The 57,459-nt window shown below is 75.4% G+C and carries 47 protein-coding genes and 1 riboswitch; of the genes, 23 read left to right on the top strand and 24 right to left on the bottom strand.

Going from position 1 to position 57,459, the window contains the following annotated elements; translation table 11 throughout:
* Positions 1 to 302: 302 nt before the first annotated feature.
* Positions 303 to 2,138, top strand: a complete 1,836-nt coding sequence (locus ACGF07_RS21685) for a DUF2398 family protein (protein ID WP_392901248.1) — start codon at positions 303 to 305, stop codon at positions 2,136 to 2,138.
* Between the two features lie 250 nt (positions 2,139 to 2,388).
* Entirely contained in the window at positions 2,389 to 2,520 is a 132-nt protein-coding gene (locus ACGF07_RS21690; protein ID WP_350740099.1) for a hypothetical protein, read from the top strand.
* 169 nt (positions 2,521 to 2,689) lie between these two features.
* Here ACGF07_RS21690 and ACGF07_RS21695 read toward each other — a convergent pair whose 3' ends face one another.
* The 3 genes from ACGF07_RS21695 to ACGF07_RS21705 all read right to left on the bottom strand — a co-directional run bounded on the left by ACGF07_RS21695 (position 2,690) and on the right by ACGF07_RS21705 (position 4,263).
* Entirely contained in the window at positions 2,690 to 2,869 is a 180-nt protein-coding gene (locus ACGF07_RS21695) for a hypothetical protein (protein WP_350740102.1), read from the bottom strand.
* Between the two features lie 199 nt (positions 2,870 to 3,068).
* Positions 3,069 to 3,440 (bottom strand): MerR family transcriptional regulator, encoded by a 372-nt coding sequence (locus ACGF07_RS21700; protein ID WP_350740105.1) that lies wholly within the window; start codon positions 3,438 to 3,440, stop codon positions 3,069 to 3,071.
* Between the two features lie 43 nt (positions 3,441 to 3,483).
* Positions 3,484 to 4,263 (bottom strand): alpha/beta fold hydrolase, encoded by a 780-nt coding sequence (locus ACGF07_RS21705; RefSeq protein WP_392901250.1) that lies wholly within the window; start codon positions 4,261 to 4,263, stop codon positions 3,484 to 3,486.
* A 291-nt stretch (positions 4,264 to 4,554) separates the two neighbouring features.
* Here ACGF07_RS21705 and ACGF07_RS21710 point away from each other — a divergent pair, with 291 nt between their 5' ends.
* A complete protein-coding gene (locus ACGF07_RS21710) occupies positions 4,555 to 5,733 on the top strand; it encodes a sulfite oxidase (RefSeq protein WP_392901252.1) in 1,179 nt (392 codons plus the stop codon).
* 12 nt (positions 5,734 to 5,745) lie between these two features.
* Here ACGF07_RS21710 and ACGF07_RS21715 read toward each other — a convergent pair whose 3' ends face one another.
* The 5 genes from ACGF07_RS21715 to ACGF07_RS21735 form a co-directional block, all read right to left on the bottom strand.
* Positions 5,746 to 6,396, bottom strand: a complete 651-nt coding sequence (locus tag ACGF07_RS21715; protein WP_350740111.1) for a TetR/AcrR family transcriptional regulator — start codon at positions 6,394 to 6,396, stop codon at positions 5,746 to 5,748.
* A gap of 99 nt (positions 6,397 to 6,495) precedes the next feature.
* A complete protein-coding gene (locus tag ACGF07_RS21720) occupies positions 6,496 to 7,401 on the bottom strand; it encodes an acyl-CoA thioesterase (RefSeq protein WP_392901254.1) in 906 nt (301 codons plus the stop codon).
* Between the two features lie 141 nt (positions 7,402 to 7,542).
* Positions 7,543 to 8,763: an MBL fold metallo-hydrolase gene (locus ACGF07_RS21725; protein ID WP_392901412.1), complete on the bottom strand. Its 1,221-nt coding sequence runs from the start codon at positions 8,761 to 8,763 to the stop codon at positions 7,543 to 7,545.
* 349 nt (positions 8,764 to 9,112) lie between these two features.
* Positions 9,113 to 9,565, bottom strand: a complete 453-nt coding sequence (locus ACGF07_RS21730) for a MaoC family dehydratase (RefSeq protein ID WP_392901256.1) — start codon at positions 9,563 to 9,565, stop codon at positions 9,113 to 9,115.
* A 102-nt stretch (positions 9,566 to 9,667) separates the two neighbouring features.
* Positions 9,668 to 10,141, bottom strand: coding sequence for a pyridoxamine 5'-phosphate oxidase family protein (locus ACGF07_RS21735; protein WP_392901258.1), 474 nt, complete (start codon positions 10,139 to 10,141; stop codon positions 9,668 to 9,670).
* Between the two features lie 141 nt (positions 10,142 to 10,282).
* On the opposite strand from ACGF07_RS21735, the gene ACGF07_RS21740 reads away from it, so the two are divergent.
* The 13 genes from ACGF07_RS21740 to ACGF07_RS21800 all read left to right on the top strand — a co-directional run bounded on the left by ACGF07_RS21740 (position 10,283) and on the right by ACGF07_RS21800 (position 24,657).
* Positions 10,283 to 11,134 (top strand): hypothetical protein, encoded by an 852-nt coding sequence (locus ACGF07_RS21740; RefSeq protein ID WP_392901260.1) that lies wholly within the window; start codon positions 10,283 to 10,285, stop codon positions 11,132 to 11,134.
* Between the two features lie 353 nt (positions 11,135 to 11,487).
* Positions 11,488 to 11,895: a hypothetical protein gene (locus ACGF07_RS21745; RefSeq protein ID WP_392901262.1), complete on the top strand. Its 408-nt coding sequence runs from the start codon at positions 11,488 to 11,490 to the stop codon at positions 11,893 to 11,895.
* Positions 11,889 to 12,836, top strand: a complete 948-nt coding sequence (locus ACGF07_RS21750) for a hypothetical protein (RefSeq protein ID WP_392901263.1) — start codon at positions 11,889 to 11,891, stop codon at positions 12,834 to 12,836. Before ACGF07_RS21745 ends, ACGF07_RS21750 begins: the two co-directional genes overlap by 7 nt.
* 93 nt (positions 12,837 to 12,929) lie before the next feature.
* Positions 12,930 to 13,802, top strand: coding sequence for an SAF domain-containing protein (locus ACGF07_RS21755; RefSeq protein WP_392901265.1), 873 nt, complete (start codon positions 12,930 to 12,932; stop codon positions 13,800 to 13,802).
* A complete protein-coding gene (locus ACGF07_RS21760) occupies positions 13,802 to 15,193 on the top strand; it encodes a hypothetical protein (protein WP_392901267.1) in 1,392 nt (463 codons plus the stop codon). The genes ACGF07_RS21755 and ACGF07_RS21760 overlap by 1 nt, the downstream gene beginning before the upstream one ends.
* Complete coding sequence (locus tag ACGF07_RS21765; protein WP_392901269.1) at positions 15,183 to 16,790, top strand: ATPase, T2SS/T4P/T4SS family; 1,608 nt, start codon at positions 15,183 to 15,185, stop codon at positions 16,788 to 16,790. The genes ACGF07_RS21760 and ACGF07_RS21765 overlap by 11 nt, the downstream gene beginning before the upstream one ends.
* Positions 16,790 to 17,749, top strand: coding sequence for a type II secretion system F family protein (locus ACGF07_RS21770; RefSeq protein WP_350740140.1), 960 nt, complete (start codon positions 16,790 to 16,792; stop codon positions 17,747 to 17,749). Before ACGF07_RS21765 ends, ACGF07_RS21770 begins: the two co-directional genes overlap by 1 nt.
* A complete protein-coding gene (locus ACGF07_RS21775; RefSeq protein ID WP_350740143.1) occupies positions 17,746 to 18,624 on the top strand; it encodes a hypothetical protein in 879 nt (292 codons plus the stop codon). Before ACGF07_RS21770 ends, ACGF07_RS21775 begins: the two co-directional genes overlap by 4 nt.
* 49 nt (positions 18,625 to 18,673) lie before the next feature.
* Positions 18,674 to 18,958, top strand: a complete 285-nt coding sequence (locus ACGF07_RS21780) for a hypothetical protein (RefSeq protein WP_350740146.1) — start codon at positions 18,674 to 18,676, stop codon at positions 18,956 to 18,958.
* A 35-nt stretch (positions 18,959 to 18,993) separates the two neighbouring features.
* Positions 18,994 to 19,368, top strand: coding sequence for a TadE/TadG family type IV pilus assembly protein (locus ACGF07_RS21785; protein WP_392901271.1), 375 nt, complete (start codon positions 18,994 to 18,996; stop codon positions 19,366 to 19,368).
* Positions 19,365 to 19,898 carry a TadE/TadG family type IV pilus assembly protein gene (locus ACGF07_RS21790; protein WP_392901273.1) on the top strand — a complete coding sequence of 178 codons (534 nt, stop codon included), beginning with the start codon at positions 19,365 to 19,367 and terminating at the stop codon, positions 19,896 to 19,898. The genes ACGF07_RS21785 and ACGF07_RS21790 overlap by 4 nt, the downstream gene beginning before the upstream one ends.
* Positions 19,899 to 20,068: 170 nt before the next feature.
* Positions 20,069 to 20,527 carry a hypothetical protein gene (locus ACGF07_RS21795; protein WP_350740155.1) on the top strand — a complete coding sequence of 153 codons (459 nt, stop codon included), beginning with the start codon at positions 20,069 to 20,071 and terminating at the stop codon, positions 20,525 to 20,527.
* Positions 20,527 to 24,657: a LysM peptidoglycan-binding domain-containing protein gene (locus tag ACGF07_RS21800; protein WP_392901275.1), complete on the top strand. Its 4,131-nt coding sequence runs from the start codon at positions 20,527 to 20,529 to the stop codon at positions 24,655 to 24,657. The genes ACGF07_RS21795 and ACGF07_RS21800 overlap by 1 nt, the downstream gene beginning before the upstream one ends.
* Positions 24,658 to 24,679: 22 nt before the next feature.
* Here ACGF07_RS21800 and ACGF07_RS21805 read toward each other — a convergent pair whose 3' ends face one another.
* A complete protein-coding gene (locus tag ACGF07_RS21805) occupies positions 24,680 to 25,273 on the bottom strand; it encodes a hypothetical protein (protein ID WP_392901277.1) in 594 nt (197 codons plus the stop codon).
* 368 nt (positions 25,274 to 25,641) lie between these two features.
* Here ACGF07_RS21805 and ACGF07_RS21810 point away from each other — a divergent pair, with 368 nt between their 5' ends.
* Positions 25,642 to 27,732, top strand: a complete 2,091-nt coding sequence (locus ACGF07_RS21810; protein WP_392901279.1) for a hypothetical protein — start codon at positions 25,642 to 25,644, stop codon at positions 27,730 to 27,732.
* 160 nt (positions 27,733 to 27,892) lie between these two features.
* On the opposite strand, the gene ACGF07_RS21815 is transcribed toward ACGF07_RS21810, so the two are convergent.
* The 4 genes from ACGF07_RS21815 to ACGF07_RS21830 all read right to left on the bottom strand — a co-directional run bounded on the left by ACGF07_RS21815 (position 27,893) and on the right by ACGF07_RS21830 (position 33,062).
* Positions 27,893 to 29,296 carry a S8 family serine peptidase gene (locus ACGF07_RS21815; protein WP_392901280.1) on the bottom strand — a complete coding sequence of 468 codons (1,404 nt, stop codon included), beginning with the start codon at positions 29,294 to 29,296 and terminating at the stop codon, positions 27,893 to 27,895.
* A 287-nt stretch (positions 29,297 to 29,583) separates the two neighbouring features.
* Positions 29,584 to 30,342 (bottom strand): 3-oxoacyl-ACP reductase FabG, encoded by a 759-nt coding sequence (gene fabG / locus ACGF07_RS21820; RefSeq protein ID WP_350740172.1) that lies wholly within the window; start codon positions 30,340 to 30,342, stop codon positions 29,584 to 29,586.
* 197 nt (positions 30,343 to 30,539) lie between these two features.
* A complete protein-coding gene (locus tag ACGF07_RS21825) occupies positions 30,540 to 31,739 on the bottom strand; it encodes an acetyl-CoA C-acyltransferase (RefSeq protein ID WP_350740175.1) in 1,200 nt (399 codons plus the stop codon).
* A gap of 159 nt (positions 31,740 to 31,898) precedes the next feature.
* The gene (locus ACGF07_RS21830; RefSeq protein ID WP_392901282.1) at positions 31,899 to 33,062 is read right to left on the bottom strand and encodes an acyl-CoA dehydrogenase family protein; all 1,164 of its coding nucleotides are present in this window, start codon (positions 33,060 to 33,062) and stop codon (positions 31,899 to 31,901) included.
* 175 nt (positions 33,063 to 33,237) lie between these two features.
* Here ACGF07_RS21830 and ACGF07_RS21835 point away from each other — a divergent pair, with 175 nt between their 5' ends.
* Positions 33,238 to 33,921: a TetR/AcrR family transcriptional regulator C-terminal domain-containing protein gene (locus ACGF07_RS21835; protein ID WP_350740181.1), complete on the top strand. Its 684-nt coding sequence runs from the start codon at positions 33,238 to 33,240 to the stop codon at positions 33,919 to 33,921.
* 97 nt (positions 33,922 to 34,018) lie between these two features.
* Here the strand turns inward: ACGF07_RS21835 and ACGF07_RS21840 are convergent, their stop codons facing one another.
* The 8 genes from ACGF07_RS21840 to ACGF07_RS21875 all read right to left on the bottom strand — a co-directional run bounded on the left by ACGF07_RS21840 (position 34,019) and on the right by ACGF07_RS21875 (position 43,596).
* The gene (locus ACGF07_RS21840; RefSeq protein WP_392901284.1) at positions 34,019 to 35,407 is read right to left on the bottom strand and encodes a nitric oxide synthase oxygenase; all 1,389 of its coding nucleotides are present in this window, start codon (positions 35,405 to 35,407) and stop codon (positions 34,019 to 34,021) included.
* 139 nt (positions 35,408 to 35,546) lie between these two features.
* The gene (locus ACGF07_RS21845; protein ID WP_350748622.1) at positions 35,547 to 36,971 is read right to left on the bottom strand and encodes a sugar porter family MFS transporter; all 1,425 of its coding nucleotides are present in this window, start codon (positions 36,969 to 36,971) and stop codon (positions 35,547 to 35,549) included.
* Positions 36,972 to 37,151: 180 nt separating this feature from the next.
* A complete protein-coding gene (gene egtD, locus ACGF07_RS21850; RefSeq protein ID WP_392901286.1) occupies positions 37,152 to 38,123 on the bottom strand; it encodes an L-histidine N(alpha)-methyltransferase in 972 nt (323 codons plus the stop codon).
* A 45-nt stretch (positions 38,124 to 38,168) separates the two neighbouring features.
* On the bottom strand, positions 38,169 to 38,918 hold the full coding sequence (egtC, locus tag ACGF07_RS21855; protein ID WP_350748616.1) for an ergothioneine biosynthesis protein EgtC: 750 nt from the start codon (positions 38,916 to 38,918) through the stop codon (positions 38,169 to 38,171).
* On the bottom strand, positions 38,918 to 40,261 hold the full coding sequence (gene egtB / locus ACGF07_RS21860; protein WP_392901288.1) for an ergothioneine biosynthesis protein EgtB: 1,344 nt from the start codon (positions 40,259 to 40,261) through the stop codon (positions 38,918 to 38,920). Before egtB ends, egtC begins: the two co-directional genes overlap by 1 nt.
* Positions 40,258 to 41,637: an ergothioneine biosynthesis glutamate--cysteine ligase EgtA gene (egtA, locus tag ACGF07_RS21865; RefSeq protein ID WP_392901290.1), complete on the bottom strand. Its 1,380-nt coding sequence runs from the start codon at positions 41,635 to 41,637 to the stop codon at positions 40,258 to 40,260. Before egtA ends, egtB begins: the two co-directional genes overlap by 4 nt.
* Before the next feature lie 190 nt (positions 41,638 to 41,827).
* Entirely contained in the window at positions 41,828 to 43,006 is a 1,179-nt protein-coding gene (locus ACGF07_RS21870; protein ID WP_392901292.1) for an aminotransferase class I/II-fold pyridoxal phosphate-dependent enzyme, read from the bottom strand.
* Entirely contained in the window at positions 43,003 to 43,596 is a 594-nt protein-coding gene (locus ACGF07_RS21875) for an SRPBCC family protein (RefSeq protein WP_392901294.1), read from the bottom strand. Before ACGF07_RS21875 ends, ACGF07_RS21870 begins: the two co-directional genes overlap by 4 nt.
* A gap of 220 nt (positions 43,597 to 43,816) precedes the next feature.
* On the opposite strand from ACGF07_RS21875, the gene ACGF07_RS21880 reads away from it, so the two are divergent.
* Positions 43,817 to 44,623: an SAM-dependent methyltransferase gene (locus ACGF07_RS21880; RefSeq protein WP_350748535.1), complete on the top strand. Its 807-nt coding sequence runs from the start codon at positions 43,817 to 43,819 to the stop codon at positions 44,621 to 44,623.
* 169 nt (positions 44,624 to 44,792) lie between these two features.
* Positions 44,793 to 46,910, top strand: coding sequence for a putative bifunctional diguanylate cyclase/phosphodiesterase (locus tag ACGF07_RS21885; protein WP_392901296.1), 2,118 nt, complete (start codon positions 44,793 to 44,795; stop codon positions 46,908 to 46,910).
* A gap of 78 nt (positions 46,911 to 46,988) precedes the next feature.
* Here ACGF07_RS21885 and ribA read toward each other — a convergent pair whose 3' ends face one another.
* Positions 46,989 to 47,618, bottom strand: a complete 630-nt coding sequence (gene ribA, locus ACGF07_RS21890; protein ID WP_392901298.1) for a GTP cyclohydrolase II — start codon at positions 47,616 to 47,618, stop codon at positions 46,989 to 46,991.
* A 310-nt stretch (positions 47,619 to 47,928) separates the two neighbouring features.
* Here ribA and gdhA point away from each other — a divergent pair, with 310 nt between their 5' ends.
* The 3 genes from gdhA (at position 47,929) to ACGF07_RS21905 (ending at position 51,345) form a co-directional block, all read left to right on the top strand.
* The gene (gene gdhA, locus ACGF07_RS21895) at positions 47,929 to 49,341 is read left to right on the top strand and encodes an NADP-specific glutamate dehydrogenase (protein WP_392901300.1); all 1,413 of its coding nucleotides are present in this window, start codon (positions 47,929 to 47,931) and stop codon (positions 49,339 to 49,341) included.
* Positions 49,342 to 49,501: 160 nt separating this feature from the next.
* On the top strand, positions 49,502 to 50,377 hold the full coding sequence (locus ACGF07_RS21900) for an effector binding domain-containing protein (RefSeq protein ID WP_392901302.1): 876 nt from the start codon (positions 49,502 to 49,504) through the stop codon (positions 50,375 to 50,377).
* 158 nt (positions 50,378 to 50,535) lie between these two features.
* Positions 50,536 to 51,345, top strand: a complete 810-nt coding sequence (locus ACGF07_RS21905) for a VOC family protein (RefSeq protein WP_350747438.1) — start codon at positions 50,536 to 50,538, stop codon at positions 51,343 to 51,345.
* Here ACGF07_RS21905 and lnt read toward each other — a convergent pair.
* Positions 51,276 to 53,126, bottom strand: coding sequence for an apolipoprotein N-acyltransferase (gene lnt, locus ACGF07_RS21910; RefSeq protein WP_392901304.1), 1,851 nt, complete (start codon positions 53,124 to 53,126; stop codon positions 51,276 to 51,278). The genes ACGF07_RS21905 and lnt overlap by 70 nt on opposite strands.
* A gap of 120 nt (positions 53,127 to 53,246) precedes the next feature.
* Positions 53,247 to 56,861 carry a cobaltochelatase subunit CobN gene (gene cobN, locus ACGF07_RS21915; RefSeq protein ID WP_392901306.1) on the bottom strand — a complete coding sequence of 1,205 codons (3,615 nt, stop codon included), beginning with the start codon at positions 56,859 to 56,861 and terminating at the stop codon, positions 53,247 to 53,249.
* 154 nt (positions 56,862 to 57,015) lie between these two features.
* A riboswitch (cobalamin riboswitch) is annotated at positions 57,016 to 57,101 on the bottom strand.
* Between the last annotated feature and the right edge of the window lie 358 nt (positions 57,102 to 57,459).

Genomic DNA, 57,459 nt, shown 5'->3' on the forward strand with positions numbered 1-57,459 from the left:
GGTGAGCGTCCTGTGGGCGCTCCTGCGCGACAACAGGGTCTTCACCCCCGCTCCGGTCGCGCAGGCGGGTTGACTTCGTCATTGAGACTCCGGGGGTGGGCGGTGGTCACTGACCCTAAGGGACCCGGCGGGCGCCGGGAAAGACGAGGTTACCGGTGCGTAACCCGGACCGGCCGCGGCGGATGACGGGCCGACCGGGTAGCGGACCGCACTCGGCCGCTTCGACGGCTCCTGTGGAGAGTTCCCCAGGAGGGCGGTTGCCGCCACCGGGTGAGCGGTCACCGTCTAGGCTTGACCCCGACATGGAGCAGCAGGAGTACGCGGTCGGCGCCACCCGGGTGGCCGCCGGCGGGCCGGACGGACGCAGGGGCGCGGCAGGCCGGGGGACCGCCGACGCCGCCCTCGCCGTACACCGGGCCGGCTTCCTGCCCGCAGCCGCCCCCAGCGGTGCTGACGCGGCACCTGGGGCCGCCGCCGAAGGCCGTGCTGACGGCCCGCAAGCCGCCGGGCCGGACCTCTCGCCCGACCCGGGCCTGCTGCGGCTCGCCCATTGGTTCGCCGCCGCCGGCCCCGGCACCGCGGACGACCTCTGCACCGCCTCCTTCGGCCTCTATCCGGCCCGCCACCTCGGCGCACCCGCCGAGCCCGCCGACCCTGGCGTCAGCTGGTGGCACGGTCCCACCGCCCACGGCGCCACCGTCGCGCGCGCCCGCCGGGCCCGCGCGACGGGCGCGCTGCGCCGCGCACGGCGCGACGAGGCCGCGCTGCCCGTCGTCCGGTCAGGTGCCAAGCCGGGCAGGCCCGGCAGGCACCGCAAGCCGGAGCGGGTCCGGCTGCTTCCGGGCACAGCCGCCGAGGCGCAGGATCGTTCCACCGCAGGGCTCCCGGACGGTGCGCTTGCCGGCGGTGCACTTGCCGGCGGTGCCGCGGTCGGTGGTGCCGCGGCCGGTGCCGGACTCCCCGCCGCGGAGACGACCGTCGGCGAGCTCCCCGCCGTCGAACTCCCCGACGCCGAACGCCGCATCGCCGCCCGACTGCTGCTCGCCCACCCGCTGGTCACCGCCTCCGGCCCGCACGCCGACGGCTTCCCGCTGATCCGCCGTCACCGCGACTGGCTGACCGAGCGCTTCGACACCCTGCTCGGCTACCGCCTGGTCGTCGGGCCCCGGCACGCGCGGCTCTACAAGTCGGGGCTCGGCCCCGGCGCCGCCCGCCGACTCGAACACCCCGCCACCGGCGCCCCGTTCACCCCCGCCGGCTACGCCCAGCTCTCGCTCGCCCTCGCGCTGCTGGTCGACGCCCCCGAGCGACTCCGGTACGGGCGGCTGCTCGACGCCATGCGCACCGCCGCACCCGGGCTCACCGCCGAACCGGCCGACCTCGCGATGGCGCTCGCCGCGCTCGCCGCCTGGCAGGTGCTCGGCGACCTGCCCGCCGACCCGGCCGACACCGACGTCGTGCTCACCGTCGACCGCGAACTCGCCCGCGCCGTCCCGGCCGGCCCGCCCGCCCTCGCCGCCGACGCCGCCGACCTGGTGCGCCGCGCCGCCGAGGCCGAACCCGCCACCGCCGTCCGCCGCCTCCTCGCCGAGACGCCCGCCGTCCTCGCCGCCGACCTCCCCGAGGACCAGCGCACCTGGCTGCTCGAACACCGGCTCAGCGGCCCGGCCGCGCTCGCCGAGTTCCTCGGCCTCGAAGCCGAACTGCGCGCCGAGGGCGTCGCCCTGCTCGATCCGGCCGCCGAACTCACCGACCTCGCCCTCCCCGGCGCCGACACCCTCGCCCACGCCACCCTGCTGCTGGTCGAGCGCCTGGTCGAGGAGGTGCGCCCGCTGCCCGGCGAGGCCACCGACGGCGACGTCCCGATCCCGGACGCCCTGATAGACGGCGTCCTCGGCGACATCACCGACGAGTACGGCCTCCCCACCCACTACCTCGCCGACCGCACCGCCCTCCGCCGCGACGCCCTCGACCTCCTCCACCGCCTGGGCCTCATCACCCCCACCCCGCGCACCACCTGGCTCCTGCGCCCCCCGGCCGCCCGGTACGCCCCGGCGCCCGACCTCCACCCCGTCCCCGGCACCGGCCGCCACTGCCGCCCCGCTCCGGCACCCGCACGCGAGGAGCAGCGGGCGTAGGGCGTTTCCGGGGCGGGGTGGCCGGAACCCGGCCTCTCAGGAGAGCCTGCGGGCGTACGCGGCCCGCTCCTTCCGGCTGGTAGTGAGGACTGAAGTCGGGATGGGAAGCACTCGCGGCCCGCCCGCCGCTGACGGTCGAACACGGCTGGGAGGACCTGGGCGCCGTCGACGTCGTGGTGTTCCGCGTCCGGCGCAGGATTCCGCCCTCAGCCGGCTGGTGGGCAGCCGCGACCCGAGCACGTTCGTCCGGGTGGGGCGGTCGGAAGAGGATGCCGAAGCGGCGCTGGACGTCCTGCTCGACGCGCTCGGGATCGGCCGGGAGGCGCTGACGTTCCTCGGCGACGTGGAGACCGGGTTCGAGTGCGTCGACGGCTCCTCGTGAGGGGCGCCCGCTGAGCCGGCCGGGTGCTCGGCTGCCCGCAGGGGAAGTCGGCCGGGCCGACTTCCCGTGCTGTGCGGGCTCGCCGCCCGGCGGCCGGCGGGCTCTTCCGGCGCGGGAGACGCGGAAGTACCGCGTCCGGGGTGGGCGGCGGTGCCGGGCGGGGTCGGCCCTACTTGCTGGCCGTGGTGGTGGCGACGGGGCTGTGGCGGACCGTTTCGACGGTGGCGCCGACACCGAGGGTTCCGAGGGCGATGGAGGCGAGGACGGCGGTGCAGGCGAGCAGGCGGCGGTGACGCTGGGGGAGCGGGAAGCGCGGTTCCTGGTAGGGCGCCTGAGGGCTGGCGTTCATGACAGGGAGCGTTCCAGGGCGGTGTTAACGGTCGGTACGCGCGGGTGAAGTCCGGGCGGGGGTTGAGCGTCGGTTGGCCGGCCGCGTACGCCCCACCCGGCGCGCCGGGCGTCGCCGCTGGTCAGCGGGGTCGTCCGCGGTCGACGGGGGCCGGGCGGCGGGGTCGTCCGCGGTCGACGGGGGCCGGGCGGCGGGGTCGTCAGGCCGCGTGCTCGGCGCTCGGCTCGTGCGCGGTCGCGAGGTAGTGCGAGAGCGCCCGCCGGCTGCGGGTGAGGTCGGCGATCCGGGCGTCCAGGTCGGCGAGTTCCTCGCGCAGGGTGGCGAGGAGCTGGGGGCAGGCCTCGAGCACGGGCATCGGACCGGTCGCGCAGGGCAGGAGTTCGGCGATGACCCGGGTGGTCAGGCCGGCCGCGAGGAGGCTGCGGATCTGCCACACCCGCACGGTGTCCTCCTCGCCGTACTCGCGGTACCCGGCGCTGGTGCGGGCGGGCCGGAGCAGGCCCTGCTCCTCGTAGTAGCGGAGCAGACGGGTGGACACCCCGGTCAGGCGGGCGAGTTCTCCGATGCGCATGATCGGGGAACGCGAGCGGTGGCCGGGGTTGTTCCCGCCCGTCTCAGGACGTGACGAACTCCAGCAGGACCTCCCGCAGTTGGGGCAGGGCCTCGACCACCGGCAGGTGCCCGCACGGTAGTTCGACGTAGCGGGCGCCGGGAATGCCCTCGGCGAGCAGCCGGTGCTGGGACGGCTGGACGAGCATGTCCTCGGCGGTGCCGACGACCGTCGTCGGGACGGTGATCGCGGACAACTCGGCCCGTACGTCGGCCCGGGCGGCGAGGCCGAACTGCTGCCGGAAGCCGTCCGGCTGCGGGGACTCGAGCGCCTTCGCCAGCTCCGCGAGCTGCTCGGCGGCCAGGGCGTCCACCCAGCTGTGGCCGAAGACGACGCTGAGCACCAGCCGGGCGAGGTCGCCCGGCCGGTCGTCGAGCGCGACCATGAGCTCCGCGAGCGTGCTCAACCGGGCCGAGCCGCCGGCCACGCCCGCGAGCAGCAGCAGCGACCGGACCCGCTCGGGGTGGCGGGTGGCGATCCGCACGGCGACGGCGGCCCCCAGCGAGTAGCCGGCGAGGTCGAAGGTGGACAGCCCCTCCTCGTCGGCGGCGGCGACCAGCCGCTCGGCCAACTCGTCGAGGGTCGGCTCGCCGGGCTCGTACGGGCTGTCGCCGGAGCCCGGGTAGTCGGGGGCGACGACGGTGCGGTGCGCGGCGAGGTCGGGCAGCAGCGGGCCCCAGTTGTCCCGGGCGCTGCCGCCGGCGCCGTGGGCGAGCAGCAGGCCGGGGCCCGACCCCTGGACGATGCGGGCGAGCGGGGCGAAGGGGGCGGGGATGGACGACATGGCGGTCTCCTCCGTGGGCGGGTTCGTTCCGACACCGCAGGACGCTAGGAGTTCACACCGGTGAGAAGGTCAAGCGGAGGATCGAGGCGGAGGAGCAGGAGGCGGAGGAGCTGTCGGAGGAGCAGGGTCGGAGGAGCACGGTCGGAGGTGTGCGGCGCCGACCGGATCGGACGGACGGGACGGTCCGACCGGCGACCCTGGTCACGCGGAGCGCCGGAGCGACTACGCTGGGCTGCGAGGAGTGCTCTCGGTACGAAGGGCCGGTGCGCTCCGCCGCCGGGGCGCTCACCCGTGCCCGCGTCGGCCACGCCGGTGTGCGCCCCGGGCCGGACGGCCGCCGAGGAGGTGATCAGGGCCGTGCCCGGAATCGTCAAACCGCTGCCCGCCGAGTGGTTCGTCGCCCACGACACCAATGCCGAGATGCGCTGGGACGCCCTGCGCGACGCCGACGGCACGGCCGCGATCGGCCGTCACGTCCCGACGGAACGGTTCTTCGTCCGCAACCACACCGGCACCCCGCTGATCGATCCGGACGGCTGGCGGCTGAAGCTCTTCGGCAGCGGCCTGCGGGGCGCCCCGTCGGCCGGGCGGGCGGTCGAGTTCGGCCTGGCGGACCTGCGGGCGCTGCCGTCCACCCGGATCGACGCGCTGATCGAGTGCGCCGGCAACGGGCGCCGCTACTACCGGGACCAGCAGCACCAGGACGTGCCCGGCACGCCGTGGGCGCTCGGCGGGGTCGGCTCGGCGAGCTGGCGAGGGGTCCGGCTCGCCGAGGTGCTGCGGGCCGCCGGGCTGACCGAGGACGCGGTGGACGTGATGGCGGTCGGGCTGGACCGGCACTACGTCGTCGGCGGCGTCGACCACGGCCCGGTGCGCCGCCCGCTGCCGGTGGCCAAGGCCGTGGACGACGTGCTGCTCGCCTACGAGATGAACGGCGAGCCGCTGACTCCCGACCACGGCGCGCCGGCCCGGCTGGTGGTGCCCGGCTGGGTGGGCGTCGCCTCGATCAAGTGGGTCGGCAGCATCGAGGTGGCCGACCACCCGCTCAGCTCGCCCTGGAACACCGACTTCTACCGGATGTTCGGCCCGGACCACCCGCCCGGCGGCGGCGCACCGCTCGGCCCCCAGGTGGTCAAGTCGGCCTTCGAGCTGGCCGTGGGTGCGGAGCTGGCGGCCGGTCGCGAGCACCGGTTGCACGGGCGGTCCTGGTCCGGTGGCGCCCCGGTGGCCTTGGTCGAGGTAAGCACCGACGGCGGGCTGAGCTGGCGGCCCGCCGAGCCGGCCGACGAGCCGCTCGCCGGCAACTGGACGCGTTGGAGCGCCGCCTGGCGCCCCGAGCGGCCCGGCCGGTACGAGCTGCGCGCGCGTGCGACGGACCGGCTCGGCGCCACCCAGCCGGAGCGGGCACCGTTCAACCGGGAGGGCTACCTGTTCGGCGCGGTGGTGGCGCACCCGGTGACGGTGGTCTGAACGGACCCGGGTTCAGCCGGTGGACTGGACCTCGTACGGGGCCGGGTAGTGGGTCTCGTACGGGGTCAGCACCAGCCGCACCACGTCCTCCAGGCGCCGCCGGGCGTCCCCGAGGGTGGTGCGGCCGGTCACCCAGGCGGTCAGCTCGCCCTGCCAGGCGTGCGCGACGATGTGCCGCACCAGCTCGCTGGCGGCCGCCGGCACCTCGGACGTCACCGCCTGGAGGGCGGTGCTGTCCGCCCGGGCCATGCCCTGGAGGGCCTCGCTGGCGAAGGGGTCGGTGGAGGCGGCGACGGCCACCCGCAGCCGGGCCAGTTCGGGCTGCCGTTGATAGGCCCGCATCCCGCCCCGGACGAACCGGACCGCACGGTCCGTGGCCCCCAGCCCGGCGCGCGGCCCGCGCAGCTCGGCCACCAGGTCGGCCAGCAGCAGGCGGTGCCATTCGGCGATCGCGGCCGCCAGCAGATGGTCCTTGGAGGAGAAGTAGCGGTACGCCGTCCCGAGCGCGACTCCGGACCGCTCGCAAACCTGCTTCATCTGCAGCCGCTCGACACCGATCTCGTTCACCAGGGCGAGCGCGGCCGCGATCAGGCTGTCGCGGCGTTCGAGCTGACGCGGAGACATCGCCTCCACCGGTCGTGGTGACAGGTCAACCTTGGTCACCCGCACCATGATACGGGCCGGGGCCGCTCAGGAGTATGACGCCGTCCGGCCCCCTGCCGTTCGCCGGGCGGTCACTGCGGTGCCCGGGGCGGGTGCATTCTAGGCCAGCCCGCGGATCAGCGCCTCCTGGACGGCCGAGGCCACCAGTCGGCCGTCCCGGTCGTAGAACTCGCCGAGCGACAGGCCCCGGCCGTCCGAGCAGGACGGGCTGCGCTGGGCGAAGAGCAGCCACTCGTCGGCCCGGAACGGACGGTGGAACCACATCGCGTGGTCGAGCGAGGCCATCAGCAGCCGGGGCGGCTCGGTGCGCTGGAAGAAGTTCGGCTGTTCGTGCAGCCCCGCGGTGGAGGCCAGGGTGAGGTCGGACAGGTAGGTGAGCGCGCAGGTGTGCAGCAGCGGGTCGTCGACCGCGAAGGGGGTGGCGATGCGCAGCCAGACGAACTGCTGCGGCATCCCCGGGACGACCGGGGGCACGCCCGGGGCGTCCTCCGGGACGAAGCGCAGCTCGAGGTCGCGGAAGCCGTCGGAGGCCTTGATCGCGGCGCGCAGCTCCTCGTCCCAGTGCGAGAAGGCGTCGGGCAGCACCTCGGGGCCGGGCACCGGCGGCATCGTGCGGTGGCGGCCGCCGGTCGGCTCGGGACGCTTGAAGGAGGCGGTGAGGCTGAAGATCTCGTTCCGGTCCTGCACCGCCCGGACCCGCCGGGTGGCGTAGGTGACGCCCTCGCGGAGCCGTTCGACCTCGTAGCCGATCGGTCGGGTCGGGTTGCCGGGCAGCAGGAAGTAGCCGTGCAGCGAGTGCACCGTGCGCCCCTCGCAGGTGCGCCCGGCCGCGGCGAGGGCCTGGGCCGCGACGTGGCCGCCGAACGCGCGCATCGGGGCGCCGGCGTGGCAGTAGCCCCGGAACGTGTTCTCGTCCAGCTGCTCGATCTCCAGCAGGTCGGCGAACGGGAAGGCCGGGCGGGGCCGTCGCGCGGCCGGGATCTGCTGTTCGGTCAGGTCGGTCACCGGGCCATAGTGGCAGAAGCCAACCGGGTGGTGGTGTGGCGTGGATAACATCCGGGCGGGGTGGAACGCGTTCCAGTTGACGTTGCGGTCGACGTGACACGGGACCCTCGGTGCACGGGGCCGGCTGGACGTGAGCGGCGGTCAGCCGACGGACTTCGAAACCTGCTCGCCGGGATCCGTCACCGCTTCAGGCGTCGTCGTCCCCGGTTCGGCCCGGGCCTTCGTCCCGGTCTCCGCCCCGGTCTCCGCGGCGACCAGGGGCTCGATGCCGTGCGGGGCCGCCGCGACCGCGCGCCACCAGAGCCGGAGCGCGGGAGGGCGGGCCGGCTCGAAGGGCTTGCCGGGGCGGGGCACCGCGAGGTGGGCGCCGAGGCTGTGGGCGGCGGTGACGACGCGCTCGGCCGGTTCCTCCCAGGGGTGGGTCGCCAGGTTGAAGGTGCACCAGTGGATCGGCAGCATCAGCTCGCCGCCCAGGTCCAGGTGCGCCCGCACGCCCTCCTCGGGGGTCATGTGCACCTCGGGCCAGAAGTCGCTGTACGCGCCGACCTGCACCATGGTCGCGTCGAACGGTCCGAGCCGGCGCCCGATCTCCGCGAACCCCGGGAAGTAGCCGGTGTCCCCGCTGTGGAAGATCCGGTGCCCGCCGCCCGCGACCACCCAGGACGCCCACAGGAACAGCGCGCTGGTGCGCGGTCCACGGCTGCAGTAGTGCCGGGCGGGTGTGGCGGTCAGGGTCAGCCCGGCGACCTCGGCCGACTCCCACCAGTCCAGCTCGACGATCCGTCCGGCCGGGACCCCCCAGTGCTCCAGGTGGGCCCCGACCCCCAGGGGCACCGCGAAGACCGCCTCGCTGCCGATCAGTGCCCGCACGGTGGCCATGTCGAGGTGGTCGTAGTGGTCGTGCGAGATCACGACCGCGTCCACCGGTCCGAGTTCGGACAGCGGCAGCGGGACCGGGTGCAGCCGCTTGGGCCCGGTCCAGCCGAACGGCGAGCAGCGCTCGCCCCAGACCGGGTCGATCAGGACGCGCCGTCCGCCGATCTCGACGAGCACGGTGGCGTGCCCCAGCCAGGTGAGGCGCAGCCCGGACTCCGGGGGCTCGGCCAGGTCGGCCGGGAGCAGCCGGTGCACCGGGACGGCGGCGGACGGCGCCCGGCGGAGCTTGTCGCCGGCCAACTGGGCGAGGGTGATCTCCAGCGGGCTCCGCTCGTACACCAGGCGGCGGGTGGGCACCGGGTTGCGGAAGGCGCCGTCGACGAACTGGGGCGAGCGCCGGATCCGAGCCAGCCGCTCGCCCCGGGGCTCGGCTCCGAAGGCGTCGGTCCGGACCCGGTGCCAGGCCGCGCGGTAGAGTCCGGCCAGCCCCGGGACGGCGCGCTCGGCGGCCGGTCCGGCGAGGGGCGGGGCGGGCTGCGAGGTCAGACCGGCGAGACGGGAGAACCACGGGGCGGGGCGGGGCACGGCTCCTCCAGGGACGGTCACGACTACCGGGCAGTGCCGGGGCGTGTACCCACAGGGGCGAGTGAGGCGACTGTGGTACGACAACCATCTCGTCGGAGACTACTCGCCGTGGGCCGTCCGGACCCGGTGGAGAGTCCGGCGCGGTCCATCCGGCGTACCGCACGCAGGCGCGGGACGGGCCCGGGCGCGGCCGCGGCCCGGGGCCTGCGGCCGCCCTCCAATCCGGCTACGCGTAGAAGCGGGTGTCCGGCTACGCGTAGAAGCGGGTGATCGCCTCCGCCACGCAGTGCGGCTTGGTGCTGCGCCCGCTCGTGATGGTGAACCGGACCACCGCCTGGACGCCGCCCGGCACCTCGGTGGCCGAGACCAGCTCGGCCGTCGCCCGGATGGCGGTGTTCACCGGCACCGGAGCCGGGAACCGCACCTTGTCCGAGCCGTAGTTCAGCGCCATCCGCACGCCCTCGACGCTGTAGCACTCCTTGGCCAGCACCGGGATCATCGACTGGGTCAGGTAGCCGTGCGCGATGGTCGAACCGAACTGGCTCTCCTTCGCCCGCTCCGGGTCCACGTGGATCCACTGGTGGTCCCCGGTCGCCTCGGCGAACAGGTCGATCTGCCGCTGGTCGATGGTGTGCCACTCGCTGGTGCCCAGTTCGGTGCCGACGGCGGCGGTCAGCTCGGCGAGGGAGGCGAAGGTCGTCACGGTGCGCTCCTGGAGGGGGACGGGCCCGGCTACGGGCCAGGACGCCGGAAGCGTATGCCTACCCGCCGGTACCTGTCAGGAGTGGGAGCCGGGAAGCGCGGTTCAGGGCCGCACCGCCCGGCGACCGGGCCGGTCCGGCCCGAGCGGCGCGGGGCCCGGGGAGCCCTGCCCGGTCGGGAACAGCCGCCGCCCGCTGACCAGCTCCGGCACCAGCGCGACGAACAGCGGCTCCGGATCCCCGACCCACGCCCGCAGCCCGGACCGCAGCACCCGCCGGACCTGCTCCGGGTCCGTCACCGCGTCGGCCCGCCCGTGCACCAGCACGCTCCACCCGGTGCGGGTGACCGGGTCCAGCAGGTCGGCCTGGAAGGCGACCACCGTGCCGTCGAGCCCGCGCGCGGTGGCACTTCCCCGGCGCACGGCGAGCACCAGCCGCCCGTCCAGGACCTCGAAGGAGACCGGCAGGACGGCCGGCAGCGCGTGCTCGGTGTACACCACCCGCCCGACGGGCACGGTGCTGAGCAGCCGCAGGCACTCGGCCTCGCCCAGGGTCTCCACACGGTCCTCGCGCTCCATGCGTCCGATCGTCCTCCGGTCGGCCCGCGCGTCGACAGGGCCCATGGTCCCGCGGCGGACGGGCCGGGAGCCCCGTCGGCGGCCGCCCGGGGCGGTAGCCTGCCCGGCGGGTGGAGGAACGGTGGAGGAGGGGGCGGAGGGATGGCCGGCGGAGTCGATCTGGTGGTGATCGGGGCGGACGGCGGCCCGGACCGCGCGTACGGCGGTTCGGCACGCGCCCCGGAGGGCGCCCGGCTGCTCGCCGAGGTGCTGCCCGGGATGTGCTTCGACACCGGCGCGGCCGGCTGCCGGGTCACCGGGACGGCGCCGGACGCGGACGCCAACGCCATGCTCACCGCCGTCCGGGAGGCGGCCCGCACGCCCGGCCGCTGGCTGGTGGTCTGCCTGGTGGGCCAGTTGACGGCCGATCCGCGCGGGCGCCGGCTCGCCCTGGTGACCGGGGGCAGCACCCCCGCCAACGCCTACCGGCGCGGCCTGGCGTGGGACTGGGTGGTCAGCGCGATGGTGCACGGCGACCACGAGGAGGCGCTGCTGCTGGTCGACGCGGTGGCCGACCGGGACACCTGGGCGGCGCTGGAACGCGGCGGCGAGGACAGCGCGGGCGAACTGCTCAGCTACTCCCGGGTCCCGCTGTGGGGCCGGATCGGCCGCTACACCCCGGGCAGACGCGGCCGGGACGCGGTGCTGCCGGGCGGCGAGGGATCGTTCAGCCGGGCGCTCACCACCGTGCTGGGCCACGGCGTGCCGGGTGCCCCCGCGGCCGTCGCCCCGTCGGACCTCCAGCCCGCCGTCGCGGCATTGCTGGACGGCGGCGGGCCGGCCGGTAGTTCGGGTGCGCCGGGCGCGCGCCTGCTCGTTCCGCCGCAGGGCGGGCGACTGTTGATGCGCAATCGGGCCGCGGTTCGCGGCGCATTGGCCGGATTGTCGCTTTCCGAGGAACTGTTGGCCGTTCTGTGGCGGGAAAGTGCCCCGACGGAACCGCCTTCCGCGTAAGGTCAGGAGGCCTGAGGTGTTGCCGTGATGGGGTGGGTTGGCGAAGAATCGATCCCCAGCGGAAACACCCGCGGGACGGCGGAATTCTCCTGGCGGCCGTGGATCACGGATCGGCTCGGTCGCGACGAGGTGGGGCGATGCGGCAGCGCGGAAATGTGGTGCGCCCTGGGGCGGTTGGCGTTGCCGGGGCGGTTCTGGTGTTGCTCCTCGGCGCTTGTGCGAGCGGTGGTGCCGGTGGTTCCGTCGATCGTCTCGGGTCGCCCGCGCCCCCTGTTGCGGGAGTGAACCCGTTAACTCCTTCGAGTGGTTCGGCAAACGCCTCGATCGCGCCGACGGACGGTCCGGAAGGGGCCATGGCGCGATTGGCCGTGAAGGCGTATCAGGACTGGTGGCAGGCGCAGGCCCAGGCTTTCGGGGACAAGGATTCGGACGGTTCGACGCTCGAGCAGTACTCCTCCGGGCGCGCACTGTCGGACACCCTGGTCGGCCTGCGTCAACTCCACGACGCCAAAGCGGTGATGACCGGGACGCCGCGCAATTCGGCGGTGGTCAGGTCGATCGACCTGAAAGCGGACCCGCAGACCGCGGTGATCGAGGACTGCGTGGACCTGTCGGCCTGGCACCGCGTCGACGCCGTCACCGGGGCGGCGAAGGACCCCGGGCAGCGCTTGAACCGGTACGTCGCGACCGCGTCCCTGCGCAGGTTCCAAGCACACTGGCTGATCTACGAGTTCACTCGGGAGGTGGACCGGACATGCTGAACGCGCGGAAACCGGCCCGGCGGTTCGCGGTCGTCGCGTCCCTGTCCGCCGGGCTGCTGCTGACCTCGGCGGTGGCGGCGGCGGCGGACGAGCCCCCGAGCGGCGGGGCGGAGCAGTGCTTCCCGAGCGTGATCTGCGCTCACGCAGGTTCCGACGGGACGACGCCCGCTCCCGGGGCGTCGAACCCCGGCGGGGGCGGCGGCGGACTGGACCCCGGCCCGCAGGTGTGCAGCTACCACGGGGTGGAGTGGGCCTGCCACGACCCGCAGTGGGGCTGGTTCGACAGCGGCCAGGGATGCTACTTCCGCCCGCTGGACAACCCGCTCCCCGAGAGCGACCCGGCCTGGGAGGGGCACACCGCCAAGGACGGCTCGCTCAACTCGAAGGTCTGCCCGCAGACGAACGGCGGCCAGGACGGCGCCCAGATCGTCTTCGTGCCCAACGGCCCGAACGGGCAGCGGCCGAAGACCCTGGCGGAGCTCAAGCAGGAGGCCTTCGACATGGTCCGCCTCCCGCAGCCGGTGGGCCGGATCGCGCCCGCCGGGACGGCGGTGGTCAACGCGCCGGTGTGGCTCTGGGCCGAGAACGTGGCGCCGCCCAAGCAGGGGTACGCCGCGGCCGGCGGCGTCTCGGTCACCGTCACGGTCCGGCTCACCGGCACCACCTGGGACTTCGGCGACGGCCAGACCAAGGAGTGCGCGACCGCCGGGACGCCGTACGACGCCGCGTACGGCGCCGCCAAGTCCCCGGACTGCGGCTACGAGTTCAGGACCGGCTCGGGCGCCAAGCAGAACGGCGCCTTCAGCGCCACCGTGACGACGCACTGGGAGGCCGACGTGGTCGTCACCGGCCCCAAGCCGGAGAAGTACACGCTCCCCCCGCTCAGGCAGGACAGCGACCCGTTCGCGGTCCGGGTCGGCGAGGTACAGGTGCTCAACTGAGGCCGGCTGAGGCGGGCTGGGTCCGGCTGAGCCCGGCGCCACGGCCGTTCGACCACTGACCAGTCAGAAGTGAACGAGGAAGGGCGGAACCCGGTGGAGAACCGTACGTTCGCGACGCCGGGATCCGGCACCCCCGCCGGCACCGCGGTGTCCGCGGCAGCTCCGGAGCAGCGGGAACCGGGCCGCGGCGGCGGCCGGGCCGCGGCGCACGCGCCCGGGCGGACCATGCGGGCCCGGCGGCGGCGCCCGGCGGTGCTCGCGATGGCGGTCGCGCTGATCGCGGCCGGCGGGCTGGGCGGTGCCGTCCTCTACAACAGCACCGGGCAGCGGGTCGCGGTGCTGGCGCTGGCCCGGGACGTTCCGTGGGGGCAGGTGATCACCGAGGACGACCTGGTGGTGGCCCGGATCGCGGGCGACCCGGCGCTGCGGCCGGTGTCCGCGCAGGACCGCGCCAAGGCGGTCGGCATGCGGGCCGCCACCGACCTCAAGCGCGGGTCCATGCTGACCGGCTCGGACCTGGCGCAGGGGCTGTCGGTGCAGCCGGGCCAGATCGTGGTCGGGGTGTCGGCCAAGCGCACCCAACTGCCCGCCGGCCGCCTCCAGCCCGGCATGCAGATCGTCGTGGTCAACACCCCCGACAACGGCCGGCCCGACTCGCTGCCCGCCACGGTCATCACCGTCGGCCGGGTGGACACCGACGGCAGTCAGGTGATCGACGTGGCGGTCGGCTCGGCGGACGGGCCGCGGCTGGCGCAGTGGGTGGCCGGCGGGCGGATCCAGGTGCTGCTGGCGCCGCGGGCCGTCACCGGCGGCACCGGCAGCCCGGCTCCGACCGGAGCGGCCTCGCCGACCGCCCCCGCGACCGGCTCGCCCTCCGCCGGTGCGGCCGCCCCGCCCGCCGGTGCGGCCACCCCGCCCGCGACCCAGGCCGGCCCGGGCGCCCCCGCCGGAACCGGGGGCGCCTGATGGCGGTGATCGCGGTGGTCGGCGGCCCGGGCGCGCCCGGCGCGACCACGACCGCCCTGGCGCTGCTGCTGGCCTGGCCGCTGCCGGCCGGCCGGCGGATCCTGCTGGTCGAAGCCGACCCGGACGGCGGCGCCGTGCTGGCGGGCGCCCTGGAGGGCCGGGTCGAGGCGGTGTACGGGCTGCGCAACCTCGCCGTCGCCGACCGGCGCGGGCTGCTCGCCCAGACCATCTGGGAACAGCTGATCGACCTCTCGCCCGAGGGCGACGCCGAACGGCTGCTGCTGCCCGGCCTGACCGACCCCGCCCAGGCGCCCGGCCTCGCCTACACCTGGGAGCCGCTCGCCGAACTGCTGCACGGCATCGAACAGCAGGGCTACGACGTCGTCGTGGACCTCGGTCGCTCCGGCGCCACCGGGGCCAGCGCGGTGCTGGCCCGCCGGGCGGACGTGGTGGCGGTGACGGTCCGCACCACGCTGCGCGGGCTCAGCGCGGCACGCCCCCGGCTCGCCGCGCTCGCCGACGACCTGACCGCCGGCGGGACGGGGGCGGACGCGCTCGGACTGCTGCTGGTCGCCGAGGGCCCGTACTCCGCGGCGGAGGTGTCCCGCGAGTTCGGCCTGCCGGTGCTCGGGGTGCTGCCGCACGCCGTCCGGACCGCGCGCGTGCTCTCCGACGGCGGGGACACCACCGACCGTCGGTTCGTCCGCTCGGAGCTGATGCGCGGGGCGCGTTCGGCGGCCGACGAGGTGCAGTCGCTGGTCCGCCGACGGCGGCAGCGGCTCGCACCGGCCGCCGCGCCGACGCACGCGGCGGGGGCCGGTGCCGGGGCCGCCCAGCTCACGGCGCCGAACCCGAGCGCGCCCGGCCCGAGCGCGCCCGGCCCGAGCGCGCCGATCCCAACCGCGACGACCGGACCGACCACGCCGGCCGTGCCCGCCCCCGGTCCGGTCCCGGTGCCGGGGCCCGTGGTGCCGCCGGTGGCCGCCCCGGCCCTGTACGGAGCGCAGCCTCACGGGCAGGAACCGTACGGACCGCAGCCGTACGGGCAACCGGCCCACGGCCACCAGCCGTACGCCCAGCCCTCGTACGCCCAGCCCTCGTACGCCCAACCGACGTACCCGCCACCGACGTACGGGAACCCGCTCCGCGGCCCGGCCGAGGACGAGCCGCCCGCGTACGCCCCGCCGGTGATCACCACCGGTCCCGTCGCACCGCTGGCGGGCCTGGCACCGCACCCGGCCGCCCCCGCGCCGTTCCCGGCGCACGTCCAGTCGGCGCGACCGGCCGAGGAGGACGGGCAGTACCCGCTCCAGCAGCCCGCCGGGGCGGAGCACCGGACCGACGGACAGCCGTACCCGCACAACCCCGGGGAGGTGCTCCGTGCGCGGTAGCCCCCTGCACCAGCGTCCGACGGCCGACCCGGCCGCCCTGCCCTGGTCGGCACCCACACCCGCGTCACCGACCGCGCCCGGCTACCGGCCCGGCCCGGTCACGCCCCAGCCCGTCGCCCCCGCCGGTCCCGCCACGCCCGGCGGCGCCACCGCGCCCACCGCCGTGCCCTCCCAGCTGCCCTCGCTGGACCTGCTCGGCGCCGCCACCCGACCGGCCGTCGACCCGCAGGTCGCCCGCGAACTCAAGCGCCAGGTCGCAGCCGAACTGCACCAGCAGATCTCCCGGTTGACCGACGGCTCCGGCGCCGAGCCGGACCGCGCCACCCGCCGCCAGCGCGGCCGCGCGCTGATCGAGGAGGCCGTCGCCCGCTGGTCCGACGCGTACGCCCAGACGCACGGCATCCCGCCCACCCGGGAGCAGGACCGCGCCCTCGCCGAGGCGGTCTTCGACCTGCTGTTCCGGGCCGGCCGGCTCCAGCCCTACCTCGACGACCCGGAGATCGAGAACATCCTGATCAACGGCTGCGACGACGTCTGGGTCTCCAAGGTGCACCAACCCCTGCGCCAGGTGCCGCCGGTGGCCGACAGCGACGCCGAACTCGTCGAGCTGCTCCAGGACCTGGCCCGGCAGCACGGCGGCGGCGAGCGCAGCCTCTCCACCGCCAGCCCGACCCTCGCCCTGCGGCTGGAGGGCGGCATGCGGCTCCAGGCGCTCACCGAGGTGACGCCCCGCCCCTACGTGGCGATCCGGCGCCACCGGGTCGCCTCGGCCACGCTGCCGGAGATGGTCGAACTCGGCACCCTGGACCGCACCCTGGCCGCCTTCCTGGCCGCCGCGATCCGGGCCCGGAAGAACGTGATGATCACGGGAACCCAGGGCGTCGGCAAGACCAGCCTGCTGCGCGCGATGGCCGCCGAGATCCCGCCGGACGAGCGGATCGGCACCCTGGAGTCGGAGTTCGAGCTCTGGCTGCACACCCTCGGACACCTGCGCCAGGTCGTCCCGATGGAGGCCCGCGAGGGCAACGGCGAACGCGTCGAAGGCCGCCTCGCCGGGGAGTTGACGATCGGCGACCTCATCCCCGCGGCGCTGCGCATGACGCTGTCCCGCATCATCGTCGGCGAGGTCCGCTCCGGCGAGGTCGTCCCGATGCTGCGGGTGATGACCAACGGCGAGGGCGGCTCGATGTGCACCCTGCACGCCCGCGGCCCGCACATGGTGGTCGACCGCATCGCCGAACTCTGCCTCGAGTACGGCTCGCACATGACCGACGCCCTCGCCTACCGGCTCACCGCCAACGCCCTGGACCTCATCGTGCACGTCACCATGGTCGACGAGACCGCCGTCGGCGGCCGCCGGCACCGCTTCGTCTCCCACGTCCTGGAGGTCACCGGCCTCGGCGAGAGCGGCCGCCCCGCGCTGAACACCGTGTTCGGCCCCCGGCCGGACCTCGGCGAGCCGCGCGCCGTCCCGCACACCCCGCCGCAGTGCCTGGACGACCTGCGCCGGGCCGGCTTCGACGCCGCGCTGCTCGGTTCCCGGTACGGCGGCTGGGAAGCCCCGCTGCAGCTGCGGATCGGCGGTGGCGGCCGGTGATGCTGCTGTTCGCCCTGTGCGGGCTGGCGGTCGCCGCCGGCCTGGTCGCGCTGGTGGCCTGGGCCCGCGGCAGCGAGCCCGCCGACGAGGACGAGCCGGACCGCCGGGACAACCCGCTGGCCACCCGCGCCCACGTCCTCTGGTACGGCGCCCCCGGCGCGGCCTCGCCGCGCACCGTGCGGCTGCGCCGGATCCAGCTGCCGCTGGCGCTCGCCGGCGCCCCGCTGGCCTGGCTGTTCACCGGCATCCCGCTGACCGCGTTGCTGGTGCCGCTGGCCGTCTTCGGGCTGCCCTGGCTGTTCGACACCACCCGCCCGGACACCCGCCGGATCGAGCGCCTCGAGGCGCTGTCCGAGTGGACCCAGCGCATCGCCGACGTGCTGCTGCTCGGTGTCGGCCTCAACCAGGCCATCGTCACCAGCCGCCGCACCGCCCCCGCCGCCCTGGAGGACGAGATCGGCGAACTGGCCGCCCGGCTGCAGGCCCGCTGGCGGCCCGAGGAGGCGCTGCACGCCTTCGCCGACAGCCTGGCCGACGCCACCGCCGACAAGGTGCTCGCCGCCCTCGTGCTGCGCGCCGGGGACAGCGGACCGGGCCTGGCCCGGACGCTCTCCGACATGGCCGACTCGGTGCGCGAGGAGGTCCGCCAGCGCCGCGCCATCGAGGCCGACCGGGCCAAGCACCGCACCACCATCCGCTGGCTGGTCGGCATCATCGTGCTGGTCGTCACCGTCGGCTCCTTCAACACCGAGTACACCCGCCCGTACGGGACGCTCCTCGGACAGGTCGTGCTCGCCGTGGTCGCCGCCCTGTTCGTCGCGATCATCGCCTGGATGCGGGCGCTGGCCTCCCACCCGCCGGTGCCCCGGCTGCTCGTCCCCGACCGGCGCAGCAGGAGCGGCCGTCGGCCGGCCGGGTCCGCGCAGCAGCCCGTCGAACACCTCGGGGAGGCCCGGTGATCTCCCCCTGGCCGGTGCTGGCCGGCGCCGTCGCGGCCGGCGGCCTCGCCCTGCTCATCGCCGAACTGCGGCCCGCGCCGCCCGACCTGCGCCAGGCCCTGGACCGGTTGCACCGCGCCCCGGCGGACCGGCCGCAGGACCCGGACGAGCGCCCGCGCTGGTTCGACCGGATCGGCGAGCGCTCGCTCACCCTGCGCGGGGTCTCCGTCCCGCGCCGCGAACTCGCCCTGATCGGCCGCACCCCGGCCCGGTTCATGGTGCACAAGCTGCTGTTCGCCGCACTCGGCCTGGTGCTGCCCGCCTACCTCGGGGCGATGGCCGCGGTGATGGACGTCGGCCTGCCGTTCGCCCTGCCGCTCATCGCCGGGCCGCTGCTGGCCGGGCTGCTGTTCTTCGTCCCCGACGCGATCGTGCGCGGCGAGGCCAAGGAGGCGCGCACCGAGTACCTGCACGGCATCGCCGCGTACCTGGAACTCGTCGCCCTGGAACGGGCCGCCGACTGCGGCCCCGCCGAGGCGCTGCGCCGGGCCGCCGCCGTCGGGCAGGGCGCGGTGTTCCGCCGGATCCGCGACGCCCTGGAGCGCGCCGCCACCGACCGCCTCCCGCCCTGGGCCGGACTGGACGCGCTGGCCGAGGAGTTGGGCCTCAGTCCGCTCCAGGACGTGGCCGACATCATGCGGCTGTCCGGCACCGACGGCGCGGCCGTGTACGACACCCTGCGTGCCCGGGCCAGGGGCCTGCGCGGCGAGCTGCTCGCCGAGGACCTCGCCCGCGCCAACGCCGACAGCGAGCGGATGGTCGCGCCCGGTGCGGCCCTGACCCTGCTGATGACCGTCCTGATCGTCTTCCCCGCGCTCCACCAGATGCTCAACTGAACCGACAGCCCGAGCAGCTGACACCACACCACACTCCCGGGAGAACCCGATGACCGTACGACTCGCCCAGCTGGCCGGCCGGGTGCTGCGGCCCGTCCTGCTGCCCGTGCAGTTCGCCCTGCTGCTGTTCACGCTCCGGTTGGGCCGGCTGCGGGCCGCCCGGGCGCGCGGCGACCGCGGCGCCATCAGCATCGAACTCGCCCTCGCCATCATCGCGTTGGTGTTCGTCGCGGGCGCCGTCGCGACCGCGCTGTACCTGCTGAAGGACAAGGTCGTCACCAAGGTCGAGCAGGACCCGAACATGCCCGGCGGAGCGGGCGGCGCCACCAAGTGATCCGTCCGCCTCGCCGCCGCGGTGACCGGGGGTCGATGAGCATCGGTCTCGCCATCGTCTTCCCGGTCGTCCTGCTGCTCGTGCTGCTCGTCGTCCAGGCCTCGCTGTGGTGGTACGACCGGCAGGTCGCGCTCACCGCCGCCCGTGAGGGCGTGGACGCCGGGCGGGTGCAGGGGAACGCGACGGACGAGGTGAAGAACGCGGCCGCCCAGCGGCAGGCCCGGGACTTCCTGGACCGCCAGGGCGTGCGCACCTACCAGGTGCGCACCGACGGCAGCACGCCCGAGACGATCCGGATCACCGTCGAGCTGACGCCCCCGCTGCTGATACCGGGACTCACCGCGCCCAGCATCCGGCAGTACGCCGAGGCGCCGCGCGAGCGCTTCGTCCCGCCGGCGGTGACGCCGTGAGCGGCGGTCGTCCGGTGCTGCACGCGGGCAGGCACGGACACGGACCCGGGCACGCGCACCGGGGCGGGCGGGCGCGGGTGCCGGGCCCGTGGCCGCGGTGGCGCCCGCGTCGCCGGGACCGCGGCGGGATCGCCATCGAGGCGGCCATCGTGGTGCCGGGCGTGGTCGGTCTGGTGCTGCTGGCGATCGCGGCCGGCCGGGTGCAGACGGCGGCCGGCACGGTCGAAGCCGCCGCCCGGGCCGGGGCCCGGACCGCCTCGCTCCAGCGCAGCACCGCCGGGATGGACCAGCCGGCCAGGGACTCCGCCCTCGCCGTGCTGCGCCAGCAGGGCGTCTCCTGCCGCAACGGCGACGTCCGGGTGGACCAGGGCGAGCTGGACCTGCCGGACGGGCCGGTCGTGACCGTGAAGGTCACCGTCGTCTGCGACGTCGAACTCGCCGACCTGCTCGGCGGGCCGTCCGGCGTGCCCGTGACGAAGCACCTCGCCGGGGAGTTCACCTCGGTGGTGGACCGTTACCGCGGCACGTGACGGCGGCTCGAGGCGGCACGCGGGCCGTGCCGGGCGATCGGGGGGTTGGGGACGGTCCGCGCGGGGGAAACGCAAGCGGAGAGCGCTCGGGGGATGACGCAACGGCACCGAGTGGCACCCGGTGGGGGCCGGTGGGGAGGCAGCGTGCGGATCGGGGGGAGGGGATGCGGATGCTGAGCGGACCGCGGCGCCGGCGGCCGTACCGGGGCCCGTGCCGGTCGGACCGCGGCGCGGTCGCCCTCTTCGTGGCGATCTGCGCGGCCTACCTCGTGCTCGTGATCGCCCTGGTCATCGACGCGGGCGGCCGACTGCGGGTCGCCGAGCGCACCGACGCCTACGCCCAGGAGGCCGCCCGCGTCGGCGGACAGCAGCTCGACCAGGCGGCCGTCCTCCAGGGCAAGGGCTTCAAGGTCCAGCAGGCGTACGTCAAGCAGGCCGCCGACGCCTACCTGCGGCTGTACGGGCTGCAGGCCGGGGACGTCGAGTTCTCCGGCGACGGCAAGGTCGTCACCGTCACCGTGCGGGCCGACTACCGGCCGGTCCTGCTGGGCGCCCTCGGGCAGCGGAAGGTAACGGGCAAGGGCAGTGCGACCCTCGTCCACGGAGTCGAGAAAGCGGAGACCGACTGATGGCCGCGCCACGTGCCAAGGACCAGGCCCGAACCGCACCGGCCCGCAGCGGCCGGACCGGCGGAGCCGGCAACGACCGTGATCGAACCGCAGGGGATCGAACCGCCCGGGACCGCAGGGCCACCGGCCGCGGCCGGGGCGGCGCGCTGGTCGCGGCGCTCGCCGCACTGGTCACCCTGCTCGCCCTGCTGCTCGGCGTCCCCGCGCTGCTGCTCTACGGCACCCACGCCGTCGCCTCGATGGGCGACGTCGCCCCGGGCGGTGTGGGCGAGGCGCTCACCAGCCCGGACGACGGGCGGCTGTTCCTCTGGCTGCTGGTGGTGGTCGGCTGGCTGGCCTGGGCGTGCTTCGCGCTGTCCGTCCTGATCGAGGTCCCCGCCCAGCTGCGCGGCCGGATCGCCCGCCGGATCCCGGCGTTCGGGTGGAGCCAGCGGCTGGCCGCCGGGCTGGTCGGCTCGGTGCTCGCGCTGCTGCCGGTGGCCGGCTCGGCCTTCGCCGCGGTGTCCGAGCCGACCCACCAGCCGGTCGCCCAGGCCCAGTTGACCCCGGGCGTGCAGCGCGCCGCGCTCCCCGCCGCGCAGTCCGCGCCCGCGCTGAGCCCGGCCGCCGAACAGCACCCCGCGTACACCGTCCGGGACAGCCGGCCCGCCGACAGCCTGTGGTCCATCGCGGAGCGCCAACTGGGCTCCGGAGAACGCTGGGTGGAGATCGCCAAGCTCAACGACGGCCGGGTGATGGACGATTCGGGCACCCGCTTCGACGCGGACCGGCCGATCCAGCCCGGCTGGGAACTGCTGATGCCCGGCGACGCCAAGCCGGACGAGGCGAAGGCGCCCGCTCCGGCCCCCGCCCCCGCGGCCGGTCAGGACGGGGCCCCGGCCCCCGGGCAGGCTCCGCAGTCCGGGACGGAGCCGGCCGCGGGCGGGCAGCGGACCGTGACCGTCCGGACCGGGGACAGCCTGTCGGCCATCGCCCAGCGGGAGTTGGGGGACGGTGAGGCCTGGCCGAAGCTCTTCGAGGCCAACAAGGGAGTGCAGGCGCCGGACGGCGAGCGGCTGACCGACCCGGACGTACTGGAACCGGGCACGGTGCTCACCGTGCCGGGGACGGCCGCCCAGGCCCCCGCGCCGGCCGCCCAGCCGCCCGCTCCGGCCCCCGAGCCCGCCCCGGGGCAGCCGCCCGCTCCTGCCCAGGCCCCGGCCACCCAGCCGCCGGCCCCCGCGCCCACCCCGGCCGCCCCGGCCGCCGGCACACCGGCACCGGCCGCGCCGCAGTCCGCCCCCGCACCGACGCCGGCACCCGCCCACACGCCGGCACCCGCCCCCGCCGCGCACGCCGACCCGGCACCCGGCAGCGACTACACCGTCGCCCTGGCCGCCTCCACCGTCGGCGTCCTGCTCGCCGCCATCATGGTCGGCACCGTCGCCCACAAGCGCGGCACCCAGCAGCGCGCCCGCCGCCCCCGGCACCGGATCGCGATGCCCGACGCCGAGGCCGCCGCCTTCGAGAACGAGCTGATGGCCCGGCAGGACCAGCCCGGCCTGGAACTGCTCGACCGCGCCCTGCGCACCCTGGCCCGCAACACGGTGCGCGGCGGCAAGCGCCTGCCGGCCATCGTCGCGGCCCGGATCACCCCCGGCCACATCATCGAACTGCACCTGTCCGGACCGGCCACGCCGATCGCGCCGTTCCGCGCCGCGCACGCCGCCAACGTCTGGTGGTGCAGCGAGGAGTCCGGCGACCTGCTCAGCGCCTCCCAGGCCCGGAAGACCGCCGCGCCCTACCCGGCGCTGGTCACCCTCGGCACCTCGCCCGACGGCTCGGTGGTCCTCGCCGACCTGGAGGCCGTCCGGCTGCTCCACCTCTCCGGACACCCCGACGACGCCCGCGACGTCCTGCGGACCCTCGCCCTCGAACTCGCCCACAGCCCGCTGGCCGACCGGCTCCACCTGCACCTGGTGGACCTCGCCGAGGAGGTGCCGATCAGCGGCCCGGCCGCCGAGCGCGTCCACCGCCACCCCACCCTGGAAGCCGCCCTGGCCGCCCTCGGCCCGCGCACCGCCAAGGCCCGCGCCACCCTGATCGCCGCCGAGGCCTCCAGCCCGCGCGAGGCGCGCAGCCGGGGGCAGGCCGACGAGTCCTGGGTGCCCGAGATCGTGCTCTGCGCCCAGCAGCCCGACGGCGACACCCCCGCCGAGCTGGGCCGACTCCTGGACGCCCGCCCGCGCACCTGCGTGGCCGTCATCACCCGCGCCCCCGAGCGGGGCACCGGCCCGGTCGCCCGCTGGACCCTGCCGACCACCGGTCAGGCCGCCGTCCCGGGCCTGCACCTGACCGTCGAACTCCAGCGGCTCGACGGGCAGCAGTACGACCGGATCGCCGAACTGCTCCGGGCCGCGGACGACACCACCCAGTACCCGGCGCCCGCCTGGACCCTGGACGGACCCGGGCTCGGACCGGACCCGGACGAGGACGCGGACACCGCCGAGCTGCCGCCCGTCGTACCGGTGCTGGCGGTCGTCGGCGGGCCGGCCGTGGAGGCGGCCGAGGGCGGAGGGGCCGGCGGGGCCGGCGGGGCGAGCGGGGAGGCGCCGGGTGCGGCCGCCGGGCCCCGACTGCTGGCCCGCGTCATCGGCACCGGCGCGAGCCCCTTCGCGGGCACCGACCCGGTGACGCCCGCCCCCGCCCCGGCCCCGGCGCCCTCGCCCGCTCCCACCCCGGCCGGTCCGGCGCGGTTCGCCGCCAACGGTCTGGGGCGGCAGGCCGTCGGGACGGAGCACGCCACCGGAGCGCAGCAGACCGCCCAGGAGAACGGCGGGCCCGGCGACGAGGCCACCCGTGACCTGCGGCTGCCGGGCGGGCCGGCCGGATCCGCGGAGGCTCCGGTGGGTGCGTCCGAGCCCTCCGAGCCCTCCGGGACCTCCGAGCGCTCCGGGGCGTCCGGGACGTCCGAGCCCTCCGGGACGTCCGAGACGTCCGAGGGCTCCGAGGCCGTGGAGGCGACGCCGGACCAGGCTCCGGCGGCCGTCCAGGCCGTTCAGCCCGTCCAGCCCGTCCAGCCCGTTCAACCCCTGCTCGCGCCGTCGACCGGCCCGTCCGCCCCGGCGACGGCCGAACCCGTCCCGGCACCCCCCGAACCCGTGCCCACCCACCAGAGCGCTCCCGCGCCCACCGGTGCCGACCCGCGCGTCCCGGCCCGACCGGAGCCCGGCCCCGCCGCCGGCCGCCCGGCGGCAACGGAGGAGCGGTCGGCGCCGGAGGTGGAGCCCGGACCGGCCGCCGTCGCCCCGGTCGCCCGGACCACCCCCGGTCGTAGCGACAGCGACGACCTGCTCGCCATCCTCCGCTCCCCGGAGGCGCACACCCCGCGCAACGCCCCGCGGATCCGGCTGCTCGGCCCGGTCGACGTGGCCGGCACCCTCGGCACCGTCGAACCCGGTGCGCTGTCCCGGCTCACCGAACTCGCCGTCTACCTCGCGCTGCGGCCCGGCGCCGACCACCACGCCCTGGACCACGACCTGCACCCCGGCGCCGCCCACCTGGAACCGCACCCCACGGCGGCCGACGCCAAGAGCCCGCTCCCGGCCAAACTCGCCGACCTGGCGGCCTGGTTCGGCGCCTCCGACGACGGCCGCGCCTACCTGGCCACCGACACCACCGACGGCTACGCCTTCGCCCCGGCCGTCACCTGCGACTGGGACGAGTTCCGCAGCCTCTACCGGCGCGGCATGCGCAGCACCAGCGCCACCGCCGACGCCGCCCTGGCGCACGCCCTCGCCCTGGTCCGCGGCGCCCCGTTCGCCGAGGCCCCGCCCGCCTCGTACGGCTGGGCCGAGGCCGAGCGCCAGGACATGATCGCCGCGATCGTCGACACCGCCCACGAACTCGCCGCCCGCCGCCTCCAGTACGGGGACCACCGCAGCGCCGAGGCCGCCGTCTTCCGCGGCCTCGCCGTCGCCCCGGACGTCGAGCTGCTGCACCGGGACCTCTTCTACGCCTACGCCTCGGCCGGCGCCCGGGACCAACTCCTGCGCGCCGTCAACCGCTTGGACGCCCTGAGCCGCCGCACCGGCCGCGACCTGGACGCCGACACGGTCGCGCTGCTGCGCGACCTGCTGGCCGGCACGTAGCGCCGATCCGCCGACGGCCCGGTCACCCCGTCCGGTCACCCGCCCGGGGCGTGGCCGGGCAGGCGGCGCGCAGCCAGGCGTCGAGGAGGGCGAAGTCGGCGCCGGTGAGGCCGACTCCGGGGTCGACGCGGTGCAGCAGGGCGGGGGCGGCGGAGTGGGCCTCGACCCAGCGGCGGTCGGCCGGGGCGATCTCGTCGTCCACCCAGGCGAAGGGCCGCCCGGCCGCGTGGGCGACCAGCGCCCGGGTCTTCCAGTGCAGCCCGCCGGGCTCGCCGCCCTGCCCGCCCAGCCGGTCGGGCCCGCCCAGCCGGTCGGGCCCGTCCTGCCCCTCCGGCCCGTCGTCGGCCACCGGCCAGTGCACGACGGGCAGTTGCGGCAGTCCCAGCCGGGGCGAGAGGCACTCGTTGGCCTCGTCGAACCAGGTGGTGGCCCAGACCAGTTCGCAGGGCAGCGCCAGCAACCGGGGGCCGAGCGCCGGGTCGACCCGGTCCACCAACGGGTTGCCGGCCGCATCCGGGCCCGGGTGGACGGGGTAGCCGCCCGGCGGCGGGGCGCCGAAGGGGATCAGCGGTCCGTCGACGTCGAGGAAGAGCAGGGGCGTCCTGGAGCCGGTCATGGCGGCACGATAACGGGCACCGCAGGCCGGGTGGCGCACCGATCGGTACCCGGCCTGGATCGGGTGTGCCCGGATCTCGTAGGGTGGCGCGCACGGACGTGGTGGCAGGCGCCACGCAGGCAAGGGCATCAGACGCCGCGAGAGCGGCGGGGCGGGGCGGTGACCAGAAGATGGCGGAGACGACAGCTGTTTCCGGAGGTCCCGAGCCGACTGCGGACTCGGGCCCCTGGGACGCCGTACCGCCGCCCGCGCGCCTGCCCGCCGAGGAGCACCCGCCCGGGCCCGCCGCCCTGTACGAGCCGCCGCCCGCCCCGCCGGCACCCCCGGCGCCGCCGGTCGCGCCGGCTCCGGTGCCGCCCGCTCCGCCGGTGGCGCCGACCGGATGGACCCTCACCGGCCTTCCCGCCGCAGGCCCGTCGGGCACCGCCGGGCCCGCCGCCGGGTCGTCCTCCGCCACGCCCGCCGCCGGGCTGCCGCCGTTCACGGCCCCGGGCGGTGCGGCCGCCGCTGCGGGCGGCCTGGGCGCGGCGCCGCGCGGGCGGATCCTGGTGATCGAGGGCGGGTACGGCAACGCCGGCCGCCGCACCTGGGGCCGGGGCGGTCCGACCCAGGCGCCGGTGCTGTCGGCGATGCTGGCCGCCGTCTCGCCGCAGGTGCTGCTCGCCGCGGACGCGGTGGACGCCGTCCACCTGCCCGGCGCCAGCGACCCGCACACCGTCCTCGCCCACCTGCGCGCCGCCTCCCGGCACCCCGGGCCGCTGCTGGTGCACCTCGGCGGGCACGTGGTCGCCGACAAGCGCGGCGGCCAACTCCAGCTGACCCTGCGCGACTCGAAGCAGGACGGGCTGCCCTGGCAGGCCCTGGCCGCCGAACTGAGCCACCGTCCGGCCGAGTGGCAGACCCTGGTCATCGCCGACCTGAGCGCCGACCAGAACGCCTGGCCGTACCTCCAGGGCACCGTCTCGCCGCTGAGCGAGGGCATCCCGCTGTGGGCCGTGGTCAGCCCGGACCCGGAGCAGATCGGCACCTTCACCCGCGCCCTGATCGAGGCCCTGCACGGCGGGCGCCCGGGCGCGGGCGACGTGCTGGCGCCCGAGCAACTGCGGCAGCAGGTGTACTCGGTGCTGCGGCCGGACGTGGTCATCCTGGCCACGCACGTCCCGGGCCGCCCGGTCTTCCGCAACACCGCCCGCCGCGGCGAGGTGCCCGTGGCCGACGCACTGCCGGTGGCCGATGTGCTGCCGGTGGCGGACTCGACCGCGGTCCCGGACGCCGCTCCCGGGCCGGACCAGGTCGCGGCGGGGCAGCCGCTGTCGGCGGTGCCCTTCGCGCCGCCGCTGCCGGGCCGGACCGGGCCGCAGGACGTCGAGGCCGAGCGGCCGGCGCCCGCGACCCCGGCGGGGGGCCCGGTGAGCCTGATCAAGCCGGGTGTGCCGCCCACCCCGCCCCGACCGGCCCGGCCGGTCAGCCTGGCGAAGACGGGCGAACCGGCCGACGAGGCGGCGAACGTGAGCCTGCACAGGGCGGCCCCGGCCGACACCGAGGCCGAGGCCGATGCCGACGTCGCGGGAACCGCGCGCCCCGCCGGGGTGACGCTGCGCAAGGCGCAGTCGGAGCCGCTGCCGGAGGCCGGGCAGGACGCCGACGAGCTCGCCGAGGCCGCCGACGCCCCCGAGGCCGCCGAGGCTGCCGAGGGCGTCGGTGCTGCCGAGGACGCCGGAGTCGTCGAGGTCGCGGACGGGCCTCGGCCTGCGGAGGCGGTCGACCTGGTGGAGGGACCCCGGGACGCCGTCCCGGCCGATTCCGCGCCGGCCGATTCCGCGCCGGTCGGGACCGCACCTGCCGGGGCCGGGCCGGTCGAAGCCGCGCCGACGGACGAAGGGCCGAAGGACCGCACCCCGGCCGACGAGGCGCCCGCCGACCAGCCGCCGACGCCTGCCGGCACCCCGGTCGGCACCCCCGTCGTATCCCCTGCGGACGCCCCCGGGGCCCCGGCTCCCAGTGCGCCCCGGGCGGACTACCGCGAGGTGATCGGACGGATCGTCCGCAGTGCCGACGCCGGGGACCACGCCGCGGCGACGGACCTCGCCTTCGCGCTCGAGCTGGAGGCGATCGCCGAGCACGGGGCCGTCTCCGAGCCCGTGCTCCAGGTGCGTCAGGTCCGGGCGCACGTGTGCCGGCTCGCGGGCCGGCTGTCCGAGGCGGCCGACATCTACCGCGAGGTGGCCCTGTCGCTGCTGCGCTCGCAGGGCGGCGCCCACCCGGAGACCCAGCAGGCGGCCACCAACGCCGAAGCCTGCTGGCGCTCGATCACCGACCGCGCGGAGGCCATCCGCATCGCTCCGGAGATCATCGAGATGCGGGCCTACCTCCCGGGCCCGGACGGCCGCAAGCTGCGCGCCGCCGAGCGCTACCTCGCCCAGCTGTCCGCCGCGTCGGGGGCCGCCGGGCAGGCCTGACGCACGACGGAGAACAGCGGGCGGATGACGGATCCCGGATCCGTCATCCGCCCGCTGTTCGTGGTCGCCCGTCAGCCGTCCGCCGGCGGCGGTCCGCCGTCCGCCGCCGACCGTCGGCGCTCCGGGCGCCGTCCTTGAGGCGCCGAGGAGCGACGACCGCTTACCGCTGGTCGCCCTGCGCGTTGTCGCCCTGGACGTCGCCGGCGAGCGCGTGGACGAACTTGGTGCCGTCGATGGTGCCGAGGCCGCTCGCGAGGTCGTAGCCCGCGGTGGCGTTGTAGCCGGTGACGCCGTTCCAGCCGTTGTCGCCGTCCTTGACGTCGACGATGCCGCTCCACTTGCTCGGCAGCAGGTTCAGGCCGTACATGCGCCAGTTGAGCTGGCCGAGGCGGTGGCCGGCGAGCTGGTCGGCCAGGGCGACGACGCCGGAGAACAGCGGGGTGGCCTCGCTGGTGCCGCCGGTGAGGTGCCAGCCGACCGCGGTCGGGTCGTAGGACTCGTAGGTCCAGGCGGCGCCGTCGACGGCCGCGCTCATGCTGATGTCCGGCGTGCCGCGGTGGTTGCCGGTGACGTTCGCGACGCCGGCCTGGTACCACGGGCGGTCGAAGATGCCGGAGACGCCACCGCCACCGGCGCCCGACTTGTCGTGCCACACCTTGTCGGCGGCGGTGCGGTTGCCGTTGTCGTCCAGGGTGAGCTGGGTGCCGCCGACGGAGGTGACCAGCGGGTCCGAGGACGGCCAGGAGTTGACCTTGAACGGGTACAGGTCGCTGCCGTTCTCCTGCGCGTCGGTCGCGCCGTTGTCGCCGGAGGCGGCGAGCACGGTGACGTTGCGGTCGGCGGCGGCCTTGAAGGCGTAGCGCAGGTCGGTCAGCGACTTGAAGTCGCCCTTGTCGTAGCCCGGGAAGGTGTTCTCGGTGGCGCCGAAGCTCTGCGAGATGACGTCGCCGCGGCCTTCCTTGATGAGGGCCTTCTCGGCGTCCATCATCTCGGGCAGACCGGTGGTGCCCTCGGTCTCGGCGACGCCGGTCTCGACCAGGATGATGTGCGCGTCGGGGGCGATCGCGTGGGCGTACTCGACGTCCAGGGTGGTCTCGCCGGCCCAGCCGGTGTGGTCGGGGTTCTTCGGGTCGAAGACGGGGACGTTGCCCCACTTCTTCACCTCGACCTGGGTGTCCGGGATGCCCCACTGCTTGTCGAAGACCTCCAGGTCGTGCTGGATGGTCGGCGAGCCGAAGGAGTCGACGATGACGATCGTGCGGCCCTTCCCGGTGACGCCCTGCTGGTACAGCGGGTTCAGGTTGTAGGCGTTGCGGTACTGCAGCGGCGAGTAGCAGTGGATGCCGATCTGGCTGACGCACTGGGTGGTGCTCAGCGGCGCGACGCGCGCCTGGGCGTTGTGGTGGCCGAACGAGGCCGGGCGGACGTGGACGCCCGGGAGGTCGTGCGCGGGGGCGGCGGTCGCGGCGCCGACGGCCGGTACGGCAATGGTGCCGGCGGTGAGGGCGGTTGCCCCCACGGCGAGCAGAGCCAGGGCGCGGCGGAGGGTAGCGGGGCTGCCCATGGGACTCCTTGAGGGGGACGCAGGGCCCGGCCTTGGTCAGGTCGGGTCGGTCCGGCCATCCCATCGACTGCCGCATGATCATGCCATAGTCATTTGGTGGGGTAGTCCGACCAACTGCATGGTCATGCTCGGCCACGCGAAAAGGTAAAGGCCGTCCCAGGGGAAGGTAACCCCTCACCTGGGACGGCGGACTGATCACCCGTCAGAAACGGCTCACCGAGTTCACAGTTTTCACCGAGTTGGCCAAGTTTACCCAGTTGACCGGCCCGGGGTAAGCCCCCGTCAGCTCATCGGGCCCCGCCGTTGACGTACAGCGTCTGCCCGCTCACGTACGAGGCGTCCTCGCTGGCCAGGAAGGCCACCACCGAGGCGATCTCCTCTGGCTGCCCGACCCGGCGCAGCGGCGTGCGGGCGGCCACCTCGGCCTGGTGGTCCTCGGCGGTGGCACCGACCCGCTCCGCGGTGGCCGCGGTCATCGCGGTTGCGATGTAGCCGGGGGCGACGGCGTTGACGTTGACGTTGAACGGTCCGAGTTCGATCGCCAGGGTCGCCGTGAGCCCCTGGATGCCCGCCTTGGCGGCCGCGTAGTTGGCCTGGCCCCGGTTGCCGAGCGCGGAGCGGGAGCTGAGCGAGACGATCTTCCCGTACTTCTGCGCCACCATGTACTTCTGCGCCACGTGGCTGCAGTTGTACGCGCTGGTCAGGTTCACCGTCAGCACCGCGTCCCAGTCGGCCTTGGGCATCTTGAAGAACAGGTTGTCCCGGGTGATCCCGGCGTTGTTCACCAGGATGTGCAGGCCGCCGAGTTCCTCCGCGATCCGCGCGAACACCGCCTCGACGGAGTCGTAGTCGGCCACGTCGCAGCCGTACGCCCGGGCCGTGCCGCCCTTGGCGGTGATCTCGGCGACCGTGCCGGCCGCCCGCTCGGCGGTCAGGTCGACCACGGCGACCGCCGCGCCCTCCTCCGCCAGCCGCCGGGCGGTGGCCGCTCCGATGCCCTGCGCCGCACCGGTCACCACGGCGACCTTCCCCGTGAAACGGGCCATCTCAGTTCCTCCGATCACTGGAAACTCCCTCACTGGACTCCCTCCCGAACCGCCTCGCCGGACGGCGTCGGACGCCGTCGCGCCGGGCTGTCCCGCCGAACGCCGTCGCCCGCCGAACGCCGTCGCCCGCCGAACGCCGTCGCCCGCCGAACGCCGTCGCTGGACGCCGTCGCCGATCTCCCTCACCGGAGGCCCCGTCAGACGTTCTCGACCAGCACGGCCGTACCCTGCCCCACGCCCACGCACATCGTGGCCAGGCCGCGCCGGGCGCCGGTGCGGTGCATCCGGTGCAGCAGGGTGGTGAGGATGCGGGCGCCCGAGCCGCCCAGCGGATGGCCGAGGGCGATCGCGCCGCCGCTGGGGTTGACCAGCTCGTCGGCCTGCTCCGGGCCGAAGCCGATGCCGTCGGCGGAGGCCAGCGCCTGGGCGGCGAAGGCCTCGTTGAGCTCGGCGGTGTCCAGGTCGGCGAGGGTCCAGCCGGCCCGGTCGAGCACCTTGCGGGTGGCCGGCACCGGGCCGATGCCCATGACGTCCGGGTGCACCCCGGCCGAGGCCCCGGCCACGTAGCGGCCGAGCGGCTGCAGCCCGAGGTCGCGCAGCGCCTCCTCGCTGACCAGGACCAGCCCGGCCGCGCCGTCGTTCATCGGCGAGGCGTTGCCGGCGGTGACGGTGCCGTCCGGGCGGAAGGCCGGCTTCAGCCGGGCGAGCTTCTCCAGGCTGGTGTCCTCGCGGATCCCCTCGTCCTGGCCGACGGTCACGCCGTCCGGGCGCTCGACCGGGACCAGCTCGGCGTCGAAGTGCCCGTCCTTACGGGCGGCGGCGGCCCGCTGGTGGCTGCGCAGGGCGAAGGCGTCCTGGCGCTCCCGGTCGATGCCGTACCGGCGCGCGACCTCCTCGGCGGTCTCGCCCATGCTGAGCACGCCGTGCAGCTCCGCCATCCGCGGGTTGGTGAGCCGCCAGCCGAGCCGGGTGTCGTAGGTCTCGATCCGGTGCGGCAGCGCCTCGTCGGGGCGGGGCAGGACGAAGGGCGCGCGGGTCATCGACTCGCAGCCGCCGGCCAGCACCACGTCGGCCTCGCCGGAGCCGATGGCCCGGGCGGCGAGGGTGACGGCCTCCAGGCCGGAGGCGCAGAGCCGGTTGACGGTGGCGCCGGGGACGGTCTCCGGCAGGCCGGCCAGCAGGACGGCCATCCGGGCGGCGTTGCGGTTGTCCTCGCCGGCCTGGTTGGCGGCGCCCCAGTAGACGTCGTCGATCCGGGCCGGGTCGAGGGCGGGGAGGTCGGAGAGCAGGGCACGCAGCACGGTGGCCGAGAGGTCGTCCGGGCGGACCGTGGCGAGCGCTCCGCGCAGCCGGCCGATGGGTGTGCGGCGGGCGGCGGCGAAGTAGACAGGACGCACGTCGTGCTCCTCATCAGGTGATCGGGTGAGCTGGTGATCGGTGGGCTTCGGCAGCCGGGTCGGCTGCGGCGGTCGGTTGCCGGTGGTCGTCGGTCGGCTGCGGGTGGTCCGGGGGACTCCGGCGGCGGGGCGGGCCGGCAGGTCCGGGAGGGGAGCCGGTCAGAAGGCGTTGACGCCGGTCAGGGCACGCCCGATGAGCAGCTGGTGGATCTGGCTGGTGCCCTCGTAGAGGGTCATCACCCGCGCGTCGCGCAGGTACTTGCCGACCGGGTACTCGTCGACGAAGCCGTAGCCGCCGAACACCTGGAGCGCGTTGTTCGCGGCCCGGACGGCGGCCTCGCTCGCGTGGAGCTTGGCGATTGAGGACTCGGTGGCGAACGGCAGCCCGCGGTCGATGTGGTCGGCGACCTTCCAGGTGAGCAGCCGGGCGGCCTCGACGTCCACCGCGATGCCGGCCAGCAGTTCCTGGACGAGCTGGTGCGAGGCGATCGGGCGGCCGAACTGCTCGCGCTCGCCCGCGTACCGGACGGCGGCCTCCAGGCAGGCCCGGGCGATGCCGACGCAGCCGGCCGCGACCGACATCCGGCCCTTGGCCAGCGCCGCCATCGCCACCGTGAAGCCCTTGCCGACCTCGCCGAGCCGGGCGCTGTCGGGCACCCGGACGCCGTCCAGGGCGAGTTCGGCGGTGGCCTGGCCGCGCAGGCCGAGCTTGCCGTGGATGGTGGTGCGGCCGAAGCCGGGCAGCCCGGTGGGGACGAGGAAGGCGGTGATGCCCCGGTGGCCCTGCTGGTCGGGCTCGCTGCCGCCGGTGCGGGCGAAGACCAGCGCGACGTCGGCCCAGGTGCCGTTGGTGATGAACATCTTGGCGCCGCTGATCAGCCAGTCGTCGCCGTCCCGGACGGCCCGGGTGGTGAGGTTGGCCGCGTCCGAGCCGGTAGCGGGTTCGGTGAGCGCGAAGCAGCCGAGCGCCTCGCCCGAGGTGAGCCGGGGCAGCCAGTACCGCTTCTGCTCCTCGGTGCCGTAGCTGTTGATCGACTTGCCGACCAGGCCCAGCGAGACCGAGACGATCCCGCGGACGGCCGAGTCGCCGCGCCCGAGTTCCTCCAGCACCAGGCAGTAGGCGAGGTGGTCGCCGCCGCTGCCGCCGTACTCCTCGGGGATGGTCAGGCCGAGGAAGCCGACCCCGGCGAGCTTGCCGATGACGGCCCGGTCCACCGACTCGGCGCGGTCCCACTCGGCGGCGTACGGCACGATCTCGCGGTCGGTGAAGGCGGCGGCGAGGTCCCGGACGGCGCTCTGCTCCTCGGACAACTCCAGGTTCACGGCGGCTCCCGACTCGGGCCCGCCGACGGCTGCGGGCCGGTAAACTAGCGCTGCAAGTTTTTACGGGGGGACTGTAGCCCCGGGCGGGCCGCGCTGGGAAGGGGCACCTGCCAGAATCGGTCCCCACCCACCCGGCCGGAGGAGCCGGCCCGAGGAACCGGAGGAAACCGCCGCGATGGCCCGTCCGCGCACCCCGCTGCTCAGCCGCGAGCGCATCGTCGCCGCCGCGCTGCGGCTGATCGACGAGGAGGGGTTGGACGCCCTCTCCACCCGCCGGCTGGCCACCGAGCTGTCGGTCAGCGGGCCCTCGCTCTACAACCACTTCGCCACCAAGGACGAGCTGCTGGACGCGGTGGTGGACAGCGTCATCGGCGAGGTCGACCTGTCGATGTTCCACGGCTCCGCGCCGGCCGCCGGCCCGTCCGACGCCCCGATCCGGCCGTCGACCCCCTGGCCGCAGGCGCTGCGCGACTGGGCCCGCTCCTACCGCGCCGCGCTGGCCGCCCACCCCAACATCGTCCCGGTGCTCGCCCAGGGCCCGGGGCGTCGGCCCAACGCACTGCGGCTGGCCGACGCCGTCTTCGGGCACCTGGTCGAGTCCGGGTGGCCGCGCGGCCAGGCCACCCGGATCGGCGCACTGATGCGCTACTTCGTGACCGGCTCCGCGCTCGCCTCCTTCGCGGCCGGCTTCCCGGCGGACGCCGAGGTCTACGACGCGGCCGACTACCCGCACCTGGGTGAGGCGCACCGGCTCGCCGGGCACCGCGGGACGGTGGACGAGGGCGCCTTCGAGACCGGCCTGGAGGCGCTGCTGGACGGGCTCGCGGTGCGCTTCGAGCGCCTGGCCGCGCCCTCGTAGCCGGCGCCGCGGTGCCCCGGCACCCCCGGCGCCCCCGGTGTCCCGCTGTTTGGGTGCCCGGCGTGCCCGGCGCCCCGGTGCGCGTCGAGGAGCGGGCCTACCAGGGCTCGCGGGTGACGAAGGCCGGCCGCTGCGCCGGGTCCACCGGGTCGTAGTACCGGTGGTAGACCGGCGTGAGCCCGCCGGAGACCGGGGGCACGATCCAGCTCCAGTCGGCGGGCGTGGGACGGCCGAGCCGCTTCTCCTGGGCGACGTGCTTGAGGAAGCGCTCCGACTCGGTGTGGTGGTCGGCGATCGTCACCCCCGCCTCCTGGAAGGAGTGCAGCACCGCGATGTTGAGCTCGACCAGCGCGCGGTCGCGCCAGAGCGTGCGGTCGCTGGAGGTGTCCAGGCCCAGCCGCTCGGCGACGGTGCCGAGCATGTCGTAGCGGTCGGCGTCGGCCAGGTTGCGGGCGCCGATCTCGGTGCCCATGTACCAGCCGTTGAACGGTGCGCAGGGGTAGCGCACGCCGCCGATCTCCAACGTCATGTCGCTGATGGCGGGCACCGCGTACCAGCGCAGCCCGAGGTCGGCGAACCAACGGTGCTCCGGGTGGCTGAGCGGCACCTCCAGCGCGGTGCCGTCCGGCAGCTCGTACCAGACGGGCCGCTCGCCCGGGCGTTCCTGGATGATCAGCGGCAGCACCTCGAAGCGGTCCTCGGCGCACTTCCAGCCGAGGTCACGGGCCCGGGCGGCGAGCACGGTGCCGGCCGGATCGCCGACCACGGCGCCGTCGACCCGGTGCCCGGCGTAGCGGACCAGCTGCTGGTTGAGGATGCGGGCGGCCGGGCGGCCCGGCCGGTCGGGGGCGAACACCGAGACCATCGGGCGGATCCGGCCGCCGTTCCCGGCCGCGCGCAGGTGCTCGAAGCACTCGGCGGCGATGTCGTCGGCCGAGGAGAGGTGCCGAAGGTCGCGGACCACCAGGCTGCGCCAGTAGAGCCGGCCGATGCACCGGGCGGCGTTGCGCCACGCCAGCTTGGCGCCGTAGCCGAGTTCGGCGGAGGTGTGGCGGTAGGTGCCGGTGCGGTCGATCTCGTCCAGGACGGCGCGCAGCCGCGGCTCCGGGTCCCCCGCGGCGGGCTGCTCCCGGTGGAACTGGCGGACGAACTCGGCGGCCTGGTCCGGATCGGTGAAGGGAGCGGTGGTCCGGTCGGTGGTCGGTTCGGTGGTCGGGTCGGCGAGCGGATCCGGGGACCGCTCGGTGGTCCGGTCGGCGGACGGAGCGCTGGAGCGGTCGTCGACGGGGCCGCCGCTCGGTCCGGCAGGGCCGGTGGACGGTGCCGGCGTCGGCGGTACCGGTCGGTGCGCCGCGGACGCCGGGGCGGGCGGTGGCGGGAACGCGCCCGGCGCACCGCCGTGGGTGTGGGCGTGGGCGTAGGGGCAGCCGCCGCTCGGGGCGGTGGCCGTTCTGCGGGTGCGAAGCCGGTTGAAGATCAAGGACACATCCCTCCTGCCGCCCAGGAGTACCGGAGGTGGCCGGGCGGCCGCAGGGAGTGAACGATTCGGCCCCCGCACCCGCGCCGATCGCGCTAGGGTGCGGGGGCCGAAGGTCCGACCGTAGGACCAGCCGATGGTCGGCCTGTCAGCCCATGTCCTCGAGTCGGACGCCCTTGGTCTCCCGCATGAACTTCGCCACGAAGACGAGCGACAGCGCCGCGAAGGCCGCGTACACCAGGTAGGTCGCCGAGAGGTTCCAGCGCGACAGCGACGGGAACGAGACGGTGATCGCCCAGTTGGCGATCCACTGCGCGGAGGCGGCGACGGAGAGCGCGGCGGCGCGGATCCGGTTCGGGAACATCTCGCCGAGCATCACCCAGACGACCACGCCCCAGGACATCGCGAAGAACAGCACGAAGGCGTTGGCGGCGATCAGGGCGACGGTGCCCTGGAAGTCGGGCAGCGAGACGTTGTCGCCCGAGCCGGTGGCCGAGGAGAACGCCCAGCCGGCCGCGGCCAGCGTGACGGCCATGCCGGCCGAGCCGATCAGGGCGAGCGGCTTGCGGCCGATCCGGTCGACCAGCAGGATCGCGATCACGGTGCCGAGGATGTTGATGACCGAGCCGATGAAGCTGATCAGCAGCGAGTTGCTCTGGTCGATGCCGACCGACTGCCACAGGATCGACGAGTAGTAGAAGATCACGTTGATGCCGACGAGCTGCTGGAAGACCGACAGGCCGATGCCGACCCAGACGATCGGGAGCAGGCCGAAGCGGCCGCCGAGCAGGTCGGTGAAGCGCGGGCGGTGGTCGGAGGCGATCAGCGCCTGGATCTCGGCGATCCGGGCGTCGGTGTCGATGCCCTCGCCCTCGACCTCGGCCAGCACCTTGCGGGCGTCGTCCAGGCGCTCGGCCTGGATCAGGTAGCGCGGGGACTCGGGGATCACCGAGGAGAGCACGAAGTAGACGGCGGCCGGGACCACGCAGACGCCCAGCATCCACTGCCAGGCCTCCAGCCCGAGCAGGTGGCCGCGGGTGTCCCCGCCGGCGGCGTCCGCCAGCACCCAGTTGACCAGCTGGGATATCGCGATGCCGAGCACGATCGCGGCCTGCTGGAAGGAGGCCAGCCGGCCCCGGTACCTGGTCGGCGCGACCTCGGCGATGTAGGTCGGGGCGATCACCGAGGCGATGCCGATGGCCGCTCCGCCGAGGACGCGCCACAGGGCGAGGTCCCAGGGGGAGAAGGGCAGCATCGAGCCGACGGCGCTGACGGCGAACAGCAGCGCGCCCGCCTTCATGACCTTGATGCGGCCGTAGCGGTCGGCGAACCGGCCGGCCAGCGCCGCGCCGACCGCCGAGCCCAGCAGCGCCGAGGAGACGATCAGGCCGGTCTCGCCGCTGCCGACGCCGAACTTCCCCTGGATGCCGGAGACGGCGCCGTTGATCACGGAGCTGTCGTAGCCGAAGAGGAAGCCGCCGAGTGCCGCTGCCGCGGTGATGAAGACGACGAAGCCGAGGCGGCCGGGGGCGGGGGCCTCGACCGCCCCGGAGGGCTTCTGGGTGACGCTCACGATCTTGACTCCTGGTACTCAACGCTGAGCTCGGTAGCCGAGATCGTAACCCCGTTCGTTTAAGTCTTGTACATCGGGGGCCTCGGTTCGTCGCTCAGAATTCGTAAGGTGAACAAGCAAATTGAGCCGTCCCCGGGCTGCGGTGGCCGCTCCGCAGGCCCGGGGATCGCGCGACGCCGCTCAGGAGGGCGCCGAGAGGGACAGGCCGAAGCGCCCCTCGGGGTCCGTCCACCAGTGGGTCAGCCGCAGCCCGGCCGACGCCAGCTCCCCGGCCACCCGCTCCCGGCGGAACTTGGCCGACACCTCGGTGCGCAGCTCCTCGCCCCGGTCGAAGTTCACCGGCAGGTCCAGCGCCGGGATCTTCACGGTCTGCGAGCGCAGTGAGCGCAGCCGCATCTCGATCCACTCCTGCTCGGCGTCCCAGCGGGCGACGTGTTCGAAGGCGTCCGGGTCGAAGTCGGCGCCCAGTTCGCGGTTGAGCACGTTGAGCACGTTGCGGTTGAACTCGGCGGTCACCCCGGAGGCGTCGTCGTAGGCGGCGACCAGCACCGCGGGGTCCTTGACCAGGTCGGTGCCGAGCAGCAGGAAGTCGCCCGGGTCCAGGGCCGCGCGCAGACCGCGCAGGAAGGCGGCCCGCTCCGGCGGCAGCAGGTTGCCCACGGTGCCGCCGAGGAAGGCGACCAGGCGGGGGCCGCCCTCCGGGGGCAGCCCCAGTTTGGCGGTGAAGTCGGCCAGCACGCCGTGCACGGCCAGGCCGGGGTACTCGGCGGCGAGGGCGGTGCCGGCCGCGGTCAGCGCGCTCTCGCTGACGTCCACCGGGACGTACGCCTCCAGGGTGCCGAGCGAGCGCAGCGCGTCCAGCAGCAGCCGGGTCTTCTCGGAGGAGCCGGAACCCAGCTCGACGAGGGTGCGGGCCCCGGTGGCGGCGGCGATCTCGCCGGCCCGGGCGGTCAGGATCGCCCGCTCGGCGCGGGTCGGGTAGTACTCCGGCAGCCGGGTGATCTCCTCGAACAGCTCGCTGCCCCGGGCGTCGTAGAACCACTTGGGCGGCAACCACTTGGGCTGGGAGGTCAGTCCCTGCTGCACGTCGTGGCGCAGCGCGGTGCTGAAGTGGTCGGCGGGAAGCAGCCGGGTGAGATCGAATGTGTCCATGACAGGGTGGTTCCTCTGTTCAGAAGGTGAAGGGAGGGCGGCGAATCAGCCGTAGGTGGGCAGCTGCCGGAGGGTGACGCCGCCGGCATCGGCCAGCACCAGCGAGCCGTCCGGCACGGACGTCCAGCCCGGCGCGTCGTCGTACGGTTCGGAGGCCACCACCGTGCCGAGCCCCGGCAGGGTGCGGTGGTGCAGGTCGTCGCCCCAGGTGGTCGCGGCGAGCGCGGTGCCGTCGGTGAGCAGCAGGTTGAGCCGGCCGGTGGTGTGCGCGGCGACGTCCGCCACGGTGCCCGCCAGTGCCTCGCCGAGGTCCGCGCCCCGGCGCAGCCGGTGCAGCGTGAGGGCCCACAGCAGGGCGGAGTCGCTGCGCGCTTCCAGCTCCAGCAGCTCGGCCGGCGGGAGCAGGGCGGCGAGCGCGTCCAGTTTGCCCGGCCAGCCGGCCACCGCGCCGTTGTGGCTGAACAGCCAGCGCTCGGCGGCGAACGGCGCGGCCGCGGCCTCACCGGCCGCACAGCCCTCGGTGGCGGAGCGGACGGCCGCCAGCAGCGCCCGGGTGCGGATCACCCGGGCGAGGTCGGCGAAGGTCCGGTCCGCCCAGATCGGCCCGGCCCGGCGGTAGCGCGCGGGCAGCTCGTCGCCGTCCGCGTACCAGCCGAGGCCGAAGCCATCCACGTTGACCGTGCCGTGCTGCTGGATCCGCGGGGCCCAGGACTGCCGGTACAGCGCGTACGGCGGGTGCACCAGCAGCTCCTGCGGCGCCACCGGCTCACCGAGGTAGGCGATGTGCCGGCACATCAGTCGCCCTCCGGGGTGCGGGCGGTGCGGAAACCGGAGAAGATCTGCCGGCGGACCGGGTAGTCCCAGTTGCGGAAGGTCCCCCGGCAGGCGACCGGCGCGACCGCGAAGCACCCGCCGCGCAGGACCTTGTACTCCGGCCCGAAGAAGACCTCCGAGTACTCCGCGTACGGCCAGGCCCGGAACCCCGGGTAGGGGCGGAAGTCGCTGGCCGTCCACTCCCACACGTCGCCCATCAGCTGCCGCACGCCGTAGGGGGACCGGCCCTGCGGGTAGCTGCCCGCCGGAGCCGGGCGCAGGTGGCGCTGGCCGAGGTTGGCGTGCTCGGGGCCGGGCGGCCCGTCTCCCCAGGGGTAGCGGCGGGAGCGGCCGCCGGCCGGGTCGTGCCGGGCGGCCTTCTCCCACTCGGCCTCGGTCGGCAGGCGCCGCCCGGCCCAGCGGGCGTACGCGTCCGCCTCGTACCAACTGACGTGCAGCACCGGCTCGTCCGACGGGACGGGCTCGACGGTGCCGAAGCGGCGGCGCAGCCACTGGCCGTCCTCGCACCGCCAGAACAGCGGGGCGGTCAGGTCGGCCCGGAGCCGGTGCTCCCAGCCCTGCTCGGTCCACCAGCGCGGGTCCTGGTAGCCGCCGTCCTCGATGAAGCGCAGGTAGGCGGCGTTGGTGACCGGCGTGGTGTCCAGGTAGTAGGCCGGCAGGTCGACGGTGTGCGCCGGACGCTCGTTGTCCAGGGCCCACGGCTCGGTGTCCGTGCCCATGGTGAACGGCCCGGCGGGGATGAGGACTTCGGCGGGCAGGGCGGCCGCATCGGCGGGCGCGGGCGGTGGCGGCGGAGCGGCCAGCGCGGGTTCGCCGCGGCGCAGCTGGTGGGTGATCAGCATGGTCTCGTCGTGCTGCTGCTCGTGCTGGGCGATCATCCCGAAGGCGAACCCGGCGTCCAGCAGCGGCGCGCCCTCCAGCGGACTGGCGGCCAGCAGGTCCAGCACCCGGCCGCGCACCTCGTGGGCGTAGGCGCGGGCCTCCGCGGGTGGCAGCAGCGGCAGGGTCGGGCGTTCGGCGCGGGAGTGCTGGAAGGCGTCGTACAGCGGGTCGATCTCCGGGTGCATCGGATCGCGGCCGCCGACGTTGCGCAGCAGCCAGAGCTCCTCCTGGTTGCCGATGTGCGCGAGGTCCCAGACCAGCGGTGACATCAACGGCGAGTGCTGGGCGGTGAGATCGGCGTCCTCGACGCAGTCGGTGAGCGCGGCGGTCCGCGCCCGGGCGGCCAGCAACTCGGTGGCGATGCTCTCGCGCAGCGCCTCGGTGTCCGTTCCCGGGGCGGCGGGCGGTCGGACGTCGGTCATGGTGCCTCCTCCGGCGGAGTGCGTCGGGTGCCGGAGCGCAGGGCGTCCAGCTGGTCGTCGGCCGGGCAGCGACCGCGGGCGGGGTAGCGCTCGGCGAACTCGGCGACGGCGGTGCGCAGCCCCGCCGCGCCGGGCAGGCGGCCCAGCGCGGCATCGGCGGCGGCGAAGCAGGTGAGCGCGGCGCGGCGCAGCTCGGGATCGGCGACGGCCAGGGTGGCGGCGCGGCGCCAGACCTCGCTGCGCGGCGGGCGCCGGTCGGCCGCCCGGTCACGGCGGTCGAGGGCGTCCAGCGGCTCCAGCGCGGCCAGTGCGGTGTCGGCGGCCACCGGGTCCTCCAGCAGCGCGGTGACCAGCGCGGTGACCACCGCCCAGCCGTCCCCGGGCTGGGCGTCGACCATCCGCAGTTCGAGATGGCCGCGCGGGCGCACCGGCGGGAACAGCGTCGTGCAGTGGTACTCCAGATCGGCCAGCGTGGGCGGGCGTTCACCCGCGCCGCGGATCCAGTCCCGGAAGGTCAGACCGGCCGGGGCCGTCCACGGCATGCCCTCCGGCCTTCGCACGCAGAGGACTTCGGCGTCCAGCACGTACCGGGCCCAGGCCTCGCGCGGATCGCCGTGGTCCGGCTCGGGCGCGAGGGTGCGGCTCGGGTCCATCCGGGACCAGACGGTCTGCCGGGTGGACCGGTGGCCGGTCGGCCTGCCGTCCAGCAGGGGGGAGTTGGCGAACGCGGCGACCAGCACCGGGCCCAGCAGGTGGAGGAGCCGCCAGCGCCGCTCGGCCGCCTGCGGGCCGTCCGCGTCGCCGGCGTCCAGGCACACCTGCACCGACGCGGTACCGGTCATCATGACCCGGCCCCACGGGCCCGCCGAGTCGAAGAACCGCTCCATGGCGAGGTAGCGGGGGTGGTCCAGCACCATCCGGCGCGGGCGGTCCAGCGGGTCCGTCCCGGTGCCGGTGAGACGCAGGCCCTGTGCCGCGAAGGCGGCCCGCAGGGCGGCGAGATCGCGCCGGGTGCCGTCGACGCAGGCGGTGAGGCCGGTGGCGGGCGGGGAGCTGAGCTCGACCTGTCCGCCGGGTTCGAGGGTGAGTCGCGAACCGGAGGGGAGCGAGGTGCCGTCCGGGCCGCCGAGGGGCAGCGACTCCAGTGCGGTGCGGATCAGTTCGGGTCGTACGGGTTGACTCGGACATCGGTCGTCGTGGACGAACCACTCGACCTCCACGCCGACCAGGCGCGGTGGTCCGATCTTGAAACAGACGCCCGACACGTGGCTGTGCGCCCCCGATTCGGTCAGCGGGGCCACCCCGGTCGGGAGCGGTGGTGCGCTCCGCCGGTCGGGCGGAGTGGTACGCGATGTCGGTATCACCGGACTTACCATCCTCGGGGTCACGATTGCGGCCCGGTCTACTGTGCCCAGTCTGCTACGGAGCATGCGGGGCCGCTCCGCGAATATCGCGTGAATGTTCGTTTCCGCAGGTCGGTGGCCTGGCGATCGGGTGAGCACGAGGGTCGCGGGCGGGTCGTGGCCGGGGCGCGGGGGGCGCTCCCGCCGAGGGCACATGCCCGGGTCACAGGCGGTCCAGCCGGGACAGGACGGTGTCCAGCACCGGCCCCGGCAGGGCGTAGTTCAGCCGCAGCGCGCCCGTGCCGCCGGGGCCGAAGTCCGCGCCGGCGGAGGCCTCCAGCCCGCAGCGCTCCAGCAGCGCCGCGCGGGCCGTCGCGGGCGGCAGGCCGAGGGCGGCGGAGTCCAGCCAGAGCAGGTAGGAGGCCTGCGGAGTCGAGCGGACGGCCGGGCCGAGGCGCTCGGTGAGCCGGGTGCGGGCGGCGGCGAGGTGGGCGAGCAGGGCGTCCAGCCACGGGCCGCCCTCGCGCAGCGCGGCGTGCTGGACGGTCTGCTCCAGCAGCCCGCCCTCCCAGAGGCCGTAGCCGGCCAGGGTGTCGGTGAACCGGGCGCGCAGGGCCGGATCGGGGACGAGGGCGAAACCGCTCGGAATGCCGGAGCAGTTGAAGGTCTTGCCGACGGAGTTCAGGGTGACGACCCGGTGGCGGAGGGCGGGTCCGACGGTGGTGACGGCGACGGGGTGGGTGTGCCCGGGGTGGGTGAGGTCGCCGTGCACCTCGTCGGAGACCAGCAGGGCTTCGGCCTCGGCGGCCCGCTCGGCCAGGGCGCGCAGCTCGGCGGCGGGCCAGACCCGGCCGGACGGGTTGTGCGGATTGCTCAGCAGGACGGCCGCGGTGGGCCGGGGCAGCGGGGCGTCGGGGAGGCGGTAGCCGTCCGGGCCGACGGGCAGCGGCAGCTCGCGGTGGTCGATCCCCGCCGCGCGGCAGAGCTGGGCGAAGCCGCCCCACTCCGGAGTGGGGGAGAGCACGGGGGCCTGCGGGCGGAGGGTGTCCAGCAGCAGGCGGAGGGCGGTGCGGGGGCTGCAGGGCAGCAGCAGCACCCAGTCGGGGTCCACCGCGGCCTCGTGCCGGGCGCGGTACCAGTCCGCCACCAGCGCCCGGCCGGCCGGGTCGCAGACCGTGTAGCCGTACGCGCGGTGGCGGGCGCGCCGTTCCAGCGCCTCGGCGACGGCGGGCGGCCCGGGCAGGTCCATGTCGGCCAGGCCCATCGGGATCACCCCGGGCGCCGCGGCCCGGGCCCACTTGCTGCTGCCGGTGCCGGTGCGGTCGAAGGGGGCGTCGAAGGCGAAGGCGGCGGACGGGCTCCGGAGCCCGTCCGCCCGTCGCCCGGTACCGTCGTCCGTCACCGGTTCACCGTCCCCGCGCCGGGCGCCCGCTCCCGGGCCGGTGCCGTCCCCGTCCCGGGCGCCGCTCCGGGCACCGGCGCCCGCAGTCCGCCGGGGACGGCCAGGTGCGCCGCGAGGCCCCGCCGCCCCCGTCGCATCATCACCGCGTGGTTGGCCCGGAACAGCGGGTGCAGCGGCAGGGCGAGGCGGCGCAGCAGGGGCTTGCGGGGGCGGGCCTCCTCCTCGAACAGCACCCGGCACCCCGCACCGCCCGGCCCGTCCAGCCCGCCCTGCCCGTCCGAACCGTCCGGCCCGAGCGGCCCGAGCGGCGTTACCGTGAACCGCGACCAGCCCTCGAGGTCGCCCCGCATCGCCGCCTCCAGCACCCCGGTGCCCGGGTCCCGCCGGGTCGCCTCCAGCCGGATCACCAGCCGGTACGGCAGCAGCGCGCGCACCACCACGTCGCCGGAGTCCTCGTCGGCCCGCCGGACCTCACGGATCTCCGGCCACCACAGCGGGTAGCCCGGTACGTCCGCCAGCGCCGCGTACACCGCCGGCGCCGGTACGGGGAGGCGCCACACGCCCCGGAAACGGTAGTGGTTGGGGTCCACACGCCCACCCTAGCCCCGCCCGGCCCGGCCCCGCGGCCCTTCCTGCGGACCCGGCCCCGCGGCGCTTCTGCCGACCCGGCCGCCGAGCCCGTGGGAAGGGCGCACTCCGCTTGCACCCGTTCGGGGTGCGGGGGAGGATCTTCGGTGCTTGTAGTCTCATCAGTCACGGCAGCATCCCCGGACGCTGCACCCCCGGAACCGGAGTGAAGGAGTCACAGGCATGCGGCGACCGAGCTGGGTACCGGAGGGTACGGACCTGGACAAACCGAACGCCGCACGGGTCTACGACTACTACCTGGGGGGCTCGCACAACTTCGAGGTCGACCGGGAGATGGCCCGCAAGGCGATCGCCATGTGGCCCGAGCTGCCCCAGATCATGCGCTCCAACCGGGCCTTCCTGCGCCGCGCGGTGACCTTCCTCGCCGAGCAGGGCGTCACCCGCTTCCTGGACATCGGCTCCGGCATCCCCACCTTCGGCGCGGTGCATGAGATCGCCCGCGCGATCCGGCCCGAGGCCCGGGTCGTCTACGTGGACCGCGACCCGGTCGCCGTCGCGCACAGCCGCCTGCTGATGCAGGACGACCCGGCCAGCGCCGTCGTCCGGGCCGACCTGCGCGACGTCGAGGACCTGCTGGGCCACCCCGAGGTCACCGAACTGCTCTCCGCCGGCGAGCCGGTCGCCGTGCTGCTGGTGGCCGTCGCCCACTTCGTCACCGACGACGAGGATCCGTGGAAGCTGATCCGGGTGATCCGCGACGCGCTTCCCGCCGGCAGCGCGCTGGTCCTCTCCCACGCCTCCCTGGAGGCCCGCCCGGACCAGGCCGAGGACCACCAGAAGCTGTACCGGATGACGCCGACCCCGCTGACCATGCGCACCCGCGAGCAGGTCACCGCGATGTTCGACGGCTTCGAGCTGGTCGAGCCGGGCGTCGTGCCGCTGCCGCAGTGGCGCCCGGACCAGCCGCACACCGTCGGCGAGCATCCCGAGCGGATCGCCGGGATGGCGGGCGTGGGGTTCCGCTCTTGAGCGGTCGCGACGGGCGCTCGAGCGGTCGCGACGGGCGGCCGACCGGCGCGAGATCCCACCTCGGCGGAGCGGGCGCCGGTGCGTCGGCCCGTACGCCGGGGCCGGCCCGTACCTCCGGGGCGGGCCGATGCGGCACCCGAGCGGCCAGATGCGGCACCGGGGCGGCCGGATGAGCGGCAGCACCCGGCCCGGCGGCAGCGCCGAGCGGTTCCACGAGGACTGGTCGCGCCTGCTCTCCGCCGACCACGGCATCGCCGTGCACCCCGGCCTGCTCGGCCGGGTGGTCGCGCGCACCGCCGCACTGCTCCACCGCGCCCAGCAGGACGACCCGTTCGAGCCCCGGCTGGCCGCCCGGGCCGCCGCCGAACTGGTCGACGCCCACTTCACCGACCCGCTCCTGCTGGCCCGGGCAGTCGAACTGCTCCACGTCCAGCCGGTCCCCGACGACCGCGGCCCCGCCCTCACCGGCGCCTTCGCGGCCGGTTGGGCCAACGCCCTGCGCGAGCGCACCCTGCGCGAGCAGGAGGCCATCCGCACCGCCGCCGACGTCGCCCGCAAGGAGGCGGAGCGCGCCCTGCGCGCCTCCGAGGCCCGGTTCCGCGCCCTGTTCGAGAGCGCCGCGATCGGCATCGGCATCGGCGACACCGACGGCAGGATCCTGGCCGTCAACAAGGCCCTCCAGGAGCTGTTCGGCGCCGGCCCGGCCGACATGGTCGGCGTGCGGGTCGGGGACCTCGTCCACCCCGAGGACACCCCGGGCGTCTGGGAGGCCTACGAGGAGCTGATCAGCGGCAAGCGGGAGTACTTCCAGTTCGACAAGCCGTACTACCGCCAGGACGGCGAGGTGGTCTGGACCCACCTGACGGTCTCGTTGATCCGCGACGACGACGGCGTGCCGCAGTACCAGGTCGCGATGCTGGAGGACATCACCGACCGCTACCGGCTCCAGGAGCGGCTGCGCCACCAGGCCACCCACGACCCGCTGACCGGCCTGCCCAACCGTGCCGCCTTCTTCGAGCGGCTGGAGAAGCTCTTTGAGGACCCGGAACCGGGCGCCAGGTTCGGCCTCTGCTACGTCGACCTCGACGGCTTCAAGGTCGTCAACGACAGCCTCGGTCACGACATGGGCGACCAGCTGCTGGCGGCGGTCGCCACCCGGCTGAAGGCCGCCCTCACCCCGCTCGGCCACCTGGTGGCCCGGCTCGGCGGCGACGAGTTCGTCGTCCTGCTGGAGAACTGCCGCGGCGAGCAGGAGGCGGTCGCCGCCGCCAAGACCGTGCTCAAGGCGCTGGCCGGACCGGTGCTGATCGGCGACCACAAGCTCGCCGTCGGCGCCAGCGTCGGCGTGCTGGAGCGGCGGGTGTCCACCACCACCCCCGGCGCCGCCGTCCGGGCCGCCGACCTCACGCTCTACCGGGCCAAGGAGGCCGGCCGCGGCCGCTGGACGCTGTTCGACCCCAAGGAGAACGCCCGCGCGGTCAGCCGCTACGCGGTGTCGGTCCGGATGCCGGCCGCCCTGGACCGCGGCGAGTTCTTCATCGACTACCAGCCGCTGTACAAGCTCGCCGACGGCCGGATGGCCGCCGTCGAGGCGCTGGTGCGCTGGCGCCACCCGCAACTGGGCGTGCTCGGCCCCGACGAGTTCGTCACCACCGCCGAGGAGACCGGGCTGATCATGCCGCTCGGCCGCTGGGTGCTCGAGCAGGCCTGCGGCCAGGCCGCCGACTGGATCAAGCGGTACGGCGACGCCGCGCCCCAGCTGAACGTCAACCTGGCGGTGCGGCAGGCGCGCAGCGCCGCGCTGGTCACCGACCTCGGCCGGATCCTCGACAGCACCGGGCTCGACCCGTCCCGGCTGCAACTGGAGATCACCGAGTCGACGGTGGTCGGCCCCGAGGACGAGGCGCTGCGCACCCTGCACGGGCTGGTCGACCTGGGCGTCTCGCTGGCCGTGGACGACTTCGGGACCGGCTGGTCCAACCTCGCGTACCTCCGCGACCTCCCGGTGTCCGGCTTGAAGATCGCCGGGTCCTTCGTCGGTGACCTGCACGACCCGGCCAAGGACGGCGCCACGGGGTGGCGGATCGTCAGCGGCCTGGTGTCGATGGCCCACACGCTCGGCCTGACCGTCACCGCCGAGGGCGTGGAGACCCGCAAGGACGCCGAGCGGCTGCGCGCGATGGGCTGCGACTGGGCGCAGGGGTGGCACTTCGGCCGCCCGGTGCGGCCGGCCGAGATCGCCCGCCGGATCGTCGAGGAGCCCGCGGGGCGCCCGGTCGAGGGGTGACCGGGGCGGCTGACGGCCGGGCAGGTGACGGCCGGGCAGGTGACGGGTGGGGGTGCCGGCGCCGTCGGCCTCCCGCGGTCAGCCCACCAGCTGGGAGAGCTCGATCGAGTGCCCCGTCCGCTCCACCTTCGCCGTCAGGTACCGGACGTTGCTCGCCGACAGGTGGACGCCGGTCGGCACCCGCCGTCGGACGGTGATGCCCAGGCGGGCGAGCTGGGCGGCCTTGTCCGGGTTGTTGCTGAGCAGGTCGATGCCGATGGCGCCGAGGGTGCCGAGCATCTGGGCCGCCGCGGTGTAGTCCCTGCCGTCCTCGGGGAGGCCCAGCGCGGTGTTGGCGTCGTAGGTGTCCATGCCGGAGTCCTGGAGGGCGTACGCGTCGAGCTTGTTGTACAGCCCGATGCCCCGGCCCTCCTGGCGCAGGTAGAGCAGGTAGCCGCCGGCCTCGCTGATCCGCTCCACCGACTCGCGCAGCTGCGGGCCGCAGTCGCAGCGGTCCGAGCCGAAGACGTCGCCGGTCAGGCACTCGGAGTGCAGCCGCACCAGCGGCGTCCCGCCCTCGGGCACCGTGCCGAGGGCGAGCGCCAGGTGCTCCGCGCCGTCGGTGAGGCCGTGGAAGGTGAAGACCTCCGCCTCGGCGCGGTAGCCGTCGGGGAAGGTCAGCGGGATGCGCACCTGCGAGCGCACCGTGGCGGAGCCGGGCTGAGGCATGGACGGGCCTCCGTCGATCGGGTGGTGGAACGGGTCGGATCGCTCCGGATCCCGGTGGAACCGGGGGGATCCGGTTGGATCGGAAGTCGACCGTACTCGGTTGTTCCAATTTGAACAACTGAAGACCGCCGAGGCCCGACCCGGCCACGGAGGCGCACAACACCTCGCCCGCCCCGCCTGTTCCCGTGCGGCAGTCCAGCATGTGGAAGGGATGGACCCGAGCTGTGGACACTGCGAGACTTCCTCCCGTTCCCTGGGCACGGGAGCACCTCGCGCACGACCACCGACCACGACGGAAGGTCCTGATCGAATGCCCACCAGCCGTGCCACCGCCGACTCCCGCCCGACCTCCCTCCCCGCCTCCCAGCCCCGGTTCGACGCCGAACAGCGCGCCGTCGAGGCCCTCTACGCGGACGTGGTCCGCCGCAACAAGGGGGAGGGCGAGTTCCACCAGGCCGTCCACGAGGTGCTGGAGACCCTGGCCCCGGTGCTCGCCCACCGCCCCGAACTCCTCGACGCGCGGATCATCGAGCGGATCTGCGAACCCGAGCGGCAGCTGATGTTCCGGGTGCCGTGGACGGACGACTCCGGCGACATCCACGTCAACCGCGGCTTCCGGGTGGAGTTCAGCAGCGCCCTCGGCCCGTACAAGGGCGGCCTGCGCTTCCATCCCTCGGTCAACCTCGGCATCGTCAAGTTCCTCGGCTTCGAGCAGATCTTCAAGAACGCGCTCACCGGCCTCGCGATCGGCGGCGGCAAGGGCGGCTCCGACTTCGACCCCAAGGGCCGGTCGGACGCCGAGGTCATGCGCTTCTGCCAGTCCTTCATGACGGAGCTGTACCGCCACCTCGGCGAGCACACCGACGTCCCGGCCGGTGACATCGGCGTCGGCGGCCGCGAGATCGGCTACCTGTTCGGCCAGTACAAGCGGATCACCAACCGCTACGAGGCCGGTGTGCTCACCGGCAAGGGCCTCGGCTGGGGCGGCGCGCAGGTCCGGACGGAGGCCACCGGCTACGGCTGCGTGCTGTTCACCGCCGAGATGCTGCGCAGCCGGGGCGAGAGCCTGGAAGGACGCCGGGTGGTCGTCTCCGGCTCCGGCAACGTGGCCCTCTACGCGATCGAGAAGGCGCAGCAGCTCGGCGCGACGGTGCTGACCTGCTCCGACTCCTCCGGGTACGTGGTGGACGAGAAGGGCATCGACCTCGACCTGCTCAAGGAGGTCAAGGAGGTCCGGCGGGGCCGGGTCTCCGACTACGCCGAACTGCGCGGCAGCCACGTGCGGTTCGTCGAGGGCCCCGGTGTGTGGAGCGTGCCCTGTGAGGTCGCGCTGCCGTGCGCGACCCAGAACGAGCTGACCGAGGCGGACGCGCTCGCCCTGGTGCGCAACGGCGTCCTGGCGGTCGCCGAGGGGGCCAACATGCCGACCACCCCCGAGGCGGTGCGGGTGTTCCAGGAGTCCCGGGTGGCCTTCGGGCCGGGCAAGGCGGCGAACGCGGGCGGCGTCGCGACCAGCGCGCTGGAGATGCAGCAGAACGCCGCGCGCGACTCCTGGAGCTTCGAGCACACCGAGGAGCGACTGGCCGGGATCATGAAGCACATCCACGACTCCTGCTTCACCACCGCCGAGCGTTACGGGCACCCCGGCGACTACGTGGTGGGCGCGAACATCGCGGGCTTCGAGCTGGTGGCCGACGCGATGCTGGCCCAGGGCGTGGTCTGACCCCTCCGCCCGTCCTCCCGCCCCGCCCCCGCCCCTGTTCCCGCACCCGTTCCCCCGTCACCCGGCGACCGGCACCCGACCGCAGCGGGCACCGATCGTCGGGTGCGGCATAGTGGGGCCTTCCTACGGTGGGTGATCAGTGAGGAAGGACGGGGGCGGAGTGCTGGAGCACCTCAACCGGGCGATGGAACGGATCGACCGGAACCTGGACCGCGAGATCGACGTGGCCGAACTGGCGCGGATCGCGATGACGTCGGAGTACCACTTCCGGCGGCTGTTCTCGCTGCTCGCCGGGATGCCGCTGTCGGAGTACGTCCGGCGCCGGCGGCTGACCGTCGCCGGCGCCGAGGTGCTCGACGGCGAGCGGACGCTGCTCGACATCGCGGTCCGGTACGGCTACACCTCGGGCGAGGCGTTCGCCCGGGCGTTCCGGGCCATGCACGGGGTCGGGCCGGGCGAGGCCCGGCGGGACGGTGCGGTGCTCACCTCCCAGCCCCGGATGTCCTTCCGGCTCATCGTGGAGGGAAGCAGCAGCATGGAGTACCGCATCGTCGAGAAGCCGGAGTTCCGGGTCGTCGGCCGGAAGGCCCGGGTGCCCCTGATCTACCTGGGGGTCAACCCGCACATCGCCGAGTTCGTCAAGGGGCTCGGAGCGGACACCGTCGCGCGCATCGCCGCGCTGTCCGGGGAGGATCCGGCCGGCATCGTCGCGGTGACCGACGACTTCTCGCCCAACCGCGAGGAGGGGTCCGAACTCGACTACTGGCACGCGGTGGTGGCGCGCGAGGACGCGGACGTCCCGGAGGACCTGGAGGTCCTGCACGTCCCGGCCGGGACGTGGGCGGTGTTCACGAACAAGGGCACGTTCCCGCAGGCGCTGCAGCAGATGTGGGGGGACGTGGCGAGCCAGTGGTTCCCGTCCAACCCGTACGAGGCCCGGCCCGGCCCGGAGATCCTGCGGGCCCGCGCCATCGAGGGGACGGGCGATGGCGAGGCGGAGCTCTGGATCCCGGTGGCGAGGGCTTCGCGGGGCTGACGGCCGAGGGCGCGGGCCGGTGGTCGGCGGTCGTCGGCGACCGCCCCCGCACCACCCCCCCCTTCGGCCCCGTTCGGCCCCGTTCGGCCCACCAGCGGCCGCCCGCACCCCGCCGGGCCGGGCATGCTGGGGCGGGGGAGCAGGGAGAGCCGCAGGCCATGAAGCAGACCTCCGTCACCACCAACGGCCCGTGCTGGGTCGAGCTGGGCACCTCCGACCCGGCCGCCGCCACGGCCTTCTACGGCGAACTGTTCGGCTGGCGCCCCGACCCCGGCGCCCGCGCCGAGGCCGGCGGCCACACCCGGATGCTGCTGGGAGACGCCTCGGCAGCCGCCATCACCCCGCGCTACGCACCGCAGCAGCCGACGGCCTGGACGGTCTGCTTCGCGGTCGCCGACGCCGACGCCACCGCGGCGAGGGTCGAGGACGCCGGCGGATCCCTCCGGAAGGAGCCCACCGACGTGCCCGACCGCGGCCGGTTCGCGGTGGCGGCCGACCCGTCCGGAGCGGTCTTCATCCTCTGGCAGGCCCGTGCCTTCTCGGGCGCCGACGTGTTCAACGAGCCCGGCTCGCTCGGCTGGGTGGAACTGCTCACCCGCGACCCGTCCGGCGCGACCGCCTTCTATCCGGCGGTCTTCGGCTGGTCCGTCGCCCCGTCCGAGCACTACACCCAGTGGGGCGTGGACGGCCGGGACTTCGGCGGGATGCTGGCGATGGGCGAGGGCTTCCCGCCCGAGGCGCGGCCGCACTGGCTGCCGTACTTCTCGGTCGGCGACGTCGACAACACGGTCGAGCGCGCGGTCGCCCTCGGCGCGGCGGTGCTGATGCCCGCCTACTCGATGCCCGGCGGCCGACGGATCGCCGTCCTGCGCGACGCCCAGGGCGCGGCCTTCGGCGTCTACGCCTCCGGCCCGTCCGCCCTGGACGGCCCGTCCGGCCCGTCCGCCGCGGACCCGCCGGACGCCTGAGCGGACCCGCCGGGCCCGCCGGGCGCCGCGCAGGCCCCGGACACGCGGTCCACCTCGGACGCCCCGGATGCCCCGGACGCCCCGGAGGCCTGAGCGGGCGCGCCCGCGCCGACCGGCCGGGCCGGCCGCCGTGAGGCCGCCGCGCGCCACCCGCCCAGCGCCGCCCCCGCCGCGCGCCACCCGCCCAGCGCCGCCCCCGCCGCGACCAGCAGAGCGCCCAGCGGCACCACGTCACCGACCCGGTCGTACCAGGTCAGCGTCCCGGGCGCGGTGAGCGGCACCCGGACGGTCAGCGCCCCGGTGCCGTCGGTACCGAGCCGGGCCAGCTCCCGCCCCTGGGCGTCGAAGGCGGCCGAGACGCCGGTCAGCGAGGCCTGCACGGCGGGACGCCCCGTCTCCGCGGCGCGGATCGCCGCCAGCGCGACGTGCTGCTCCGGGGCCCAGGTGCGCTGGAAGGTCGAGGTCGAGGACTGGTAGACCAGCACCCGGGCGCCGTCCCGCGCCGCCGTCCGGGCCATGTCCGGGAACGCCGACTCGAAGCAGATCAGGGCGCCGACCGGCAGCGGCCCGCCCGCCCGGTCGGTGGCCGGCAGCAGGTGGAAGGCCGTGCCGGGAGCCCGGTTCTCGCCCGCCGCCCGGCTGACCCCGGCGATCCAGCCCAGCACCGGGCGCAGCGGGATGTACTCGCCGAAGGGCACCAGCCGGATCTTGCGGTAGCGGTCCACCACCCCCGTCGGGGAGACCAGCACCGCGTCCTTGGAGATCCGGCCGTCGGCCTTGCGGGCGTCCTCGCCGGCGACGACCTCGGCGCCGGTGGTCGCCGCGAGCCGGCGCAGGGCGTCCCGCGCGACGGGGTCGCGGTCCAGGTCGGCGGTGGTGCTGCTCTCGCCCCACACCACCAGGTCCACCGGCTGCCCGACCAGGTCGGCGGTGGCCCGCGCGCTCGCGTCGAACCGGGCCTGCGGGTCCTCCACGATGCCCGGCTGGACGAGCGCCACCGTCACCGACCCGGTGCGGACCGGCGCCTGGCGCAGCGCGAACAGCAGCGGACCGGCGGCCAGCACCAGGACGGCGGTCAGCGCGGCGACCGCCCGCGGCTGCCGGTGCACGGCGGTCAGCAGGATCAGCACCGCGGTGTTCACCGCCGCCACCGCGGCGCTCACCAGCCAGATCCCGCCCGCCGAGGCCAGCCCCAGGATCGCCGGGTGCTGCCACTGGGTGGCGCCGAGCAGCGCCCACGGGCCGCCGAGCGCGTGCCAGGACCGGGCGTACTCGGTGGTCACCCACACCGCGGGGACGACCAGCAGCGCCAGCAGCGCCCGACGGGTGGTCAGCGGCGGGTGGAGCAGCCGGTGGGCGGCGTACCCCACGGCGCCCTGCAGCCCCCCGAACAGCACCGCGAGCACCGGGAGCCCGGGCCCGATGGACGGCACCAGCCAGTACATCGCGGTGAGGATGAACCCGGCCCCGAACCACCAGCCGCGCACCGCCGCCTCCCGCCCCGAGGGCGCCCGCTGCATGAGCAGCAGCCCGGGGACCAGCGCGACCCAGGCGAGCCAGGCCTGCCCCGGCGCCGGGAACGCCAGCACCGGAACCGCCCCGGCCGCCAGCGCCCCGTAGCGCCCCCGGTACCGGTGCGGCACGCGCGGCCCCCGTCTCCTGGCGGACGGCACGGCGGCCCGGGCGGCGTCCGCCCCGGCGTCCGCCCCGGTGTCCGGGACGGCGTCCGGGGCGGCGGTCGTGCTCGGGATGCGGCTGGCGGGAGCGATGCGGCGCGACATGCCCCGTATTGTCCGCTCGGGCGCCGTGCGCCACCAGCGTTCCCGTCCTCCGAACGGGTGAAGGGAACGCCACGTTTCGAACTCGGCGCGGCCCGCCGGCCGCCGGGCGGCCGCGCCCGCTCAGCCCTCCTCGCCCTCCAGGTCCCCCTCGGTCTCCAGGAACGCGGCCTGCAACTGCTCGATCAGCGCCGGGTCCGGCCGCTCCCACAGCCCGCGGCTCGCCGCCTCCAGCAGCCGCTCGCTGATGCCGTGCAGCGCCCACGGATTGGCGCCGGCCAGGAACTCCCGGTTGACCGGGTCGAGGACGTACTCCTCGGTCAGCTTCTCGTACATCCAGTCCGCGACCACGCCCGTGGTGGCGTCGTAGCCGAACAGGTAGTCGACGGTCGCGGCCATCTCGAAGGCGCCCTTGTAGCCGTGGCGGCGCATCGCCTCGATCCAGCGCGGGTTGACCACCCGGGCGCGGAAGACGCGGGCGGCCTCCTCGGTGAGCGTCCGGGTGCGGACCGTCTCCGGGCGGGTCGAGTCGCCGATGTAGGCGGTCGGCGCCTTGCCGGTGAGGGCGCGGACCGTGGCCACCATGCCGCCGTGGTACTGGAAGTAGTCGTCCGAGTCGGCGATGTCGTGCTCGCGGGTGTCGGTGTTCTTCGCCGCGACGGTGATCCGCCGGTACGCGGTCTCCATCTCCTCGCGGGCCGGGCGGCCGTCCAGCCCCCGGCCGTACGCGTAGCCGCCCCAGACCGTGTACACCTCGGCCAGGTCGGCGTCGGTGCGCCAGTCCCGGCTGTCGATCAGCTGGAGCAGGCCCGCGCCGTAGGTGCCCGGGCGGGAGCCGAAGACGCGGACGGTGGCCTTGCGCTCGTCGCCGTGCACCGCGAGGTCCGCCTGCACGTGGGCCCGGACGAAGTTGTCCGCGTCGGCCTCCTCCTGGGCGGCGGCCAGGCGCACCGCGTCGTCCAGCAGGGCGACGACGTGCGGGAAGGCGTCCCGGAAGAAGCCGGAGATGCGCAGCGTCACGTCGATGCGCGGCCGGCCCAGTTCGTCCAGCGGGATCGGCTCCAGGCCGGTGACCCGGCGGGAGGCGTCGTCCCAGACCGGACGGACCCCGAGCAGCGCGAAGGCCTCGGCGATGTCGTCGCCGGCGGTGCGCATCGCGCTGGTGCCCCACAGCGACAGGCCGACCGAGGGCGGGTAGGCGCCGTCGTTGTCGGCCCGGTAACGGTCGATCAGGGAGGCGGCGAGCGCCTGGCCGGTCTCCCAGGCGAGCTTGCTGGGGACGGCCTTCGGGTCGACGGAGTAGAAGTTGCGGCCGGTCGGCAGCACGTTGACCAGGCCGCGCAGCGGAGAGCCGGACGGACCGGCCGGGACGAAACCGCCCTGGAGCGCGTGCAGCACGGCGTCCAGCTCGTCCGTGGTGGCGGCCAGCCGCGGCACCACCTGGGTGGCGGCGAAGGCCAGCACCTGGTGGACGGCCTCCGGCAGCCCGGCGGCGACCTTCTCGACGGCTTCGGGCGCCCAGTCCTCGGCCTCCATCGCCTCGACCAGGGCGCGGGCCCTGGCCTCGGCCGCGTCGGTGGCGCCCAGGGTGAGGGCCGCCTCGTCCAGGCCGAGCGCCTCGCGCAGTCCGGGCAGCGCGCTGACGCCGCCCCAGATCTGCCGGGCGCGCAGGATGGCGAGCACGATGTTGACCCGGTCGGTGCCGGCCGGCGCCTGGCCGAGGACGTGCAGGCCGTCGCGGATCTGGGCGTCCTTGACCTCGCAGAGCCAGCCGTCGACGTGCAGCAGGAAGTCGTCGAAGCCGTCGTCCTCGGGCCGCTCGTCCAGACCGAGGTCGTGGTCCAGCTTGGCGGCCTGGATCAGGGTCCAGATCTGGGCGCGGATCGCGGGCAGCTTGGCCGGGTCCATCGCGGCGATGTTGGAGTGCTCGTCGAGCAGTTGCTCCAGGCGGGCGATGTCGCCGTAGGAGTCGGCGCGGGCCATCGGCGGCACCAGGTGGTCGACCAGGGTGGCGTGGGCGCGGCGCTTGGCCTGCGTGCCCTCGCCCGGGTCGTTGACCAGGAAGGGGTAGATCAGCGGCAGGTCGCCGAGGACGGCGTCCGGGCCGCACTCGGCGGACAGCGCGGCGGTCTTGCCGGGCAGCCACTCCAGGTTCCCGTGCTTGCCGAGGTGGATGACGGCGTGGGCCCCGAAGCCGCCGTCCTCCTGCGCGGCCTCGATCCAGCGGTAGGCGGCCAGGTAGTGGTGGCTCGGCGGCAGGTCGGGGTCGTGGTAGATGGCGACGGGGTTCTCGCCGAAGCCGCGCGGCGGCTGGATCAGCACCAGCAGGTTGCCGGAGCGGATCGCGGCGAGCACGATGTCGCCGTCCGGGTTCTGCGAACGGTCGACGTACAGCTCGCCGGGGGCCGGGCCCCAGTGCTCCTCCACCTGCTCGCGCAGGGCCTGCGGGAGCTCCGCGTACCAGCGGCGGTAGTCGGCGGCGGGGATGCGCACCGGGTTGCGGGCCAGCTGCTCCTCGGTCAGCCAGTCCTGGTCGTAGCCGCCGGCGGCGATCAGGGCGTGGATCAGCGCGTCGCCCTCGTGGCCGTCGTCGGTGCTCCCGTCCAGACCGGGCAGGTCCGAACCCAGGTCCATGCCCTCCGCGCGCAGCCGCTCCAGCAGCCGCACCGCGCTGGCCGGGGTGTCCAGGCCGACGGCGTTGCCGACCCGGGCGTGCTTGGTCGGGTAGGCGGACAGCACCAGGGCGAGGCGGCGTTCGGCGGCCGGGGTGTGGCGCAGCCGGGCGTGCTTGACGGCCGTCCCGGCGACGCGGGCGGCGCGCTCCGGGTCGGCGGCGTAGACGGTCAGGCCGTCCTCGTCCAGCTCCTTGAAGGAGAACGGGACGCTGATCAGGCGGCCGTCGAACTCCGGCACCGCGATCTGGGTGGCGGTGTCCAGCGGGGAGAGGCCGTCGTCGCTGGCCTCCCACTGGGCGCGCGACCAGGTCAGGCAGAGCGCCTGGAGGATCGGGCGGTCCAGTGCGGCCAGTGCGCCGGCGTCCCAGGCCTCCTCGTCGCCGCCGGCCTGGGCGTCCGCCGGGCGGGTGCCGCCGGCCGCCAGCACGGTGGTCACGATCGCGTCGGCCTCGCCGAGCGCGGCCAGCAGCTCGGGCTCGGCGCCGCGCAGCGAGGCGCAGTAGTAGGCCCGGGCCCGGGCGCCCTGGTCCTCGATGGCCCGGCAGAGGACCTCCACGAAGGCGGTGTTGCCGCTCATGTGGTGGGCGCGGTAGTAGAGCACCGCGACGGTCGGGCCCTCGGTCGTACGGGCTTCGCGCTCCAGCGGCCCCCAGGCCGGGGCGGACGCGGGCGGGGCGAAGCCGTGGCCGGTCAGCAGCACGGTGTCGGAGAGGAAGGCGCCCAGCTCGGCCAGGTTGGCCGCGCCGCCGTGGGCGAGGTAGGCGTGGGCCTCGGCGGCGATGCCGGCCGGGACGGTGGACAGCTCCATCAGCTGGGCGTCGGGGGCCTGTTCACCGGTCAGCACGACCACCGGGCGGGGGCCGGCCAGCAGCGCGTCCAGCCCCTCCTGCCAGGCGCGTCGGCCGCCGAGCAGGCGGACCACCACGAGCTCGGTGCCCTCCAGCAGCGCGGGCAGGTCCTCGGGGGACAGCCGGGCCGGGTTGCCGAGCCGGTAGGGAACGGGGCCGGCCGATGCGCGGGCGCTGAGCAGGTCGGTGTCGGACGTCGACAGCAGCAGGATCATGCGAAGGCCCTCCCGGCCTCTTCGGTGGCCAGGGTGGCCGTGGTGGCCAGGGTGGCCGCGGTGGTGGCCGGGGACACGGGTGCGGGCATGCGACAGCGCGGGTGCATTTCTGCCTTCCTCGGGGTCCGCGCCCCGGGCCGGTGGAGGACGGCGGGAGTTCCTGGCTCCCGCGGCCGACCGGTTCCCCGGTGAGCCGCGGTCACAGTGGCGGGACCGCACCGGGCTTGCACCGGTTTCCTCCCCTGCGCCGTCGCTGGCGTGCGGACGGTCCGCTGGGGACCGCCCGCCAGCATCGTACGGGGTGCGGCTGACCTGGGGGAGGGCGAGTTGCGCCACGTCCGGTGCGCCGCGGTGTACGCCCGGTGCGGCGCCGCGTGCGGACGGGGCGGACGCGGCGGCGGTGAACGGCTCGGCCCGTAAGCCGGGGACCGCCCGGCGCGCGGGCGGGTGCGGAGGCGGGTGCGAGCCGGTCGGCGGACGGGGCGCGGCCGCCCGGCAGGGAGGGGCGCGGGGGACCGGCGCGCAGGTGGGCGCGGGGCCGGGGTGCGAGCCGGGAGTGCCCCCGGGCGACGCCGGATGTGACGCAGCGGACGGAGGC

It is taken from the genome of Kitasatospora sp. NPDC048194, from assembly GCF_043202455.1.
Classification (GTDB): domain Bacteria; phylum Actinomycetota; class Actinomycetes; order Streptomycetales; family Streptomycetaceae; genus Kitasatospora.

Coding starts and splice junctions, on each gene's coding strand:
- ribA (WP_392901298.1), bottom strand. CDS start 47,618: ATGCCTCAGCCCGGCTCCGCCACGGTGCGCTCGCAGGTGCGCATCCCG.
- ACGF07_RS21705 (WP_392901250.1), bottom strand. CDS start 4,263: ATGTCGTCCATCCCCGCCCCCTTCGCCCCGCTCGCCCGCATCGTCCAG.
- ACGF07_RS21815 (WP_392901280.1), bottom strand. CDS start 29,296: ATGGGCAGCCCCGCTACCCTCCGCCGCGCCCTGGCTCTGCTCGCCGTG.
- ACGF07_RS21740 (WP_392901260.1), top strand. CDS start 10,283: ATGGCCGGCGGAGTCGATCTGGTGGTGATCGGGGCGGACGGCGGCCCG.
- ACGF07_RS21745 (WP_392901262.1), top strand. CDS start 11,488: ATGGCGCGATTGGCCGTGAAGGCGTATCAGGACTGGTGGCAGGCGCAG.
- cobN (WP_392901306.1), bottom strand. CDS start 56,861: ATGATCCTGCTGCTGTCGACGTCCGACACCGACCTGCTCAGCGCCCGC.
- ACGF07_RS21905 (WP_350747438.1), top strand. CDS start 50,536: ATGAAGCAGACCTCCGTCACCACCAACGGCCCGTGCTGGGTCGAGCTG.
- ACGF07_RS21880 (WP_350748535.1), top strand. CDS start 43,817: ATGCGGCGACCGAGCTGGGTACCGGAGGGTACGGACCTGGACAAACCG.
- egtD (WP_392901286.1), bottom strand. CDS start 38,123: ATGGACACATTCGATCTCACCCGGCTGCTTCCCGCCGACCACTTCAGC.
- ACGF07_RS21780 (WP_350740146.1), top strand. CDS start 18,674: ATGACCGTACGACTCGCCCAGCTGGCCGGCCGGGTGCTGCGGCCCGTC.
- ACGF07_RS21750 (WP_392901263.1), top strand. CDS start 11,889: ATGCTGAACGCGCGGAAACCGGCCCGGCGGTTCGCGGTCGTCGCGTCC.
- ACGF07_RS21885 (WP_392901296.1), top strand. CDS start 44,793: ATGAGCGGCAGCACCCGGCCCGGCGGCAGCGCCGAGCGGTTCCACGAG.
- egtB (WP_392901288.1), bottom strand. CDS start 40,261: ATGACCGACGTCCGACCGCCCGCCGCCCCGGGAACGGACACCGAGGCG.
- ACGF07_RS21760 (WP_392901267.1), top strand. CDS start 13,802: ATGGCGGTGATCGCGGTGGTCGGCGGCCCGGGCGCGCCCGGCGCGACC.
- ACGF07_RS21785 (WP_392901271.1), top strand. CDS start 18,994: ATGAGCATCGGTCTCGCCATCGTCTTCCCGGTCGTCCTGCTGCTCGTG.
- egtA (WP_392901290.1), bottom strand. CDS start 41,637: ATGGTAAGTCCGGTGATACCGACATCGCGTACCACTCCGCCCGACCGG.
- ACGF07_RS21835 (WP_350740181.1), top strand. CDS start 33,238: ATGGCCCGTCCGCGCACCCCGCTGCTCAGCCGCGAGCGCATCGTCGCC.
- ACGF07_RS21770 (WP_350740140.1), top strand. CDS start 16,790: ATGCTGCTGTTCGCCCTGTGCGGGCTGGCGGTCGCCGCCGGCCTGGTC.
- egtC (WP_350748616.1), bottom strand. CDS start 38,918: ATGTGCCGGCACATCGCCTACCTCGGTGAGCCGGTGGCGCCGCAGGAG.
- ACGF07_RS21795 (WP_350740155.1), top strand. CDS start 20,069: ATGCTGAGCGGACCGCGGCGCCGGCGGCCGTACCGGGGCCCGTGCCGG.
- ACGF07_RS21800 (WP_392901275.1), top strand. CDS start 20,527: ATGGCCGCGCCACGTGCCAAGGACCAGGCCCGAACCGCACCGGCCCGC.
- fabG (WP_350740172.1), bottom strand. CDS start 30,342: ATGGCCCGTTTCACGGGGAAGGTCGCCGTGGTGACCGGTGCGGCGCAG.
- ACGF07_RS21735 (WP_392901258.1), bottom strand. CDS start 10,141: ATGGAGCGCGAGGACCGTGTGGAGACCCTGGGCGAGGCCGAGTGCCTG.
- ACGF07_RS21685 (WP_392901248.1), top strand. CDS start 303: ATGGAGCAGCAGGAGTACGCGGTCGGCGCCACCCGGGTGGCCGCCGGC.
- ACGF07_RS21805 (WP_392901277.1), bottom strand. CDS start 25,273: ATGACCGGCTCCAGGACGCCCCTGCTCTTCCTCGACGTCGACGGACCG.
- ACGF07_RS21700 (WP_350740105.1), bottom strand. CDS start 3,440: ATGCGCATCGGAGAACTCGCCCGCCTGACCGGGGTGTCCACCCGTCTG.
- ACGF07_RS21695 (WP_350740102.1), bottom strand. CDS start 2,869: ATGAACGCCAGCCCTCAGGCGCCCTACCAGGAACCGCGCTTCCCGCTC.
- gdhA (WP_392901300.1), top strand. CDS start 47,929: ATGCCCACCAGCCGTGCCACCGCCGACTCCCGCCCGACCTCCCTCCCC.
- lnt (WP_392901304.1), bottom strand. CDS start 53,126: ATGTCGCGCCGCATCGCTCCCGCCAGCCGCATCCCGAGCACGACCGCC.